At 71.9% G+C, this 44,342-nt stretch carries 33 protein-coding genes (1 of these 33 cut by a window edge); 16 read left to right on the forward strand and 17 right to left on the reverse strand.

What is annotated here, in order from left to right; translation table 11 throughout:
* Nucleotides 1-22: the 5' end (the start) of a MarR family winged helix-turn-helix transcriptional regulator gene (locus GIS00_RS15165; RefSeq protein ID WP_154769338.1), read on the reverse strand. It extends 422 nt beyond the left edge of the window; the window shows 22 of its 444 coding nt (coding positions 1-22); its start codon is at nucleotides 20-22; its stop codon lies off the left edge, out of view.
* Nucleotides 23-109: 87 nt separating this feature from the next.
* A complete protein-coding gene (locus tag GIS00_RS15170; protein WP_154769229.1) occupies nucleotides 110-2,329 on the reverse strand; it encodes an MMPL family transporter in 2,220 nt (739 codons plus the stop codon).
* Nucleotides 2,330-2,652: 323 nt separating this feature from the next.
* On the opposite strand from GIS00_RS15170, the gene GIS00_RS15175 reads away from it, so the two are divergent.
* Genes GIS00_RS15175 through GIS00_RS15190 form a run of 4 tightly spaced genes read left to right on the forward strand, consistent with a single transcriptional unit; the run spans nucleotide 2,653 to nucleotide 7,819 of the window.
* Nucleotides 2,653-3,444 carry an alpha/beta hydrolase gene (locus tag GIS00_RS15175; RefSeq protein WP_322097984.1) on the forward strand — a complete coding sequence of 264 codons (792 nt, stop codon included), beginning with the start codon at nucleotides 2,653-2,655 and terminating at the stop codon, nucleotides 3,442-3,444.
* A complete protein-coding gene (locus tag GIS00_RS15180) occupies nucleotides 3,444-4,232 on the forward strand; it encodes an SDR family NAD(P)-dependent oxidoreductase (protein ID WP_154769230.1) in 789 nt (262 codons plus the stop codon). The genes GIS00_RS15175 and GIS00_RS15180 overlap by 1 nt, the downstream gene beginning before the upstream one ends.
* A 36-nt stretch (nucleotides 4,233-4,268) precedes the next feature.
* Nucleotides 4,269-5,090: an alpha/beta fold hydrolase gene (locus GIS00_RS15185; protein ID WP_154769231.1), complete on the forward strand. Its 822-nt coding sequence runs from the start codon at nucleotides 4,269-4,271 to the stop codon at nucleotides 5,088-5,090.
* Entirely contained in the window at nucleotides 5,087-7,819 is a 2,733-nt protein-coding gene (locus GIS00_RS15190) for a helix-turn-helix transcriptional regulator (RefSeq protein ID WP_154769232.1), read from the forward strand. Before GIS00_RS15185 ends, GIS00_RS15190 begins: the two co-directional genes overlap by 4 nt.
* Nucleotides 7,820-7,891: 72 nt before the next feature.
* On the opposite strand, the gene GIS00_RS15195 is transcribed toward GIS00_RS15190, so the two are convergent.
* Nucleotides 7,892-9,070, reverse strand: a complete 1,179-nt coding sequence (locus tag GIS00_RS15195) for an N-acetylmuramoyl-L-alanine amidase (RefSeq protein ID WP_154769233.1) — start codon at nucleotides 9,068-9,070, stop codon at nucleotides 7,892-7,894.
* 1,014 nt (nucleotides 9,071-10,084) lie between these two features.
* On the opposite strand from GIS00_RS15195, the gene GIS00_RS15200 reads away from it, so the two are divergent.
* The 3 genes from GIS00_RS15200 to GIS00_RS15210 all read left to right on the forward strand — a co-directional run bounded on the left by GIS00_RS15200 (nucleotide 10,085) and on the right by GIS00_RS15210 (nucleotide 13,737).
* Nucleotides 10,085-10,711, forward strand: coding sequence for a hypothetical protein (locus GIS00_RS15200; protein ID WP_230313673.1), 627 nt, complete (start codon nucleotides 10,085-10,087; stop codon nucleotides 10,709-10,711).
* A gap of 131 nt (nucleotides 10,712-10,842) precedes the next feature.
* Nucleotides 10,843-12,774 (forward strand): LamG-like jellyroll fold domain-containing protein, encoded by a 1,932-nt coding sequence (locus tag GIS00_RS15205; protein WP_154769234.1) that lies wholly within the window; start codon nucleotides 10,843-10,845, stop codon nucleotides 12,772-12,774.
* 126 nt (nucleotides 12,775-12,900) lie between these two features.
* The gene (locus tag GIS00_RS15210) at nucleotides 12,901-13,737 is read left to right on the forward strand and encodes an alpha/beta fold hydrolase (RefSeq protein WP_154769235.1); all 837 of its coding nucleotides are present in this window, start codon (nucleotides 12,901-12,903) and stop codon (nucleotides 13,735-13,737) included.
* Nucleotides 13,738-13,868: 131 nt separating this feature from the next.
* On the opposite strand, the gene trxA is transcribed toward GIS00_RS15210, so the two are convergent.
* The 3 genes from trxA to GIS00_RS15225 are packed head-to-tail and all read right to left on the reverse strand — an operon-like array spanning nucleotide 13,869 to nucleotide 16,553.
* The gene (gene trxA, locus GIS00_RS15215) at nucleotides 13,869-14,192 is read right to left on the reverse strand and encodes a thioredoxin (RefSeq protein ID WP_154769236.1); all 324 of its coding nucleotides are present in this window, start codon (nucleotides 14,190-14,192) and stop codon (nucleotides 13,869-13,871) included.
* 40 nt (nucleotides 14,193-14,232) lie between these two features.
* Complete coding sequence (gene trxB / locus GIS00_RS15220; protein WP_154769237.1) at nucleotides 14,233-15,240, reverse strand: thioredoxin-disulfide reductase; 1,008 nt, start codon at nucleotides 15,238-15,240, stop codon at nucleotides 14,233-14,235.
* A 59-nt stretch (nucleotides 15,241-15,299) separates the two neighbouring features.
* Entirely contained in the window at nucleotides 15,300-16,553 is a 1,254-nt protein-coding gene (locus tag GIS00_RS15225; protein ID WP_407666872.1) for an MFS transporter, read from the reverse strand.
* A gap of 667 nt (nucleotides 16,554-17,220) precedes the next feature.
* Between GIS00_RS15225 and GIS00_RS29365 the strand changes: the two genes are divergently transcribed.
* The gene (locus tag GIS00_RS29365; protein ID WP_154769238.1) at nucleotides 17,221-18,132 is read left to right on the forward strand and encodes a DUF559 domain-containing protein; all 912 of its coding nucleotides are present in this window, start codon (nucleotides 17,221-17,223) and stop codon (nucleotides 18,130-18,132) included.
* Between the two features lie 582 nt (nucleotides 18,133-18,714).
* Here the strand turns inward: GIS00_RS29365 and GIS00_RS15235 are convergent.
* The 5 genes from GIS00_RS15235 to GIS00_RS15255 all read right to left on the reverse strand — a co-directional run bounded on the left by GIS00_RS15235 (nucleotide 18,715) and on the right by GIS00_RS15255 (nucleotide 28,254).
* Nucleotides 18,715-19,668 carry a hypothetical protein gene (locus GIS00_RS15235; protein WP_154769239.1) on the reverse strand — a complete coding sequence of 318 codons (954 nt, stop codon included), beginning with the start codon at nucleotides 19,666-19,668 and terminating at the stop codon, nucleotides 18,715-18,717.
* Nucleotides 19,665-20,360, reverse strand: a complete 696-nt coding sequence (sigM, locus tag GIS00_RS15240; protein WP_322097986.1) for an RNA polymerase sigma factor SigM — start codon at nucleotides 20,358-20,360, stop codon at nucleotides 19,665-19,667. Before sigM ends, GIS00_RS15235 begins: the two co-directional genes overlap by 4 nt.
* A gap of 270 nt (nucleotides 20,361-20,630) precedes the next feature.
* Nucleotides 20,631-25,031, reverse strand: coding sequence for a murein biosynthesis integral membrane protein MurJ (gene murJ, locus GIS00_RS15245; RefSeq protein WP_154769240.1), 4,401 nt, complete (start codon nucleotides 25,029-25,031; stop codon nucleotides 20,631-20,633).
* Nucleotides 25,028-27,793 (reverse strand): DUF6049 family protein, encoded by a 2,766-nt coding sequence (locus GIS00_RS15250; protein ID WP_154769241.1) that lies wholly within the window; start codon nucleotides 27,791-27,793, stop codon nucleotides 25,028-25,030. The genes murJ and GIS00_RS15250 overlap by 4 nt, the downstream gene beginning before the upstream one ends.
* On the reverse strand, nucleotides 27,790-28,254 hold the full coding sequence (locus tag GIS00_RS15255; RefSeq protein ID WP_154769242.1) for an NUDIX hydrolase: 465 nt from the start codon (nucleotides 28,252-28,254) through the stop codon (nucleotides 27,790-27,792). The genes GIS00_RS15250 and GIS00_RS15255 overlap by 4 nt, the downstream gene beginning before the upstream one ends.
* Nucleotides 28,255-28,448: 194 nt before the next feature.
* On the opposite strand from GIS00_RS15255, the gene GIS00_RS15260 reads away from it, so the two are divergent.
* The 3 genes from GIS00_RS15260 to GIS00_RS15270 all read left to right on the forward strand — a co-directional run bounded on the left by GIS00_RS15260 (nucleotide 28,449) and on the right by GIS00_RS15270 (nucleotide 31,568).
* The gene (locus GIS00_RS15260; RefSeq protein WP_154769343.1) at nucleotides 28,449-29,867 is read left to right on the forward strand and encodes a CCA tRNA nucleotidyltransferase; all 1,419 of its coding nucleotides are present in this window, start codon (nucleotides 28,449-28,451) and stop codon (nucleotides 29,865-29,867) included.
* Between the two features lie 158 nt (nucleotides 29,868-30,025).
* Complete coding sequence (locus GIS00_RS15265) at nucleotides 30,026-30,589, forward strand: hypothetical protein (RefSeq protein WP_154769243.1); 564 nt, start codon at nucleotides 30,026-30,028, stop codon at nucleotides 30,587-30,589.
* 76 nt (nucleotides 30,590-30,665) lie between these two features.
* Nucleotides 30,666-31,568 (forward strand): hypothetical protein, encoded by a 903-nt coding sequence (locus GIS00_RS15270; protein WP_154769244.1) that lies wholly within the window; start codon nucleotides 30,666-30,668, stop codon nucleotides 31,566-31,568.
* 39 nt (nucleotides 31,569-31,607) lie between these two features.
* Here GIS00_RS15270 and GIS00_RS15275 read toward each other — a convergent pair whose 3' ends face one another.
* Nucleotides 31,608-32,954, reverse strand: a complete 1,347-nt coding sequence (locus GIS00_RS15275; protein ID WP_154769245.1) for an MFS transporter — start codon at nucleotides 32,952-32,954, stop codon at nucleotides 31,608-31,610.
* A gap of 253 nt (nucleotides 32,955-33,207) precedes the next feature.
* Here GIS00_RS15275 and GIS00_RS15280 point away from each other — a divergent pair, with 253 nt between their 5' ends.
* Nucleotides 33,208-33,789 carry a YqgE/AlgH family protein gene (locus GIS00_RS15280; RefSeq protein WP_154769344.1) on the forward strand — a complete coding sequence of 194 codons (582 nt, stop codon included), beginning with the start codon at nucleotides 33,208-33,210 and terminating at the stop codon, nucleotides 33,787-33,789.
* Here the strand turns inward: GIS00_RS15280 and GIS00_RS15285 are convergent, their stop codons facing one another.
* Together GIS00_RS15285 and GIS00_RS15290 are read right to left on the reverse strand one after the other, a co-directional pair.
* Nucleotides 33,790-34,260, reverse strand: coding sequence for an SdpI family protein (locus GIS00_RS15285; protein ID WP_154769246.1), 471 nt, complete (start codon nucleotides 34,258-34,260; stop codon nucleotides 33,790-33,792). It abuts the gene before it with no gap.
* A 94-nt stretch (nucleotides 34,261-34,354) separates the two neighbouring features.
* Nucleotides 34,355-35,218 carry a MerR family transcriptional regulator gene (locus tag GIS00_RS15290; RefSeq protein ID WP_322097988.1) on the reverse strand — a complete coding sequence of 288 codons (864 nt, stop codon included), beginning with the start codon at nucleotides 35,216-35,218 and terminating at the stop codon, nucleotides 34,355-34,357.
* 327 nt (nucleotides 35,219-35,545) lie between these two features.
* On the opposite strand from GIS00_RS15290, the gene leuS reads away from it, so the two are divergent.
* Entirely contained in the window at nucleotides 35,546-38,482 is a 2,937-nt protein-coding gene (gene leuS / locus GIS00_RS15295) for a leucine--tRNA ligase (RefSeq protein ID WP_154769247.1), read from the forward strand.
* 3 nt (nucleotides 38,483-38,485) lie between these two features.
* Here leuS and GIS00_RS15300 read toward each other — a convergent pair whose 3' ends face one another.
* A complete protein-coding gene (locus GIS00_RS15300; protein WP_196073292.1) occupies nucleotides 38,486-40,039 on the reverse strand; it encodes a TIGR03767 family metallophosphoesterase in 1,554 nt (517 codons plus the stop codon).
* Nucleotides 40,040-40,075: 36 nt separating this feature from the next.
* On the opposite strand from GIS00_RS15300, the gene GIS00_RS15305 reads away from it, so the two are divergent.
* Together GIS00_RS15305 and GIS00_RS15310 are read left to right on the forward strand one after the other, a co-directional pair.
* Nucleotides 40,076-40,876: a carbon-nitrogen hydrolase family protein gene (locus GIS00_RS15305; RefSeq protein WP_154769249.1), complete on the forward strand. Its 801-nt coding sequence runs from the start codon at nucleotides 40,076-40,078 to the stop codon at nucleotides 40,874-40,876.
* Entirely contained in the window at nucleotides 40,873-41,475 is a 603-nt protein-coding gene (locus GIS00_RS15310) for a hypothetical protein (protein ID WP_154769250.1), read from the forward strand. Before GIS00_RS15305 ends, GIS00_RS15310 begins: the two co-directional genes overlap by 4 nt.
* Nucleotides 41,476-41,495: 20 nt before the next feature.
* On the opposite strand, the gene GIS00_RS15315 is transcribed toward GIS00_RS15310, so the two are convergent.
* Nucleotides 41,496-42,533, reverse strand: a complete 1,038-nt coding sequence (locus GIS00_RS15315) for a PASTA domain-containing protein (RefSeq protein WP_196073293.1) — start codon at nucleotides 42,531-42,533, stop codon at nucleotides 41,496-41,498.
* A 1-nt stretch (nucleotide 42,534) separates the two neighbouring features.
* Nucleotides 42,535-43,047, reverse strand: a complete 513-nt coding sequence (locus GIS00_RS15320; RefSeq protein ID WP_196073294.1) for an RNA polymerase sigma factor — start codon at nucleotides 43,045-43,047, stop codon at nucleotides 42,535-42,537.
* A gap of 244 nt (nucleotides 43,048-43,291) precedes the next feature.
* Here GIS00_RS15320 and GIS00_RS15325 point away from each other — a divergent pair, with 244 nt between their 5' ends.
* Entirely contained in the window at nucleotides 43,292-44,212 is a 921-nt protein-coding gene (locus GIS00_RS15325) for a pseudouridine-5'-phosphate glycosidase (RefSeq protein ID WP_154769253.1), read from the forward strand.
* Nucleotides 44,213-44,342: the final 130 nt, after the last annotated feature.

Consider the following 44,342-nt stretch of genomic DNA (forward strand, 5'->3'; position numbering starts at 1 on the left):
GCTGCTGATCCGGACCCGGCATGTGGTTCACGAGATCGATCGTACACAACTTGGTTGTGTACAACTAATCCGCGGCGCGGCCGCCAGGCCGCCATGTTCAGCCGGAAGCTCAGCGGCGTTGGTGGGAGCGGGGTTTCGGGGGGATCGGCCACCAGGCGAAGCGGCCGGCGTCGACGGCGAGGGCGGGGACCAGCAGGGTGCGGACGACCAGGGTGTCGAGCAGCACGCCGAAGGCGACGATGAAGGCGATCTGCGCGAGGAACAGGATCGGGATCACCGACAGCGCCGCGAAGGTCGCGGCCAGCACCACCCCCGCGCTGGTGATCACGCCGCCGGTCACCGTCAACGACCGCAGCACCCCGTCGCGCGGCCCGTGCAGCGCCACCTCCTCCCGCGCCCGGGTCATCAGGAAGATCGAGTAGTCCACGCCGAGTGCCACCAGGAACACGAAGGCGAACAGCGGGACGGCCGGATCGGCGCCGGGGAAGTCGAACAGATGGTTGAACACCAACGCCGAGATCCCCATCGCCGTACCGAAACTCAGCAGCGTGGCGAGCAGCAGCAGGAGCGGCGCGATCAGTGCCCGCAGCAGCAGGATCAGCACCAGCAGCACCGCCAGCAGGATCGCCGGGATGATGATCCGCAGGTCGTGCTGCGACGTCTCGAGGGTGTCCAGCTGCACCGCGGCATTGCCGCCGACCAGGATCTCGCCGCCGGCCGGCAGTGCGTGCACTGCTGCCCGGACGGCCCGCACGGTGTCCTCGCCGGCAGCAGTGCCGATCTCGGTCGAGGCGGTGACCTGCAGCTCCACCCGGCCGTCGACCACCAGCGGCGTCTGCGTCCCGGTCACCGTGGTCACCGTCGCCGGGCCGACCAGGTCGGGGACCGCACCCAGTGCCGTGATCACCGCGTCGGCGGAACCCTCCGGGGCGATGACCAGGATCGGGTTGCCGGACCCACCGGGGAAGTGCGCGGCGAGTGCATCGGTACCGGCGATGGAGTCGACATCGGTGAGGAACACGTCGGTCTCGGCCGTGCCGGAGGCCTTGAACGTCGGCACCGCGATGCAGGCCGCGGCCAGGACCGCGGCGGTGATCACCCAGATCCGCCGCGGATGCCGGCCGACCAGTCGCGCGACCCGCGCCCAGATACCGTGCGCCGCAGCCAGTTCGGCATCGTCGGGATCATGGCCGGGGTCGGCCGCGACCGCGGCCCGCTTCGGGATGCGCGGCCAGAACAGCCAGCGGCCGGTCAGCAGCAGGGCCGGCAGCAGGGTCAGCGCGGCGACGAACGCGGAGGCGATGCCGATCGCACCCACCGGGCCGAGCGACTTGTTCGAACTGAGGTCGGAGAGCAACAGGCACAGCAGGCCGATGATGACCGTCCCGGCGCTGGCGGCGATCGGCTCCAGGCAGGCCCGCCAGGCCCGCGACATCGCGGTGGGCACCGAGTCGGTGTGCTCCAGCTCCTCGCGGAACCGGGAGACCAGCAGCAGGCCGTAGTCGGTGGCCGCGCCGACGGTGAGGATGAAGAGGATGCCCTGGCTCTGCCCGTTCAGGGTCAGCACGTCGGCGGAAGCCAGCAGGTAGACGATCCCGCCGGCCATCGACAGGCCGAACACCGAGGTGAGCAGCACCGCGAACGGCAGCGCGACGGCCCGGTAGACCAGGAACAGGATCACCAGCACCGCGCCGAGAGCGACGAGCAGCAGCAGCCCGTCGATCCCGGCGAAGGCCGCCCCGAGGTCGGCGATCAACCCGGCCGACCCGGCGACGTGCGCCTCACCGCCGGCGGCCGCCGCCTCCGCCCCGGTCCGCAGTGCCTCGATGACCGCGTCCAGCGGCGGCTCGGCGTCGCCGGCCCGGTCGTTCGCCTTCGACGACGACAACGGGACGACAACCAGTCCGGCGACCCCGTCCTGCGACGGGATCAGCGCAGGCGGCGGTCCCGCGAGATAGTCGCCGACGGTGCCGAGCGAGGTACCGTCGCGGTCCACGGCGATCCCGGGCAGTGCGGTGGCCCAGGCCTGCCAGGAGGCGAGCTGGTCGGCGGTGGCGGAGCTGCCCTCCGGAGTGGTGAACACGACGAAGGCGGGGAGCGCATCGCCTTGGGTGAACCCCTTGGCGAGCTCCGCCGCCCGGGCCGACTCGGCGGAGGTCGGCAGGAACGCCTCGGCCGAGTTCGACTGCACCGACGAGAGTTTCCCGATCGACGGGCCGCCGAACGACGCGATCGCCAGCCAGAGCACCAGCACCCCGACGATGCCGAGCCCGCGGATCACACCCGACCGGGCGGGGCGGGTGGCGGGCCGGGTGGGGTGCTCGGTCATGGCACAGACCTTGCCAGACCCGGGACCGGCAGCGGGATCCGGGAGATCCCCGAACTCCGGGCGTCACCGGCCCGGACCGGCGTTCCCCATCATTCACGCCGGCGTCGCCCGTGATCATTCACGCCGGCGTCGCCCGTGGCGACCGGGACCGCGTGCAGGTGCGGCAGCCGGAGGGTCGCGGAGCGTCCGACCCCGACCGACCGCAGTGCGATCGGCCGGCCACCCCAGTCCTCGAACACTGGGGTGGTTCCCCGGTGCCCCGTGGCGGCCCTCCGTGGTCCTCTTCGGAGGTCCACATCCCCTGCGGCAGAGAGGCACTCCCTGTGAGCACTCCCGTCATCTTCATCCACGGCCTGTGGCTGCACGCCGTGTCCTGGACCGGCTGGTGCGAACGCTTCGCCGACGCCGGCTACCTGCCCCTGGCACCCGGCTGGCCCGGCGACGCAGACACGGTGCAGGAGGCCCGCCTCAATCCCGAGGCGATCGCCGACCACGGTATCGACGACGTCGTCGAGCACTACGCGGCGATCATCGACACCCTCGACAGCAAGCCGATTCTCGTCGGGCACTCGTTCGGCGGGATGATCGCCCAGAAGCTCCTCGGCCAGGATCTGGCGGTGGCCGCGATCGCCATCGACGCCGCCCAGATCAAGGGTGTTCTCCCGCTGCCCCTGTCGGCCCTGCGCGCCACGCTGCCGGTGTTCAGGAACCCGGCCAACAGGCACCGGGCCGTCACCCTGACCCACGAACAGTTCCGGTTCGCCTTCACCAACACCGTCTCCGAGGAGGAATCGCGGCAGTTGTACGACGCCTGGGCGATCCCCGCGCCCGGCAAGCCGCTGTTCGAGGCGGCGGCCAGCAACTTCAACCCGCACTCGCCGGCCAAGGTCGCCACCGACAACCAGAACCGCGGACCGTTGCTGCTGATCATGGGCGGACAGGACAACACCGTCCCCGAGGCCGTCGTGAAGGCCACGCTCCGCCAGTACCGGCACTCCGAGGCGGTCACCGACATCCTGGAGTTCCCCGACCGGGCGCACTCCCTGACGATCGACCACGGCTGGACCGAGATCGCCGAGGCCTGCCTGTCCTGGCTCACGAAGCAGTCGCTCTGATGGACCTCGGACTGGCCGGCAAGGTGGCCCTGGTGACCGGGGCTGGCCGGGGCATCGGGCTGTCCGTCGCGCGTGCGCTCAGCGCCGAGGGGGTACGCGTGGTGGCCGCCGCCCGGGAGGGCAGCGACGAGCTGACCGCGCTCGCCTCGACCGGCGAGGTGCACATCGTCCTGGTCGACCTGACGGATCCCGACGGACCGGCGCATGTTGTCCGGGAGGCGGTCTCGACGTACGGCGGCATCGACGTCCTGGTCAACAACGTCGGGGCGGTCAGACCCCGCGTCGACGGGTTCCTCGCCGTCTCGGACGCCGACTGGGAGTGGGCGCTCGGGATCAACCTGATGGTCGCGGTGCGGACGACCCGCGCCGCGTTGCCCCACCTGCTGGAACGCACGCCGTCCACCGTGGTGACGATCAGTTCGGTCAACGCCTCCCTGCCCGATCCCCTCGTCATCGACTACAGCGCTGCCAAGGGCGCCCTGAGCAACTTCTGCAAGTCGCTGTCGAAGGAATTCGGGCCCCGGGGGGTCCGGGTCAACTGGATCAGCCCCGGCCCGGTGGAGACCCCGCTCTGGCTGGGCGCCGGCGGAGTGGCCGAGACCCTGTCCTCCCGGACGGGCCGGCGCCCGGAGGACGTCGCCGCGCAGGCGGTGGCGGGTACCGCCACCGGCCGCTTCACCCGGCCCGAGGAGGTCGCCGACGTGGTCCTGCTGCTGGCCTCACCGCGCGGCGGCAACATCACCGGCACCGAGCTCCTGATCGACGGAGGCCTCAGTGCCGGCCTGTGACACCCCATCCGACACGCTCCTCAGAGAGGAAAAGCGATGAATCGCAGCCAGTTCCGCACCACCCTGCGGGGAGGCCTGGTGACGCTGCTGGCCACCGTGGCCGCCGCCGTCCTGACCACGTCCGGCGTCGCGTCGGCGACCGCGCAACAGAAGACCCGACCGACCGTCGTCCTGGTCCACGGCGCCTTCGCCGACTCCTCGGGGTTCACCGAGACGATCAAGGAACTGCAGGTCCTCGGCTACCCCGTCCTCGCCGTGGCCAACCCGTTGCGCGGCCTGCATCCGGACGCCGCGTACCTCCGGTCCGTGCTGAGTACCATCCCCGGCCCGGTGGTCCTGGTCGGGCACTCGTACGGTGGTGCGGTGATGAGCGAGGCGGCCGTCGGCATCCCGCGGGTGAAGGCGCTGGTCTTCCTGGCCGCCTACGCACCGGCCGAGGGTGAGACGCTCGGCGCCGCAGGTGCTCTGGGTGGCGGTACGTCGCTGCTGCCCCAGCACGTCGTGGCGCGGCCGTACCCCGGCGCGCCCGACGGCGACGCGGACGGCTACATCGACCCGGCCTACTTCCGTGCCGTGTTCGCGGCCGACGTGCCCGCGGCGAAGGCGGCGGTCATGGCCGCGGCACAGCGACCCTTGGCGCTGTCCGCGCTCGGAACGCCGGCCGCGGTCCCGGCCTGGAAGACGGTGCCGTCCTACTACCTCGTCGCGAAGCAGGACCAGGCGATCCCGGTCCAGGCCCAACGGGCCATGGCCGCCCGTGCGGGGTCGAGGACCGTGGAGATCAACAGCTCGCACGCGGTCATGGTCAGCCACCCGGAGGCCGTCACGGCCCTGATCGTCGCCGCATCCGGCCGATGAGCACCGGCGGGGGCCGGCTGGTCGGCCGGGCGGCAGAGCTCCGCCTGATGGACGACCTGCTGGCCTCCGTCCGGGACGGCATGAGCGGGGCCCTCGTGCTGGTGGGTGAGGCCGGGATCGGCAAGACCCGGCTGCTCCAGACGCTGGCCGCCTCCGCCGCCGACCTGCGGGTGAGCGTCGTGACAGGGGTCGAGTCCGAACGGCACCTCGCCTTCGCCGGTCTGCACCGGCTGCTGCTGCCGGTGCTGGACCGGTTGCCACGCCTGCCGGAACCGCAGCGCCGGGCACTGGAATCGGCGCTCGGCCACAGCGTCGACGCCGCCGCCGACCGGTTCGTGATCGGGCTGGGGGTGATGACCCTGTTGGCCGACGTGGCCGCGGAACTGCCGTGGCTGTGCCTCTTCGACGACGCGCACTGGCTCGATCCGGAGTCGCTGGACACGCTGGCCTTCGTCGCGCGCCGATTGGGTGCCGAGAGCCTCGGGATCGTCTTCGGCACCCGCCCCGACCGCGGTGCCCCGCCACCGAGGTTGCAGGGCATCGACGCCCACCTCGTGGCCGGTCTGACCGAACCGGAGGCCGCGCAACTGCTGGCCGACCGGCAGCCGCGGGCGTTGTCGAGCCGCGTCGTGCACCGGCTGTTCACCGGCACCGCCGGGAACCCGCTCGCCCTGATCGCGCTGGCCGAGGACCTGAGCGCCGACCAGCTGGCCGGTTCCGAACTCCTCCCCGCTGCTCTTCCGCACGGCTCCTCCTTGGAGCAGACGTTCCTGGGCCGGATCCGGGAGCTCCCGACCGACACCCAGCTGCTGGTCCTCGCCGCCGCGGCGGCCCCGCCCGAGGAGCCCGCCCTGCTGTGGCGGGCGCTGGGGACACTCGGCCTCGAGCCCTCGCACGCCGAGGCCGCGGAGGACGCGGGGGTGCTCACCGCCGGTGCCCGCATCGTCTTCAGCCACCCGCTGTTCCGCTCCGCGGTCTACTCGGGCGCCTCCGGCTCCGACCGACGCCGCGTCCACCGGGCCCTGGCCGCGGCAAGCGATCAGCATCGGCAACCCGACCACCGGGCATGGCACCTCGCCCGGGCGACGGTCGGTCACGACGAGGCCGTCGCCCGGATGCTCGAGGAGTCGGCCGGCCGGGCGGCGCGGCGCGGCGGGCACGCCGCCGAGGCATCGTTCCTGTCGCTGGCGGCCGAGTTGACCCCGGAACCCGAGAAGCGGGCCATGCGCCTGTTCGACTGCGCGCGGGCGCACCTGTTGGCCGGTGACCGGGCCACCGCCCAGGAGAAACTCGACGAGGCGGACCCCGACCTCGACCATCCCGTCCTACGGGCCAACAGCCGGCGGATGCGGGCGCTCCTGCAGGTGTCCCAGACGCTGCGGTTCACCGGGGTGCCGGCGCTGCAGCAGGCGGCCGAGTCGCTGGTGGGCGTGGCGCCGACGTTGGCCCGCGAGATCATGCTCGAGGCACTGCTTTTCGCGCTCTCACTCGGCGACACCGAGGACCACTCGACGCTGTCGCGGGTGGCCCGCGCGGCCCTGGCGCTACCACCGCCCGACGGCGAACCGGGGTTGGTCGACCTGTTCCTGGAGGCGTTCGCGACCCGCTTCGGGATCGGCTACCTCCAGGCCGTACCGGCCATGCAGCGCGCCGTCGCGGCCGCCCGGGCGGGGAACGAGCTACCGGGCCTCGGTCTGGCGATCCCCACCAGCCTGCTGGTCGACGACCTCTTCGACCTGGACAGCCGCCGGGTCGTCCTCGAGCACTCGAACGCGCTCGAACGACGTCGGGGCACCTTGCTCCTGCTGCGGCTCAGCACGGCTGCCATCGCCAAGAGCGAGACCTGGGAGGGCCGCCTCGACGACGCGGAGACCCACCTCGCCGAGAGCGAGGAGTTCGAGCGCTCGATCGGGACCGACCGGGGCGGGAACGCGATGCGGGTGGAACTCGCCGCCTGGCGGGGGGACGAGGCCGACGCCCGGCGCCACGCCGCCGAGGCGCTGAAGAACCGGGTCCGCGGGACGCACTGGATCGCGGTGCGGGCGATGGGCATCCTCGAGTTGAGCCGGGGAGACCACCGGGCGGCACTGACCGTCCTCGAGCCGCTGGTCCGCGCCGACGACTACCCGACCGCCAGCCAGGCGCTGCCGGACCTGGTCGAGGCAGCCGCCGGCTGCGGCGAGCCCGCGGTCGCGCGGCTCGCGCTGGACCGGCTGACCGTACGGGCGCTGGCGGTCCGGACGCCGTGGGCCCTCGGCGGCCTGGCCCGGTCCCGGGCGCTGCTGCCGGGGACCGGGGACGACGTCGACAAGCTTTTCGAGGAGGCCGGGGAGGCGTTCGGTGCGGTCGGCATGCAGACCGAACTCGCCCGGACCCGGCTGCTGCACGGCGAGTGGCTGGCCGCGGCCGGGCGCCGCGACGAGGCACGTCAGCAGTTCGCCCGCGCCCACGAGCTGTTCGACGCCATGAGGGCCGTCCTCTTCTCTGCCCGCGCCCTGGCCGGCCTCGAGGCCAGCGGCGGGCAGGCGCTCGCCCCGAGACACCGGTCGTCCGAGCTGCTCACGGCGCAGGAGCGGCAGGTGGCCGCACTGGCCGCCGGCGGGGCCACCAACGCGGAGATCGCCGCGCAACTCTTCGTCACCCGCTCGACCGTGGAGTTCCACCTGACCAAGGTGTTCCGCAAGCTCGGTCTGCGTTCACGCCGGGAGCTGGCCCAGGCGCTGGCCTGATCGAGAAGCTGAGCCGCTCGAAGCCGACCGAGGTAGGGCCGGCAGCCTGTGCGCCGAGTGATCCGGGCGTCGTCAGGCGCCGCGGACGGACTCTTCGTGCGCCAGCAGCTCGGAGAAGGTGAAGGTGCCGGTGTGCGGGTCGTCCCGGCCGTCCAGGTACAGCCGCTTCACCGCGACCAGGATCCCGTCGGCCAGCGTGTTGCGGAAGTCGTCGCGCAGCAGCCGGGCCCGCTCGATCGGGTGTGACAGGTAGCCCAGCTCGATCTGGATCGCCGGCATCCGGGTCAGCCGCAGCAGCTCCCAGGTGCGGTGGTGCACCCGGCAGTCGGTGAGCTGGGTGCGCGCGACCAGTTCCTTCTGCACCAGCTCGGCGAGCGTCTCGCCGACGGTGGAGGTGGCGCCGGAGTCGGATCCGAAGTGGAAGGTGGCCAGGCCGCTGGCCTGTGCCGAGGTCGACCCGTCGATGTGCAGGCTGATCAGCAGGTCGGCGTCGACCTCGTTGGCCAGCGCCGCCCGCTCCTCCGAGGTCGGGTTCTGACCCGGTCCACGGGTGACGAAGGTGTCCATGCCGGTCGCGACCATCCGGCCCTCGAGCCGACGGGCGATGTCGTAGGTCAGGTCGGCGGCGCGGACCTCGCCGTCGTCGGTGTCGACCACCCAGCCTGGATCGCTGCCGCCGTGCGCGGGATCGATGACGATGCGCTTGCCGCGGAGCCGCGGTCCGGACTGCCGCAGGTTGTGGTGCTCGCGCAGGTAGTGCGGGCGCCCGCCGGTGACCATCGGACGCATCCGGGTCAGCTCACGGAAGGTGGCGGCGCCGAACACACCGTCCTCGGGCAGCCCCCGGTCACGCTGGAAGTTGCGGACGCACGCGTCGGTGAGCGGACCGAACCGGCCGTCCGGGCGCCCGGTGTTGTAGCCGAACTCGGCCAGCCGGACCTGCAGGGCGTAGACGTCGTCGCCGCTCATCATCGCGGAGAGGGTGTAGGTGAGGGTCCGGTCACCCAGGCTCCACCGGGCGTCGGTGAGCGCGCGGGTGGTGGCCGGCCCGACGATGCCGTCCGCGTTGAGGCCGCGCTGCTGCTGGAAGGCCCGGACGGCGGCGTCGGTCTCGTTGTCGAAGACCGGCTCGTCCTGGCGGGCATGGCCGTTGGTGGCCGGGGCGGGGACCTGGGCCGGGAGCAGTCCCAGGGAGGCAAGGGCGCTGCGCAGGCCCGCGACGGAGGGGCCGTGATCACCTCGTCGCAGCATCGCTCTCCGTTCGTCCTGCCCACTCGTCGGCCTGTGCGCGGCGGGCGAGGGCCCGTCGTGGTCGTGCGCCGGCCGCCTCGCGACGGCCGGGGTGCTCACCGGTCGGTGCCGGAGGTCCAGCGGACATTGTGCCCCGCCCGGCCCCGTCAAGGGCAACTTCGCGGCGCGTCCCGGTGGCTCCGGCCGGCCGGTGCGGTGCTCCCGCAGTGTGGGACGCACGAGGACGTCCGAGGTGGCCCGGGGTCCCGATCGGGGTCGCGGAACCCGGAAGCGTGTCGGCTCCGGGCGTCGCGGTGAGCGCTCCGATCCTTGGGACGGCCCCGACCCTGATCCTGCGATCGAGCCCGCGTCGCCCTCGGTGAGCGGACGGTCGCATGGCGTCAGGGAACGGTGGCAGCGGTCGGTGGCCGGCGAGGGGTGACACCCGTCCGCTGCGTTCTCCCGGAATCGGCGGATACCCGGACGAACGAGATCAAACCACGCCAAACATCACGGAGTGTCGGCCACCGGGCGCGATGGCCCCCGAACGGTGCGGACAAGTTCCCTCCGAGGGCTGACCATCCGGCACGGCGACCACTTTCCGTGACATCTGCAGGCTTCGACGAACAACAACCGGAACTGCTCGGCAGACCTTCGGTCCACGACCGCATCGGCGATCGATCGCACGCAGTGAGATTTTCCCTTCGTGACGCTCGCGAATCGTCATCAGCAGGAGACACGTCGGCGTGACGAATGGGGGGAAACGTCGTCACCATTCCATCCGCAATCCGCTCAGTGACGAATACCTGTTGATCCCATCGGCGGGTTCGTCACCCGGGTGGCCCAAGTGGGTGACCCCCGATCAGTCCGATCGGAACACCAGCGCCACAGCCCGTGCACCACCCGCACCGGCATCGCATCGCACGCAGCGCCCGCAGTGACACGCAGTGACATCCCCGCAGGACATCCCCGCAGTTCCCGCACCGCCACCCCAGGCCCCTGAGCATCCCGCTCACCTGTCAGAAAGGCACCACGTTGTCCCAGCACTCCCTCCCCGCCCCGCGGAAGCGCTTCGCCCCGCTGATGATCGTCGCCGGTCTGGTCGGTGCGCTGCTCCTGTCGCTGTCGATGACCGGGACGCTGTCGGCGTTCACCGCGGCCATCACCAACACGACCAACACCGCGGCCTCCGGCTCGCTGATCCTGCGAGAGGTCAGCGGCGCCAACAACTGCATCAGCACCGACTCGACCGCGTCCTGCGCGACGATCAACAAGTACGGCGGCAGCACCACCCTGGTCCCGAGCGACGGCACCGTGAACACCTCGGTCACCACCGTGAACTTCACCAACACCGGCACCGCGACGGCCACCTCCTTCACGCTGAAGGCCAACGCCTGCACCCAGTCCGGCACCGGTACCGCCACCGACTTCTGCACCAAGCTCAACGTCAAGATCGTCAGCGGCAGCACCACGCTGTTCAACGGCAACGCCACCACGCTGGCCACCCAGACCGCGACCACCCCGATCGCCCTCACCATCCCCACCCCGAACGCCGCCACCACCGTCCCGGTGACCTTCACCGTGTGGCTGGACGCCTCGGCCGGCAACACCTACCAGTCCCTGGCCGCCTCGCAGCCGCTGGTGTGGACCCTCTCCACCTGATCCTGATCAGTTCGCACGACGCACCTGAGCACGGCACCACAGCACCACCGCAGTACCAGGCACCAAGCACTGAGAAGCACTGACAAGCACTGAGAAGCACTGACAAGCACTGACAGGAAGCAGGACTCGGGATGAAGGCGGTCGGGACCTCCCCCCGCGCGCTCGCCGGTGGCAGCAGCCGCCCGCGGGCCGCGGAGGGAGGGACCGGCCGCCGTCCGTGGTGGCGGCGGGTCTCCCCGGCCGCGCTGATCGCGGGTGCGGCCCTGGTCCTCGTCGTCCTGGCCGGCGCCGGATGGCGACTGTCCGGCGGCGACTGGCAGATCGTCTCCACCCCGTCGATGGGGGAGGCCGCACCGGTCGGCACCCTGCTGCTCACCCGCCCGGCCGAGGCCGGCGAGGTGCACGTCGGCGACATCGTCACCTACCAACCGCCGGTCGCCGGCGCCTCACTGCACACCCACCGCGTCGTCTCCATCGACGAGAACGGCGGACTGCACACCCGCGGGGACATCAACTCCGCCGACGATCCCTGGGCCCTCGGTACGTCCGACCTGATCGGCGTCGTGGTCGCCCGGCTCTGGGGGATCGGCTGGATCTTCCGGGCACTGCCGATCCTGGTGATCGGGACCGCGGTGCTCTGGTTCGTCACGGCCCGGTGGATCGACCCGGTCCGCCGCATGCCGCTCCGCATCGTGGGCAGCTCGGTGATCGTCGGCATCGTCGCGGTCCTGTACCGGCCGTTCGTCGGACTGCAGGGCATGGGCAGCGTCACCGATGCCTCCGGCACCCACGTCACCATGGTCTCCACCGGACTGCTGCCGATCCGGGTGAAGGCCGACACCGGTGGCTCCATCACACTTGTCGACGGCCAGGTCGGCACCCTCACCACCCACCCCGCGTCCAGCGCGGACGCCGTGCACCTCTCCTCCGAGATCCACCTGCCCTGGTGGGGCTGGGTGCTGCTGGTCATCCTCTGGCTCTCGCCGCTCTGGTGGGCGTTGGGCGCCGGCAGCCCGCCCGCCGCGCCGAAGGACCGGAACCGCCGGGACCGCAACGGGTCCGGCCCGGGTGCCGGGTCCGACAATGCAGTCGAGACCGAACTGCGCGCGCAGGAGATCCGCGAGATCATCGCCGCGCACCACCGGGAGCACACCCGGCACACCGCGGTCGTGAATGCGCCGACCCGCCGCCGGCATTGGGGCATCCGTGGGACCGTGACCGCCGGCGCCGCAACGACTCTCGCTGCCGCCGTGCTGCTGGTCCCGGTCGCCACCGCCGGCGCGTTCGCCGGGACCGTCACCAACACGACCAACACCGCCGCCTCGGCCCCCTACTTCCAGTGCCGGAGCTCCTACGCCGCTGTCGGCCAGTCGAGCACCTTCTTCACCTGGCCGATCGACTACACGAACTCGCTGCTGTCGGCGACGGACGCGTCCGGCAACAACCGGGTGGGCGCGTTCAACGGCACCATCGTCTCGTCGACCTCCCGGCCCTGCCCGCGGGACACCACCACCACGACCGCGCAGTTCACCAGCACCACCTCGCCCGGGTATGTCTCGACCGGCCTGCTCACCGCGGCCGTGGCCAACCCGCTGGTGTTCTCCGAGGAGATCTGGTTCCGCACCACCCAGGCCGGCGGCCGGCTGATGGGTTTCTCCGCCTCGCGGACGGGCCAGTCGACGCAGTACGACCGGCACGTGTTCCTCAACAACTCCGGCCAGGTCGTCTTCGGCGTCTACCCGAGCGCGGTCAAGGTGGTTGTCAGCCCGCTCGCCTACAACGACGGCAACTGGCACCACATGGTGGCGACGCTGTCCGGCAGCGGCACGGCCAACCCGGGCATGCGGCTGTACATGGACGGTGCTCTGGTCGCCTCCGATCCGACGACCTTCACGGCTGAGAACACCACCGGTTTCTGGCGTGTCGGCTGGGACAACCTCACCAGCTGGGGGGTCAACATGCCGACCCAGTTCGCCTTCATCGGCAACGTCGCCTGGGCCTCGGTCTACACCGTCGCGCTGACGCCGACGCAGGTCGCCCAGCACTACAACTCCGGCAAGTAGTCACCTCTACCGCTGTCCCGGCGATGTTTCGCCGACGCCCCGCACGGTGAACAGGAGGCGGTGCGTCCCGGTCGGGACGCCCGGCCGCGCCCGGCGCGTGGCCGACAGCGACACGGAGGTTGACCCATGGCTGAGATCACCGCCCATCACGGGCTTTTCCGGAACACCAAGCTGCACGTCGACGACACCGGCGGAAGCGGCAGGCCGGTGGTGCTGATCCACGGCTGGCCGTTGTCCGGCGCCTCCTGGTCCGAGCAGGTCCCTGCCCTGCAGCAGGCCGGCTACCGGGTGGTCACCTACGACCGCCGCGGCTTCGGACGCAGTGACAAGACCTTCTCCGGGTACGACTACGACACCCTGACCGACGACCTGCAGGCGCTGCTGACGGAGCTCGACCTGCAGGACGTCACCCTGGTGGGCTTCTCGATGGGTGGGGGCGAGGTGGCGCGGTACTTCACCCGTTTCGGCACCGAACGGCTGCGCAGCGTCGTGTTCGCCGCGGCCGTGCCGCCGTACCTGCTGCAGTCCGAGGAGAACCCGGACGGCCCGCTCACCGAGGAGATGGCGAACGGGATGGCGGAGCAGCTCGAGGCGGACCCGCCATCGTTCTACGACGGCTTCGTCACCCAGTTCTTCACCGCCGGCGGCGAGCTGAAGGTGACGGAGGAGCAGCGGCAGGAGGCGCTGGCGCTCACCCGGGAGGCCGACAAGAAGGCGGCCCTGGGCTGCATGGAGGCTTTCGGCACCACCGATTTCCGCGACGACCTGCGGGCGGTCACCGTGCCCGCGCTGATCGTGCACGGGGACGGTGACGGCACCGTGCCGTTCGTGGGATCCGGGGCGCGGACCCACGCGGCGATCCCGGACAGCACCCTGCACGTGATCAAAGGCGGCCCGCACGGGATCAACGTCAGCCACGCCGACGAGTTCAACCGGGTGCTGCTGGACTTCCTGACGGTCTGACCCTCAGGTCCCGGACCCTCAGTGCACTGGGTCCTCGGCGTCACAGGAACTCGGCGCCACAGAACCTCGGCGCCACAGACAAGGAGAGCCGGACCCTGACGGGTCCGGCTCTCCTTGGTGTCAACGGGTTCTCAGGCGAGAACGTCCGAGAACTCGGCGAGCAGCGCGGCCTTCGGCTTGGCGCCGACGACCTGCTTGACCGGCTTGCCGTTCTGGAAGACCAGCATCGTCGGGATCGACAGGATCTGGTACTGCTGCGAGATCTGCGGGTTGGCGTCGATGTCGAGCTTGGCGACGGTGACCTTGTCGGCGTGCTTCTCCGAGATCTCCTCCAGGATGGGGGCGATCATCCGGCACGGCCCGCACCACTCGGCCCAGAAGTCGACGATGACGGGCTTGTCGGACAGCAGCACGTCATCGGCGAACGTGGCGTCGGTGACCTTCTTGGTGGCCATGATGTGTACCTCTCGTGGTGGGGGTGGGTGGTCCGGTGACTCAGACGGTGGCGGGCTCGGGGTCGGTCAGCAGGGCGTCGTGGTGCGGGTGGTTCGCCAGGTAGTGCTGGGCGTCCAGGGCCGCGGCGCAGCCCGACCCGGCAGCGGTGATCGCCTGCCGGTAGGTGTGGTCGACCAGGTCACCGCAGGCGTAGACGCCCTCGATGTCGGTCGCCGTGCCCTGGTCCCGGCCGACGTGGTGGCCGGTGAGGACGTAACCCTCGCCGTCGAGTGCCACCTGGTCGCGGAACAGCTCGGACCGCGGGTCGTGCCCGATGGCCAGGAACAGGCCCGTCGCGCCGATCTCGCTGACCTCGCCGGTGCGGGTGTCGGTGATCTCCAGGGACGACACCGTGGTGTCGCCCTTCACCCCGGTCACCGCGGCATTGGTGAGCCAGCTGATCTTCGGGTTCTGCCGGGCGCGCTCGAGCATGATCGGGCTGGCCCGGAACTCCTCGCGCCGGTGCACGATCGTCACCGACCGGCCGAATCGGGTGAGGAAGGTCGCCTCCTCCATCGCGGAGTCGCCACCGCCGACCACGACGATGTCCTGGTCACGGAAGAAGAAGCCGTCACAGGTGGCACAGGCCGAGACGCCGCGGCCGATCAGCCGCTGCTCGTCCGGCAGGTTCAGGTAGCGCGCCGCGGACCCGGTGGCCAGCACCACCGAGCGGGCACGGAACATCTCGCCGTCCACGACGACCGACTTGATCGGACCGCGCAGGTCGACGGACTCGACGTCCTGGCTGCGCAGCTCGGCACCGAACTTCTCCGCCTGCTCGCGCATCTTCGCCATCAGGTCCGGGCCCATGATCCCGTCCGGGAAGCCCGGGAAGTTTTCCACCTCGGTGGTCGTCATCAACGCACCGCCGTACTGGAAGCCCTCGAAGACCAGCGGCTTCAGCTCGGCCCGCGCCAGGTAGGTCGCGGCCGTGTAGCCGGCCGGCCCGGAGCCGATCACGATGACGTCGCGGACGGTGCCGCTGTCGGTGTGGGTGCCCTCGCTCATGCTGTCCTCTCGCTGTCCCCGCCCGACCGGGCAGGTGCTGCACACGCTGGAACGCCAGCCTAACCGGCCGCATTCCCGGCCCCGGCCTGCTCAGGCGGGTCGTCGTCGTGTGCGATGTGCCGCAGTGAGTGCCAGATCAGCACCACGAACACGGCCGATCCGGCGAACGCGAACCAGAACGGCGCGACCACCCCGTAGTGCTGGGCGAGCACCCCGCCGATGCCGGATCCGGCGACCAGCCCGCCGAACACGCCGACCATGTTCACGCTGCCCACCCGGCCCTGCAGCTCGGTGGGCACCACCCGCTGCCGGACGGTCACCGAGGTGGTGCCCCAGATGAAGGCGTGCGCCCCGAAGACGAAGAAGATGATCATCGCCAACCACGGTGAGGTGGTCAGGGCCAATGCGAGATGGGTCAGCGTCTCGATGATCAGGCCGATCCTCATCAGCCCGCCGAGGCTGATCCGCCGGGTGATCCAGCCGTAGGCGAGGGTGGCCAGCAGACCGCCGACCGCGCTGACCGTGGTGATCAGGCCGAAGCCGACCTCGCCGAGGCCGAGGCGCTCGGTGGCGTAGAGCACCAGCACCGACCAGGCGGCGCCGAAGGTGATGTTGAAGATGAAGATGGTGAGCACCAGGGTGCGGACCGCCGGGTGGTGCCGGACCCAGCGGAAGCCCTCGGCGATGTCGTGGTGCAGTCGGCCGCGGTGCTCCGGCGCCCGGCCGTGCGGCGGCAGCTTGATCCGGGCGATCAGCACGGTGGCCAGCGCGACGACGCAGGCCTGGGTGCCGAACGGCCAGGCCGACCCGACCGCGAACAGCGCCGCGCCGATCGGCGGCCCGGCCAGCTGGTTGATGGTGACGAACCCGGTCTGCAGCCGGGAGTTCGCCAGCGCCAGGTCCTGCTTGCCGACCAGCATCGGCAGGAACGTCTGCTGCGCGGTGTCGGCGAACACCTCCGTCGAGGCGAGCACGAAGAGGGTGATCAGGACCAGGGCGATGCTCGCGATCCCGGTGAGCACCGAGGTGACCAGGACGGCCAGCACGGCGATCCGGATGAACCCGGTGACGATCACGATCCGCCGCCGGTCCAGTCGGTCGGTGAGGGCCCCGGCCAGCGGCGCGAACAGCAGCGGCGGCAGCCACTGCAGGGTGGCGGCCAGCGCGACCAGCACCGCGTCCTGCGTCATCGACGCGACCAGCAGCGGTCCCGCCGCCAGCGAGATCCCGTCCCCCAGCTGGCTCGTCCAGCTGGCCGGCAGCAGCAGCCGGAACTCCCGCCCGAACCGGGCCGGGGTCAGGGTCTCCACGATCCATCCCCGGCCTCGGCGCACCCGGGGAGCCTAGGGGAGTCGGGCACCGCCTGCCGCTGCTTTTGGCTCCGGGCGGACGGCATGGGGGGTGGTTGGCATCGTCTCGGCCCGTCCGCTGGTCGGGGGCCTGGCCGGGGGCGGGCGCACGCGGTCTGGTGGCGGCTTCAATCGGTGCCGTCTGGCCGCGGTTTCCGCGGAGCAGTGGCGCGGATCGGGGGTGGACGCTCGGGTTCGTGGTGGTGGGGCCGCGCTGGTCGGGGGGCTGTCCGGGGCGGCGCACGCGGTCTGGTGGCGGCGTCAACCGCGCTGGTCGGGCGGGGTGTCTATCAGCGCCGTCTGGCCGCGGTTTCCGCGGTGCAGTGGCACGGATCGGGGGTGGATGTTCGGGTTCGTGGCGGTGGGGCCGCGCTGGTCGGGGGGCTGTCCGGCGGCGGGCGCACGCGGTCGGGTGGGGTGTCTAACGGTGCCGTCCGGCCGCGGTTTCCGCGGTGCAGTGGCACCGATCGAGCCGGTGGCGGTCCAGGACCCTGACCGCGCTCGACGGACGCAGGCCCACCGGTCTCGCAGCGAAGTGGGCTGATCGAATCTCTTCTCGCCTCACGGGATCTGACCTGCGCATTGTGGATCGATCGACGGTGAGGTCCGGCGCGGCGGTCAGCATGACCAGATGGACCGTCAACTTCGCGACCGGGTCGATCGGCGACTGCGACGCCAGTGGGGTGTGATCTCCCGCCGCCAGGCGCTGGCTGTGGGCATGTCGGAGGATCAGGTCGACCGTCTGGTGCAGGCGGGCGTGTGGTTGCCGATGCACCCCGGTGTGTACCGATCGTCGACCAACGACACTTCGGTCCGTGCGGAGATCCTCGCTGCCGGTCTGTGGGCGGGCGACCGAGGGGTGCTCGACGGCTGGGCTGCTGCGTGGTGGTGGGGTCTGACCGATCAGCGGCCGCCGGTGATCGAACTGGCCGTCCACCGCCGCTCCCACCTCCGGCCGCGACCTGGTGTCGCCCTCGTTTCCAGAACGGTCGCCGATGTCGATGTCCTCATCCACACGGGGATCCGGATCGTCGATCGTCCTACCGCGGTGATGCACGCTGCAGTGGTGATGGGAGCGGACGGGGTCCGCCTGCTCGACCGGCAACTGCAGCAGCGCACCGTGGATCTGTCCCAGATCACGGCTGTCGTCGAGAAGGACCGGAACCGTCGTGGCAACAAGGTTGCCCGGCGGCTGATCGAACTGGTCGGCGACGGTGCCGCGGCAGAGTCGGAGCGACGGTGCATCAGATTGCTCCGGCAGGCAGGGATCAAGGGGTGGGAAGTCGGCCGGGAGGTGACGATCGGCGCTCGCCGATACGTGCTGGACCTGGCATTCGTCCGGGAGCGCATCGCCGTCGAGATCGACGGGCTGGCCTGGCACACCGATCCGGACCGGTTCCAGACGGATCGGCGTCGGCAGAACGAGCTCATCAACGCGGGGTGGCGGGTCCTCCGCTTCACTTGGTACGAACTCGTGGAGCGGCCAGGGACGGTCCTCGCCTCCATCCGGACGGCTCTCGATGCCCGGCGCCAACAGCCTTGACCGCCTGGCCGGGAGCCAAATGTGCCGTTCGCCCGCGGATTCCGCGGTCAACAGGCGCGGATCGGAAGTGCCCCGCCATTCCAGGACGCCCCGGGCGAATTGCCGGCCGAGAACTACGGGGAGACGGTCCGCTGAGCCCGGAGTACCCGGACCCCGGGCGATCGGTGCCGTTCGTCCGCGGATTCCGCGGTCAACAGGCGCGGATCGGAAGTGCCCGTCGACCAGCCGTTCCCGGAGTACCCCGGGCGGGCAGCGATCGGTGCCGTTCGTCTGCGGATTCCGCGGTCAACAGGCACGGATCGAAACCGCCCCGCCACTCCCGGACGCCCGGGCGAATTGCCGGACGAGAACTACCGGGAGACGGTCCGCTGAGCCCGGAGTGCCCGGCCGGCAGCGATCTGTGCCGTTCGTCCGCGGATTCCGCCAATGGGCACGGATCGGAAGGGCCCGTCAACCAGCTGTTAACGGAGTACCCCGGACCCGCAGCGATCGGCGCCGTTCGTCCGCGGATTCCGCCGTCAACAGGCACGGATCGAACCGCCCCGCCACTCCAGGACGCCCGGGCGAATCGCCGGGCGAGGACTACCGGGAGACGGTCTGGTCCTCGAGGACGTCGGCGCCGGCGGCGGAGCAGCCCTGGGCGACGACGATGATGCGGGCGCCACCCGGATCGCCGGGCACGACGACGGCGATGGCGGAGGCGCTGCGGCCCTCGTAGGTACCGTCGGCGACACCGAGCACCTGGTCCTGGCTGGTGATGTCCAGGGAGGTGAGGCAGCCGACGTAGGTGATCGGGTCGGCCAGCGACCCGCCCGCGGCGGGCTGCTTGCCCTGAATCTCCTCGTAGGCCGCCTGCATGTTCGCCGGGTCGAACTGGAGGGCGTTCGGCGGGGCGATCGCGGTCGGCGCCGGGCTGTTCGAGACGGTTGTCGGGACGACGGCGTTGCCGTCGGTTGCGGCGGTGCCCGGGCTCTCCGAACCACGCAGCCCGACGACGGTGACCGTCGCGATGGCCGCCACGGCTGCGGCGATGCCGATGCCGAGGAAGACCCGGCGCTTCGACCGGGCGGAGCGGATGTCCCGCACCGTGGAATCCGGTCCCGTGGGACCAACGGGACCGACCGGGCCGGACGGACCGGCCTGCTCGAACCGCGGGGGCGGCGGGGGTGCCTGGCGCTGCGCCCGCCGCCGGGCCAGGTCGTCGGTGCCGACCGGGGGAGGGGGTGGGGTGACGGGAGCGGACTGCATCGGGGCGACGGTCCGACCGGCACCGCTGCGCTGCATGGACTCGGCCGTGATCGCCCGGTCCAACCGCGAGGCGTACTGCTCGGGCATCACCGGGACGGGCAGCAGCGAAAGATCGTCGACGACGGAGGAGAGCGCGGCCAGTACGGCCTGCGCCTCCGGATCAGCGGCCATCTCGGCACGCAGTCTCGCCTCGGTCTCCGGGGGGTAGACCCCGGCGTGCACGTCGGCGATGACATCGAGAGACCACGGCGGACCGGTCGGGGTCGCCATCCCCTGCTCGTTGCTCATCGTCCTGCTCCTCCGCGTCCCATGGGTGGTTCTGTCCTGGGTGGCGGTGCCCCGGACCGCGGAACCGGGTCGGCCTGACGACCGGCGGCCCGGGTCCTGGGTGCGCCAACGGGGGGTTCGACGTGAGGAACGGCGTCCGGGTTCCGTAGATGTCCGAGAAGAATTGCGAGTTTCGCGCGACCCCGCGCACACCGGCTCTTGACCGTGCCCTCGGCCACCCCGAGCGCCTGCGCGGCCTCGGCGACGGAGTAGCCCTCGACGTCGACCAGCACGATCGCCGCGCGCTGGTCCTCGGGCAGGGTGGCCAGCGCGCCCTCGATGTCCATCGCCAGCTCGCGGTCGGCGTAGGCGTCGCGCGGGACCTGCGGCTCGTTCGGTCCTTCCTCCGGCAGCTGGGTGGTCGGCCGGGCCTGCCGCCGGCGGATCCGGTCCAGACAGGCGTTGACCACGATCCGGTGCAGCCACGTGGTGACGGCCGACTCCATCCGGAACCGGTCGGCCGCGCGGAACGCCGAGATCGACGCCTCCTGCACGGCGTCCGCGGCCTCCTCCGGATCCCGGAGCGTGCGCAGCGCGACCGCCCACATCCGGTCCCGGTGACGGGCGATCAGCTCGTTGAACGCCCGCGGATCACCGGCGACGTGCGCGGACAGCAGATCCGCGTCGGTCCGTCCGGAGTCGAGGGCAGGCACGTGTGGAGCCTAGGGCATGGCTCCCGACCCCGAATCTGCTGCGCACCGCCCTGAAAAACAGTCTGATGCGTTGACAGATGTTTGCCAGGTCGGAAGGCCGACCAGGATTCCCAGCTCCTCGACCGCCTTGCCGACGGCCCGACAGGACATCGCTCGCGACGATCCGGGATCGAGAGACACGCCCTCGGACATCCGGTCCCGATCCCGGCACGACCGCAAGGACGCACCGGTCCGAGGAACCACCGACGGCCGGCGGCTGCGACGGAGGGATCAGGTGCCGTTGACGACGAGCTCGTTGATCACGGCGCTGAAGCGGTTGCCGTCGGGCACGAGCTTGGTCACGAACACCACGATGTACGGGGAGGACGTGGCCCCGGAGACCGGGATGTCGAAGGCCCGGTTGTCCGCGACGGTCGCGGTGGCGAGCACCTTCGTCTGGTCCAGCGGCACATCCGGCCCGGTGGCCGAGCGGATCTCGATCACCGCTCCGACGCTGTCGCTGGTCACCTGGACCGAGGTGACGGTGGTGGGCTTCGCCAGCTGCAGGGTGAGGCCGACGCCGGTCTTCACGGTCGGGAACTGCTGGTTGTACTGGAAGGTCCCCCACGCCGAGGTGACGTCGCCGTCGAACGCCCGCGGCGCCCGGCCGGTGTTGTCCTTGTTCCCGTCGCCCTGCGGGTCGTAGACGATCGCCTGGGTGATCGCGACCGGTGCCGAGGCGGGCGGGGCACTGCTGGCCGAGGTGGCCTCCGACTGAGAGGCGGAGGTGGACGCCCCGGTGGAGCCGCTCGCGGACGGGCTGGTCGTCGCGCCGGAGCTCGGCGGGGCCGACGTGCCGGCCGTGCCCGGTGTCCCGCCCTGCGAGGAACCCGCGCTCGTGCTGGCGCGGGTCGGGGGTTCGGCGCCGATCTGGGTCAGCACCTGCTTGGACAGGCTCGCGATCAGGATGATGATCAGCGCGGCGAAGGCGGTGAGCATGCCCGCGGCCACACCGAGCTTGATCCGGCGTTCCTTGATCAGCCGACGCTCGACCGGGCTGAGCTCGACCACCTGCGGCTCGTCGGCCGGCCGCGGGGCAGGGGCGGGAGCGGTCTCCGGCTGGCGGAGCAGTGCGGCGATCGCGCCGACGGCGTGGATGCCGGCCGGCTCGTCCGGGTGCAGCGCCCGGTCGGCGAGCGCGGACAGCGCCTCCGGGATGCCCGGCCGCACCTCGTCGGCGGGAACCTCCCGGCCGCGGCGGGTCGGCGCCGGCGGCAGCCCGCCGGCATCGGAGAGCGAGAGGTGGACGGTCGCGTCGTCGGGACTGGGCGGGCTGAGCGGCCAGGTTCCGGTGAGCATCAGGTAGAGCAGGGCGCCGACCGCGCGGATGTCCTGATCCGGGGTCGCGCTGCCGTGCGCGATGACGTGCGACAACCGGACCTGGCCGTCGAAGTTGACCCGGACCAGCGACGGGTTGATCGCACCGAGGGCGATGCCGTTGCGGTGCGCCTCGGCGACCGCCTCGGAGATCTTCGAGGTGATCGAGGTGGCGACCTCGGGCTCCAGCGGTCCGCCGGAGAGCAGGTCGGTCAGTGTCGCGCCGTCCACCCACTGGCCGACCACGAACGACTGGCCCTGCTCGGTGCCGACGTCGAGGGTCTGTGGCAATCCGATGTGGTGCAGCCGGCCGACGCGCAGGGTGCGGGCGACGGTCGCGGACGCGGCGTTCGACTCGGGCAGCAGCGTGACCGCCATGTCACGCGGCAGCACCGTGTCCTTGGCCCGCCAGAACTTGTTGCCCGCGCTGTCGGTGGCGATCAGGTTGACCAGCCGGTAGCGGCCACCGATCGTCGCCCCGGGGGAGAGCTGGACGGCCGGGGCGGAGGTCCGCAGCGGACCCGACCCGACGTTGACCGTCGCCTCGGGATCGCGCGGGGGCTCCGGGCTGCGCGGCGGCGGTGCGCCGGGTCCGCCGGTCGGGGTGCTCACGCGCGGGTCCACCTGCTCTCGTCTGCGTTCCGGGGTCCGGGGGCGGGCCGGGGTGATCTGTTCGGTGCGGTCGCTCGGGCCACCCGCCGATCGGGCCACGGGAGGGGCCGCTGATGCGGTGGCCCGGGAAGATCCTGCCAGTCCCGCTGTTCCGGCCGTGTTCACCGGGGTTCCGCCGGCGTTCACCGCGCGACCCGGTGCAGCGCCGGCACCGGCCGCACCGACCGCCGCTCCGCGCGCGGCACCAGCGCCCGCGGCACCGGCGGCAACTCCGGCGGCGCGAGCACCTGCGGCGACTCCGGCCGCGGCACCGGCACCGGCGGCAACTCCGGCCGCGGCACCGGCACCCGCAGCAACCCCGGCGGCAGAGCCCCCGGAACCGCCGGAGCCGCCCGAGCCCCCGGAACCTCCGGAGCCCCCGGAACCTCCGGAGCCCCCGGAACCTCCGGAGCCACCCGAGCCCCCGAACCCGAGCATCCGCTGGATCCGACGCCGGACCGGGATCAGCTCCTCGACGCGGAGCAGCACCGCCGCGACGGCGATCACCACCAGCCCGATCGACCCGGCGACCAGGATGATCAGCACCGCGTCCAGCAGATCGGTCGGCTTCACCCCCACGGTCTCCCGGGCGCCGAAATAGGCTGCCACGCCACCGATCCCGGATGCCAGTGTCATCCGGAGGATGGTCGACAGCGTGCGCCCGGTGCCCATCGGGCCGTAGCGGGCGCGCAGCCAGATCTCGCCGACGATCGCGCCGACGACGTAGGAGATGGCGGTGGACACGGCCAGCCCGGCGATCACGTACTCGGTCGAGGACCCGGCGACGAGGTACATCAGCGGCACCCGGACGGCGACCATGATCAGGTTGATGATCGTCGGGGTGCGGGCGTCCTGCATCGCGTAGAACACCCGCATCTGCACGAGGGTGATCGCCAGCGGCACCAGCCCGATCGCCATCCCGCCCAGCACGCCGCCGACCAGCACGGTGTCCGACAGCGGGACCGCGCCGTGGCGGAACAGCACGGTGGCCACGGCGCCGCCGAGCACCAGCAGGCCCGCCGACACCGGCAGCAGGGCCACCGCGGAGAGCCGGTTGGCCAGCGACATGTCGTCCTTGACGGCGGCCAGGTCGCCGGCGGCGGCGTGCCGGCTCATCCGCGGCATGATCGCGGTCAGCACCGCGACGCCGAGGATCCCGTAGGGCATCTGGAAGATCAGCGACGCGGTCTGGAAGAACCAGATGCCGCCCGCGTCCTCGCCGGAGGCGAGCCGCATGGTGGCCGTGACGCCGATCTGCGACACCACGACGTACAGCGTCGCCCACAGCAGCAGTCGGCCGGCCTGCGAGAACCGCTGGTCCCAGCCGAACCGCCACTTCCAGCGGAAGCCGGTGCGGCGCAGCGACGGGATCATCACCACGGCCTGCACGATGATGCCGAGCGTGGTGCCCAGCCCGAGGATCAGCATCGGGGTGCGACCGATGGCGTCGGCCTCGACCGCGCCGAAGTTCCCGAGTCCCAGCAGCACCGCGACCGCGATGACCACCAGGTTGTTGAGCACCGGGGCCCAGGCGTTCGCCGCGAACCGTTCCTTGGTGTTCAGCACAGCGCCGAACAGCGCGGCCAGACCGTAGAAGAAGATCTGCGGCAGCAGCAGGGCCGCGAACTGGTTCGCCAGTTCCGGGTCGGCCTTGCTGTCCGACCCCAGGTACAGCCTGGTCAGCAGGGGTGCGCACGCCACGGCCAGCACGGTCGCGGCGGCCAGCCCGACCACCGCCAGGCTCATCAGGCGCTGCGTGTACTCCTGCCCGCCGTCCGGGTCGGACCGTTGGGCCCGGGTGAGCAGCGGGATCGCGACGGAGGTCAGGACCCCGCCGATGAGCAGCTCGAAGACGATGTTCGGCAGTGTGTTGGCCAGCGTGTACGAGCTGTTGACCATGCCGCTGCCGATGATCGCGGCGATCGCGATCTTCGCCAGCAGACCGGTGACCCGGCTGATGACGGTCGCCACGGCCATCAACGCGCCGGCCCGCACCACCCCGGCGGTGCTCGCCGTCTTCAGCGGCACCTCGGCCGGCCGCGCCTCACCCTGCCCCGACCGCGCCTCGCCCGGCCCGAGGACCGTCGTCGCGCCGGATCCGTCGTCGGGCGCCTGGGTGGCGACCACCTGCGGCGGTCGCAGCGCGACGGTCTCGTCGGACGGGGCCGGGTCGAGTCCCGGATCGACCCGCGCGGGATCGAGGGCCGGATCCAGCACGGCATCCGGGATCGCCTCGTCGGTGATCCGCTGGATCAGCTGGGTCGCGTCCTCGGTCCCCGGGTAGAGCACGGCGGGGGCGCCGCGCCAGGGTTCCTGGGGCGGACGGCCGGGTGACCGTCCTGCGGATCCCGCCGCACCGTGGAACGCGGGGTGCAGCCGGCTGGCCGGGTCGATACGGCCGGGCCGGGACGGCGGCGGTGAACGCCGGGCTGCCTGCCGGAACCACTCCGGGGGCTCGGGCTCCCCGGGCGGGGTACTGCCGGCCGGATCACCGGAGGACGGGCCGGCACCGATCACGGTCTCGGCATCGGGATCGATGCCTGGGTCGGCGGGAGCGGGGCCACGACCACCGGGACCGCGATGACCGGGGCCACGACCGTCGCCTGCGGGACCGCGGCCACCGCCGGCGGGACCGTGCCCGGCACCCGGACGGGAGTCGGTCATCGACGGTCACCTCCCGTCCCGGGTTCGTCCGTCGCAGGTTCAGCTGTCGCGGGCGACCCGCCCGGCTCCGGCTCCATCGACTGCACCATGGGTTCGCCGTCCGGATCGGCCGAGTGGGTCGCGATCCCGGCCGCACCGGTGCCTGCTGTGTCTTCAGGAGCATCATCCCCGTCGGCGGCGCCACCGGCGGGAGCCCGCGCCGCGCGCACCCGCTGCGCGATCCGGAAGACCACCATGACCAGCAGGACGGCGCCGGCGATCACGATGATCAGGATGGTGACCAGGCCGTAGGCGCTGGAGCTGACCTTCACCTCCTGCGCCTGACCCCAGGCCTTGCCGGCCGGCGTGGCCAGTCCGAGCTCGATGGAGAAGCTGCCGGAGCGGGTCACCTCCGTCTCGATGCGCACCTGCTGGTTGCGGCCGGCCAGCAGTCGCTGCGCGGCCGGCACCTTCACCGTCAGCCCGTACCTGGTGGCATCGCCGACCTGCAGCTGGACCATGGCGTTGTAGGGCAGGTCGTTCCGCACCGTCACGATCAGCGGCGAGGTGTTGGAGGCGAGGGTGTACTCGCCCAGCACGTTCAGCTTCACCCCGGCCTGCAGATCGGTCAGCGTCTGCGAGGCGGTGCGCAGCACCTTCGTGCCCGCGGTCGGATCGGTGCGTGCGGCCGTCGAGAACACCGTGCCCATCGCCGATTCCAGTGGCCCGAACACGTCCTCCGGGTCGGCGGCGCCGACGCCGCCGACGGGGGTGAGGACGGTGCGGGCATCGTCGATGCCGGTCAGCACGTCGACGGCGGTCGCCATGTAATCGGCGGGCAGTTGTTCCGGCGCCCCGTCGGCGGTGGCCGCAGGCGGAGCGGTGCCGATCGGGTCGGCGTCACCGGGCAGCGCCGCCGCACCGAGCACGCCCGCCTCGACCAGCACCGACAGCAGCGATGCGGACGAGGGTGCGGTGCCGCGTCGGGGGAGGGCGACGACCAGTTGGTCCCCGTTCCCGGCGAAGGAGGTCTGCACCAGGCGCGCCAGGTCGGTGTTCAGCTCGACCGGGGCGATCGCGGTGCCGTTCACCAGCCCGGCGGCGAGGGAGGACCCGGCCGTTCCGGTGACCGTGGTGCGCAGGGTCCGGCCGCCGCCCGCAGCCACCGACGCCACCGTGCCGACATCGTCGTCGGACCGCAGGCCGGAGGCGTCCAGGACGGCCGAGCTGTAGCCGAGAGTGCGCAGTACGGACAGGGTCCCGGGCGTGGCCAGGCCGTCCTCGGGGTAGGCGGTGGTGGTCCGGACGTCGCCGCCGAGCACCCGCCGGGCGACCTCCCCGCCCCGCCCGACCAACACCCCGAGCTGTCCGGTCAGGCCGGCATCGATCATCGATCCGAGGTCGGGGTCACCGTACGGCAGCACGATCACCGGCATGCCCTCGGTGACCTCCCGCAGCCGGCCGAGGAACGCCGTCGCCTCGGCCTGCCCGGTGCCGGCGACGGTCCCGGGGATCTCCGGCACCGGAGCAGCCGTGGACGAGGTGGACGTCGTCGTGGTGGGAATGCCGGTGGTGGGAGTGCCGGTGGTCGGTGCGCCGGTCCCGGTGCCCGGGGTGCTCGGGCTCTCGGTGGTGGCCGGCGCCCCGGCGCCGGTGGACGGATCCGGACCGGTGGCAGCCGGCGACGTGGCGGACCCGGTGACTCCGTTCGGGCCCGCCGACGCACCGGACGGGACACCACCCGAGTACGATGTCGCCGTCGGTGGCGCGGAACCGCTGCTCCCCGGGGCGGACGCGCCGGTGGTCGGGGTGGTGGGCGGCGTGGTGGTCGTGCTGGTGACGGGCGTGGTGCCGGGCACGGGGGTCAGCGCGGGCTGCGGGCTGTTCCGGTCGGCAGTGACCCGGTACCCGGCGCTCATCCGGTCCAGCTCGTCCAGCAGCGCCGGGTCCACGACCAGCGTCGCCGGGTCGCCGGCGGCCGAGCCGCGCTGCGCCTCGAGTGCCTCCAGGATCGTGTCCAGCCGGCCGCCGGTCGAGATCGCGGACACCAGGTCGTCGTCCAGGAAGATCCCGTTGATGCCGAGGTGCGGGCGGTCGACCAGCGACCAGATCACCGAGGTCGGGACGGGGTGCAGGGTCGGGGCGGGTGCTTGCCCGGCCTCCGGCGTCCTGGTCCCGGCCGGCAACGAGAGCACCGTGATCAGCACGTGCAGCTCGCCGACCCGGGCTGCGAGCCGCGAGTCCCCGTCGTCCAGGTAGCCGTTGACGTTGAGCATCAGCGGGAAGACACCGGGGGTGTCGATGCCCAGGGCGTCCGCACCGTCGCCGGTCAGCGCCACCTCGGCGGTGAAGTCGGTGCTCTCGCCCGGACCCAGCGCGTCCTGGCCGACGGTCAGCGGATCGGTGCGGGTGACCACCAGCAGCGGCTGTGACGGATCGGCGATCTCCTGCTCGAGCGAGGCGGAGTCGGGCAGGACGGCGCCACGCTGGAACCGGTAGTCCAGCCCGGACACCGGTAGGTCGCCGGTGTTGGTGATCGACCCGGTGATGGTCAGGGTGCCGGCGTCCTGTGCGGTGACCACCTCCGGGGTCATCGACATGACGTCGAAGGACAGGGTGCCGGCATAGGTCCCCAGTGGTGCGGCCGTGATCGCGGGTGCCACCCGGCCCGGGGCGGCACCCAGCAACAGCGGTGCCAGCAGGCAGCCGAGCAGCAGCAGGACGGCCTTGCGGCCGGACCGGACCCGGCGCTGCCGGATCCCGCGCGGACGAACTGGGGTCACGCGCTGTCCGCGAGCAGCCGGGTGGCCCGCTCGGCCAGTCGCCGCTCACCCGCGTAGGCGAGCCGGTCGGTCAGTTCGGTCAGCGGTACCCATGCCACTTCGGTGACCTCGATGTCGGCGTCCGACAGCTCGCCGGCCACCGCCTCCATGAGGAAGTGGTGGACCCGCTTGTGGATCCGCCGCCCCTGCGCGGTGAAGGTGTACTCGACGCTGCCCAGCCGGGCGGTGATCCGGCCGGAGATGCCGGTCTCCTCCTCGACCTCGCGGACGGCGGCCTGCTCGGTGGTCTCGCCCTCCTCGACGTGGCCCTTCGGCAACGACCAGCGGAGCCGGCCGCGTCGGTCCAGCCGCCCGATCAGGGCCCCGGAGGACACCCCGTGCTCGGTCCGGACGACCAGTCCACCGGCCGAGGTCTCGTCCGCCCGCCGCCGCCGTGGGGCGTGCGCGGGCGAGGGAGGCATGGACCGATGGTAGTCGCAGGGGATGCCCCGGACCGGCCGTTCCGGACCCGCCGCGGCCGGTGGCGACCGGCCGGACGACCCTCCCGCCACCCGTAGAATTGCCCGTCGTGTCCGACGTTCCCGCAGTTCCCGGCCCCGCCGCACCCGGCGCACCGTCCGCACCGGCAGGTGCCGACCCCGGTGCACCCGTCGCGCTGTCCGAGCTGCAGGGGCGGGCGATCGCCCTGCTGCTGGAGCGCTTCCCGGTGGCCGATGAGCTGGGCCGGCTGTTCGCCGGGGCCGGGTTCGAGCTGCACCTCGTGGGCGGGTCGGTGCGGGATGCACTGCTCGGGCGCCTCGGCGAGGACCTGGACTTCACCACCGACGCCCGGCCGGAGGACATCCTGCGTCTGGTGAAGCCCTGGGGGCAGGGCACCTGGGAGACCGGGATCGACTTCGGCACGGTCGGCGTGCTCAAGGGCGGCCTCCGGCTGGAGATCACCACCTTCCGCTCCGACGTCTACGACGGCGAGACCCGCAATCCCACCGTCAGTTTCGGTGACTCGCTGGACGGCGACCTGCTCCGGCGCGACTTCGCGGTGAACGCCATGGCGGTGTCGCTGCCCGGGCACGAGTTCACCGACCCGTTCGGCGGGCTGGCGCAGCTGGCCCGCCGGGAGCTGGACACCCCCGGATTGCCGGAGGACTCCTTCCGGGACGACCCGCTGCGGATGCTGCGGGCCGCCCGCTTCACCAGTCAGCTCGGCTTCGCCGTCACACCGTGGGTGCGGGCGGCGATGGTGGCCCGGGCCGATGACATCACCCGGATCACCGTGGAACGGATCGCCACCGAGCTGTCCAAGCTGCTGCTCGGTGCGACGCCCCGCGCCGGTCTGGTCCTGCTGACCGACACCGGGCTGGCCGGGCACGTGCTGCCGGAACTCCCGGCGCTGATGCTGGAGAAGGACGAGCACCACCAGCACAAGGACGTCTACCAGCACTCGCTGACGGTGCTGGACCAGGCGATCGCGCTGGAGCAGGACGGCCCCGACCTGACCCTCCGGCTCGCGGCCCTGCTGCACGACATCGGCAAGCCGGCGACCCGCCGGTTCGAGGCGGGCGGCGGCGTCAGCTTCCACCACCACGAGGTGGTGGGGGCGAAGATGGTGCGCCGCCGTATGCGGGAGTTGAAGTTCCCGAAGCAGCTGATCGAGGACGTCGCCACGCTGACCTTCCTGCACCTGCGGTTCCACGGGTACGGCAGCGGGGTGTGGACCGACGCGGCGGTGCGCCGGTACGCCACGGACGCCGGACCGCTGCTGGACCGGCTGAACAAGCTGGTCCGCGCCGACTGCACCACCCGCAACCAGCGCCGGCGGCAGACCCTGCAGCGCTCCTACGACGACCTGGAGCACCGGATCGCCGAGCTGTCCGCGGCCGAGGACCTGGCGAAGGTGCGGCCGGACCTGGACGGCAACGCGATCATGGAGCTGCTCGGTGTCGGGCCCGGACCGGTGGTCGGGAAGGCCTGGAAGTTCCTCAAGGAGCTGCGGCTGGAGCGCGGCCCGCTGCCGCGCGAGGAGGCCGAGGTCGAGCTGTACAAGTGGGCGCGGGACGAGGGTCTGGTGCCGTAGGCGCCGAGGATCACCGGGGACGCGTTGCTGGGCCGAACGGGTGAAGTTGGACGAATCACCTGAACTGGGCGTATCAACGGAACCGGATCGGTGATGACCTCGTCGGAGTGGCCAGAAGCTCCCGGGAACAGCCCGGGACCCCGCCCCAGGAGAACATCATGGACGAGACCTACGACTCCTCGTACGGCACCACCGCCACCTACGACAGCTCCTACGGGACCTCGTACGACAGCTCCTACGGGAGCTCCTACGGCTCCTCGTACGGCAGCGGCTACGACAGCTCCTACGGGACGGTCGACTCCGGCTACGCCTACGGCTCCGGCTACCAGAACAGCTCGGTCTACGACTCCTACGAGACCAACACCCAGAACTCCTGGGACCTGTGGAACGCCTCCACCGACGCCTACATCGCCGGTGACGACCAGGCCGCCTACGACCTGAACCAGGCCTCGATCGCCGCGCAGAGCAGCGCCTCGGACAACTGGAACGAGTACAACGGCTACGGCGACTACTCGGGCACCTACGTCGGCGGCAGCGACGGGTACTACGACAGCCAGAGCTCCTACGCCGGCTACTCCTACGAGCCCTACGCCGGGACCGACATGTCCACCGGCTACGCCTCTTCCGGCTACTCCGGCTACGACACCTCCTACTACGACTCGACCTCCACCACCGTGTACGACAGCGGCACCTACGACTACTACTCCTCCTCGGAGTACTGATCCGCGACCGGGCCGGTCACCACACGGGTGACCGGCCTGCTCCGCGTACCCGGTCCCGATCAGGAGGTTCCACCGCATGACCACGCTCAGCTACTCGTTCGGCAGTTCCTCGGTCCCCACCGAGACCTACACCGGTGCAGCGGATGTCGACGTCGACGGGGACGGGGTGCCGGACGGGATCGCGCTGGATTTCGACGGGTCCGGACACGGTGACTCGATCGCCTGGGACTCCGACGGTGACGGCCGGGTGGACACCATCCTGGTGTCCTCGCAGCACGACGGCGTGTACGACACCGCCTACTACGACCCGTCCGGCAACGGCCACTGGGATGCCGCCGAGGAGGTCTCGCTGACCCTCGGCGGCGCGACGGAGGCGCCTCCGGCGGCGGATCCGACGCCCGCGCCCGAGCTCACCTACTCCTTCGGCAGCTCCACCGTACCGACCGAGACCTACACCGGTGCAGCGGATGTCGACGTCGACGGGGACGGGGTGCCGGACGGGATCGCGCTGGACTTCGACGGGTCCGGGCACAGTGACTCGATCGCCTGGGACTCCGACGGCGACGGTCGGGTGGACACCATCCTGGTGTCCTCGCAGCACGACGGCGTGTACGACACCGCCTACCACGACCCGTCCGGCAACGGCCACTGGGACGTCGCGGAGAGCATCGACGGTGATCCGGCCGCGCACGCCGGTGCCGACACCGGCGCCGGCGAGGTCACCCTGTCCCCGGCCGGGAACGGCTCCGGCGCAACGGATCCCGTCGCGCCGGCCGACCCAGTTGACCCGGTGGATCCCGACGGTCCAGGCGGCAGCGACAATCCCGACGGCCCCACCGATCCCGACCACGGCACCGACCCGGACGAGGGCCACGTGCCGATGGACCCGATGAACCCGTTCGACTCGGTGGACTACGAGGTCGGCGGCGACGACGACCCGTTCGCCCGGCTGGTGTTGCTGGAGGACGACGGGTCCTGAGGCGGCCCCGTTCCCGGACGGATCGTCAGTGTCAGCTCGTCAGAGCGCCGGGTGCACGGTGGGCCGCAGCGCCCGCATGGACAGCCCGTAGCCCACCGCCGACGCCAGGAAGACACACCCCACGACGACCACCGCCGCCATGCTGTAACCGTTGAACGGCACCAGCGCCGCGCCGACCGCGAAACCGGCGACGTAGAGCACGTTGTTGAGGGTGTCGTAGAGGGCGAAGACCCGGCCGATGTGCGCGTCGTCGGAGTCGGCCTGCACCACCGAGTCCGCGCAGATCTTGGACGACTGGTAGACGAAGGAGAGCAGCAGCGCGGTCAGCATCGTGGTCGGCGGGGAGAACTGCGACCCGGCCAGGAAGATCACCAGCGAGGCGAACACCAGCAGGATCACCACGTACCGGGTGCGGCCGATCCAGCGGACCAGGGGCGCGGTGCACACGGCGCCGAGGAAGATGCCGATCCCGGCGACGCTCACCACCTCGGTGACCCCGGCCAGGCCTGTCCGGAAAATGCCGGAAGCCCTGGTGAAGTAGTGCTGGAACAACAGCAGCACCACCAGCGTCGACATCCCGACGCCGAACCGGACCACCACGACCATGGTGATGTTGAGCCCGACCGTGCGGTGCTGCCAGGCGTGCGCGACGCCGGCGGTCAGCCCCTGCAGCACCGCCCAGACCGTCTGCCGAGGCTCGTCGGTCTCGTCGGGCCCGAGGGCGCGGCGCTCGAACCGGCGCACCACCCAGGCGGCGGTGAGATAGCAGGCCAGCACGACCACACAGGACAGCGCCGTCGGCCCCGGGCCGCCGCCGATCATCCCGCGCAGGCCCAGTGCGAGGCTGCCGCCCACCAGTGACGACACCGAGCCCAGGGTGGTGGTGAGCGAGTTGGCGCCGACCAGGCTGTCCTGCGCGACGAGGTGCGGGAGCGACGCGGACAGGCCGGACCCGACGAACCGCCCGGTGCCGGTCACCACCAGCGCGGCGGCGAACAGCACCCAGAGCGGACTGCCGAAGGCGAGCAGCACGGCGAGCACGCCGACCACTCCGGCTCGCACCACGCTCGCCCAGAACAGCACCTGCCGCCGGCTCCACCGGTCGAGCAGGGCGCCGGCGAACGGGCCGACCACCGAGTACGGCAGCAGCAGTACGGCGAACCCCGCGGCGATGTCCGCCGGACTGGACCGCTGCGAGGGATCGAACAGCACCGACCCGACCAGCGCCCCGAGGAAGGCGCCGTCGCCGAAGGACGCCAGCATGCGCAGCCCGGCGAGCCGGCGGACCCCGGCCAGGCGCAGCAGCGGACCCAGACCCCGCACCGAGGGCCGGTCGTCGAGCCGGTGACCGTCGCCGGAAACGGCGACGGGGGGCGGCGTGGTCACGCCCTGCACGTTACGGGCACACGGGCCGCCCTGTCCGGGTCGGGGGAATCCCGGACCGGGATCACTCCCTGGTGCGGTCTGCGGACGGGGCGCGCCGGGTGGTCCCGCGGGCGGTCCGTCCGTGCCGTCCACCCGCCGTCGGACGACATTGACCGAATCGTCACCTGCGCCGAACGGTCAACCCACCGCACGCGGGACAGAATGATCACCGATGACCGCCGACGATCCCGGGGGCACCCGCCCCGGAGAAGAGATGTCCGGACACGGCCGGGTGCACCGTCCGGAAGCGGGCATGCTGCTGGTCGCCTCGCCCACGCTCACCGACCCGCACTTCCGGCGGACCGTGGTCTACCTCATCGCCCACAACGACGAGGGCAGCGCCGGACTGGTCCTGAACCGGCGGACCGAGACCGCGGTGCACAACGTGCTGCCCACCTGGACGGCCAAGGTGTCCCGGCCGCAGGCCCTGTATGCGGGCGGCCCGGTGCAGACCTCCGGCGCCATGTGTCTGGGGGTGTCGAAGGTCGGCGTCGACCCGTCGGACGTGGACGGGGTGGTCAGGGTGCACGGATCAGTGGTGTTGGTCGACCTGGACTCCGACCCGGAGGCGACCGGTGGAGCTCTCTCCGGCGTCCGGATCTTCGCCGGTCACGCCGGGTGGGGCGAGGGGCAGCTGGACGAGGAGATCGCCGAGGGCGCCTGGTTCGTGGTGCCCGGCCGGCCGGCGGACATCGTCGCCGGTCCGCGGTCGGACCTGTGGTTCGAGGTGCTCCGCCGGCAGGGCCTGCCGATGGCCTGGCACGCCTACCGCCCCACCGACATCAGGAGCAATTGATCAGACGGTGGCGGTACCGGTGTCGGAGGTGCGGGTGAGGCCGGCGCAGCCGCCGCCGCCGCAGGCACAGCCGCCGCAGCCGGCTCCTGCACCGGTGGCCCGACGGGCCGGCACCGGGAGGGTGCGGGCGACACGCTCGCCGGTGGCCGCAGCCGCGGCGGTCAGCACGACGACCGCGACGAGGCCGAGCAGGCCGACCACCACGATGCCGACGGTGTTCATCGGGAGCACGAGCACCAGCAACCCGACGGTCAGCGCCACTCCGGCGGCGCCGCCGTAGATCGGGGCGGCCACCTTGTTCGCGGTCTCGAAGGCGTGGTCGCTGGCCACGGCAGCACGGGTGCGCACCCCGAGCCGGCCCTCGCGGCGCAGCGACCCGTTCCACCCGCCGTGGGCGACTGTCGCGGCACCGGCCGCGACGACCATGAGCACCACGGCCAGCGGGATGGTCAACGCGAGTGGGCTGTTCACGTCCCGATCGTAAACCGGCCACGGCGCCCGGTCCTCTGCCGTGGTGGCGACGACGGTCACCTCCCGCCGACCGGACCGCCCCCGCACCGCGGTGTCAGCGGAACGGCCAGGCCACGTCGCACACCTCGTCGCCCGGCGCGGCGCCCATGAAGTCGGTGAAGTAGATCTCCCGCGGCGGGCCGACCGGGGTATGTCCCTGGGCGCGGATCCAGCCGTCCACCCGGTCGTAGGCGCCGAGGATCTGCGGGAACTCGACCTCCCCGCGGGTCAGCCGGACGAAGGCCTCGCGATGGGCCGGTTCGACCCGGGAGGCCACGCCCGGCGGTGCGGCATCGACCGGCAGGCACACCTCGACCGGCCCGTCGCTGTCCTCGGTCACCTCACCGTGGTAGATCACGAACGGGGCGCCTGAGGCTCCGGCACCCTCGTCGCCCGGACCGGTGGTCCCGGCGGAGCGCATCAGCCGTCCGAGACCCTCGCCGATCCAGGCGGACAGGCCGTCGACGGTGGTGTGCCGTTGCTCGGTGAGCACCAGCTGGTCGCCGACCTCCCGCTCCTGCACCTGCCACTCCCGTTCCTGGATGTTCGTCACCGTGGTGCTCCGTTCTCCCCGCAGGGTGTCGGTGAGGTACCGGGCCAGTGATCTCCGGGCCGCGGTGTCCGCCTCGACGCCGGACCACCAGGCGGCGATCCGGTCCGCCCGATCGCGCGGATCCGGGACGGCCACGACGGCCGCCACCTCGTCCAGCGGCATGCCGAGCCGGCGGAGCCGGGAGATCAGCCGGGCGGTGTCCAGTTGGTCGGCGGTGTAGTGCCGGTAGCCGGAGAACCGGTCGACCTGCGCCGGGACCAGCAGACCGTCGCGGTCGTAGAGACGCAAGGCCTTCGGCGACAACCGGGCGCGGCGGGCGAAGACCCCGATGGTCATCGCGCCCGTCTCCGTGTCCCTGTCGTCCACCGTCGTCACCTCTCCCGTTGCGGTCGGCCGGGCGCGTGCGCGCCGTTGACCGGTACCTCGTCGCCGGGCACTCTGCCCGGCCGTTCCACCGTGGGCGTTCCCCCAGGGACAAGGTCAAGCACCGGCGCGGGAATCCGCTCCCCGTGCAGGTCTAGACTGTGGGCGTGGCCGTGGTCCAGCTCCTTCCCGGGCCGCGCTGACCGTACGACCGGCAGCGCGGCGATCCCTCCGTTCCGTCATCCGGCGGCGCAGGAGGGATTTTTTGTGCGCGGACCGACCCTGCGGACAGACACCGACGACCACACCGACGTTCCAGGAGAGACCGAGATGACCAGCACCGACCAGGCCGCGCCCGGCGCCGGGACGAACGCAGGGACCGATACCGCCCCGAGGTTCCGGTACACCCCGGCGCTGGCGAACGAGATCGAGGCCCGCTGGCAGGACCGCTGGGAGGCCGACCGCACCTTCGACGCGCCGAACCCGGCCGGCCCGCTGGCCGCCGCCGATCCCGCAACGGTGCCCGCGCACAAGCTGTACGTGCTGGACATGTTCCCCTACCCGTCCGGCGCCGGCCTGCACGTCGGCCACCCGCTGGGCTACATCGGCACCGACGTACTGGGCCGCTACCGCCGGATGACCGGCAGCAACGTGCTGCACACCGTCGGGTTCGACTCCTTCGGCCTGCCCGCCGAGCAGTACGCCATCCGCACCGGCACCCACCCGGCGACCACCACCGCGGAGAACATCGCCCGCTACCGGTCGCAGCTGCGCCGGCTGGGCTTCGCCCACGACCAGCGGCGCAGCGTCGCCACCAGCGACCCCGACTTCTTCCACTGGACGCAGTGGATCTTCCTGCAGCTGTTCGAGGCCTGGTACGACCGCGACGCCCAGCGGGCGCGCCCGATCGTCGAGCTGTCCGCGGAGTTCGCGGCCGGCACCCGTCCGACGCCGGACGGCCGGGACTGGGCCGCGCTGACCGCGGTCGAGCAGGCCGCGGTGCTGGCCGACCACCGGCTGGCCTACATCTCCGAGGCGCCGGTGAACTGGTGCCCGGGCCTGGGCACCGTGCTGTCGAACGAGGAGATCACCGCCGACGGGAAGTCCGAGATCGGGAACTTCCCGGTGTTCCGCCGCAACCTGCGGCAGTGGATGATGCGGATCACCGACTACGCGGACCGGCTGATCGACGACCTGGACCGGCTGGACTGGCCCGAGTCGGTCAAGCGTATGCAGCGCAACTGGATCGGCCGCTCCACCGGCGCCGAGGTGACCTTCCGGGTGCTGACCGAGGAGGCCTCCGGCCTGTCCGACGAGCAGGCGCGCCAGCTGGCCGCGCCCTTCACCGCGCAGTTCGACGTCTACACCACCCGTCCGGACACGCTGTTCGGCGCCACCTACGTGGTGCTGGCCCCCGAGCACCCGCTGGTCGACGAGATCACCGCCGCCGCTTGGCCTTCCGGCACCCCGGAGCAGTGGACCGGCGGTGCGGCGACCCCCGCGGACGCGGTGCGTGCGTACCGCCGCGCGGCCTCGCACAAGTCCGACCTGGACCGGCAGGAGAACAAGGAGAAGACCGGCGTCTTCGTCGGCGCCTTCGCGCTGAACCCTGCGAACGACGTCCGGATCCCGGTGTTCGTCGCCGACTACGTGCTGATGGGCTATGGCACCGGCGCGATCATGGCGGTGCCCGGGCAGGACGTCCGTGACCACGAGTTCGCGACCGTCTTCGACCTGCCGGTGATCCGCACCGTGCAGCCCACCCCGGACTTCCCGGAGGACCAGGCCTTCACCGGTGACGGCCCGGCGATCAACTCGGCCAACTGCGAGATCGACCTGAACGGCAAGGATGTCGCCACGGCGAAGGCCGAGATGATCGGCTGGCTGGCCGATCACGGTTTCGGCACGCCGAAGACCCAGTACAAGCTGCGGGACTGGCTGTTCTCCCGGCAGCGGTACTGGGGCGAGCCGTTCCCGATCGTCTACGACGCCGACGGTGTGGCGCACGCGCTGCCGGAGGACCTGCTGCCGCTGACCCTGCCCGAGGTCGAGGACTACGCGCCGACCAAGCTGGACCCGGAGGACGCCGAGTCGGAGCCGACCCCGCCGCTGGCCCGGGCCACCGAGTGGACGACCGTCGAGCTGGACCTGGGCGAAGGGGTGCAGACCTACCGCCGCGAGCTGAACGTGATGCCGCAGTGGGCCGGCTCCTGCTGGTACGAGCTGCGCTACCTGGACCCGACGAACGAGAAGATGTTCGTCGACCCGGAGGTCGAGAAGTACTGGATGGGCAAAGATCCCAGCAGGGAGAACGACACCGGCGGCGTCGACCTGTACGTCGGCGGGGTGGAACACGCCGTGCTGCACCTGCTGTACTCGCGATTCTGGCACAAGGTCCTGTTCGACCTGGGCCACGTCTCCAGCGAGGAGCCGTTCCGCCGGCTGTTCAACCAGGGCTACATCCAGGCGTTCGCCTACACCGACGCCCGCGGCGTCTACGTGCCGGCCGAGCAGGTCACCGGCTCCGAGTCGGAGGGCTTCTTCTTCGAGGGCGAGCGGGTCAACCGTGAGTACGGGAAGATGGGCAAGTCCCTGAACAACGTGGTCACCCCGGACGAGATGTGCGCTGCCTACGGTGCGGACACCTTCCGTATGTACGAGATGGGCATGGGGCCACTGGATGTCAGCCGCCCGTGGCAGACCCGGGACGTGGTGGGCTCGCAGCGGTACCTGCAGCGACTGTGGCGCATCGTGGTGTCCGAGGAGACCGGGGAGACCGTCGTCACCGACGCGGAGCCGGACGAGGACACCCGGAAGCTGCTGCACCGCACCGTGGACGGCGTCGGCGCCGACTACGCGGCGATGCAGTACAACACCGCGATCGCCAAGCTGATCGTGCTGGCCAACCATGTCACCAAGACCGGTGGACAGGTGTCCCGCGAGGTGGCCGAGGCCCTGGTGCTGATGACCGCCCCGCTGGCCCCGCACATCGCGGAGGAGCTGTGGTCCCGGCTGGGGCACCCGACATCGCTGGCCCACGGCCCGTTTCCGGTCGCCGACCCGGCGCTGCTGGTGGCCGACCAGGTGGAGTACCCGATCCAGGTGAAGGGCAAGGTCCGCTCGCGGATCACCGTCCCCGCCGACGCGCCGGCGGCGGACGTCGAGGCGGCGGCGCTGGCCGACGAGAAGATCGTCGAGCTGCTGGCCGGTGCCGCTCCGCGCAAGGTGGTCGTCGTACCCGGGAAGATGGTCTCCATCGTCCCCTGACGCCTAGCCCGGGAACGGATCCGGGAGGGTGAGCAGGGCGTTGCGGTCGGCGGGGTCGCCGGCGAGCGGGTGCGGATGGCCGTCGGTGGCGTACTGCCAGTCGTTGGCCGCGAGTTCCCTTGACAGGCCTGCCATCTCGCCGACCGTGTTCACCCGGCCGGACCACGGCGCCTCGCCGGTGTGGTCCAGCATGGTGGTGGCGACGGTCAGCGTGCCGTCGCCGCGCAGCAGTTCGACGACCCGGCCCTGCTGGGGGAAGTCGATGAGGGACGGGGCGGTCACCTCCCACCAGCTGCCGTGATCGGCGATCCGTACCTGGTGGCTGTGCCCGTTCAGCCAGAGCACCAGGGACGGGTGGCCGGCCAGCACCGCCGCCACCTCTCCGTGCAGGGCCGGCGGCTCGGTGCCGTCCGGGCAGGTCGGGTTGATCAGGTCCTCCAGCCGGTGGTGCGAGGCCAGCACCACGTACCGCCGCTCCGCGTCCGCCAGCTCCAGCTCTCCGGACAGCCAGCGCAGCTGCTCCCGGTCGAGACAGCCCTGCCAGCCGCCGGTCTCGTTGACGGTGTCGAGGACGAGCAGGGTCACCCGGCCGAGGTCGTGGCGGTACCAGGCCTGCCCGGTGGTCGCGGCGTCGGCGGCGAACCCGTGCCGCGGTGGGTGGGCGCCCGGGCGGTCGTGGGCGGCCAGGAACTCATTCCTGGTGATCGTCGACCGCCGCGGATCCGGGGTCACGGTGGTGGTCACCAGCTCGCCCCAGCGCTCTGCCGCCGCGGGATCGGCGGCGTCCACGGCGCGGACGAACCCACCGATCTCCTCGACCGACCAACCGTCCGGCACCCCGATGACCTTGGTGTCCCCGGTACCGGCGCCGCCGAACGGCCCGGTGGCCGCGACCGTGCCCTGCACCAGCTGGTCGTGGTTGCCGTGCACGGCGAGCCAGGGCAGGCGCAGGCCCGGCGAGACCAACGGCCGGCGCACGGCAGCGGTGAGTCCGGGCGCGTCCGGGAAGCCGTGCAGGGTGCGCGGCCGGTCGGCGGGGCCCGGCTCCGGGTGCCAGAAGTGCGGGTCGTCGCCGACTGCCACGCCCTCGAACCGCTGCGGGTCGCCGGAGTCCGGGGTCAGCGTGCCGCCGTCCAGAAGGGTGAGGTACCAGTCGAGTTCGTTGTGCTGGGCGTTGTCGACCAGGTCTCCGGTCAGCAGGACCAACTCGGGCGTCCCACCGCCGACCGGCCCGGCCGTGACCTGGTTGGCCGCCTCCACCATCGCCGCGCAGACCTGCGCGGTCAGCAGGTCCTGGGCACGGTAGGAGCCGATGATGCCGACGTGTTCGCGGAGTGGGTGGTCGGGGTCGCCGTAGCGGTCCAGGAACTCGGCCCGGGCCGGTGACTGGGTGTCGCAGACGTGCAGGTCCGACAGCTGGACCAGGGTGAGCAGCACCTCCTGCCGACCGGTCGCCGTCCTGGTCCGCCCGGTATGCGACTCACCGGGGCCCGGTGCCGGCCGGCGGAAGCCGGGCCCGGTCGGGGTGATCAACGCCGTGCGGTCCGTGGTGGTCACGGGAGGGAGTCTGCCCGGTCGTGGGACGATGCGGTCATGCGGATCGCCGTGACCCAGTTCGACCCGACGCCGGAGCCCGCGGACAACGCGGGGTACCTGGTGGCGGCCGCCGCCCGGGCGGCCGATGCCGGCGCGGACATGCTGCTGGCTCCGGAGGGGTCGCTGGTCGCCTTCCTGACCGATCCGCAGGCACCCGCCCGGGCGGCGCAGCCGGCCGACGGCCCGTTCGGCCAGGCCCTGCTGGCCGCATCGTCGGAGCACGGGATCACCGTCGTCGCCGGCACTTTCGTCCCCGATCCGGAGTCCGGCCGGGTGCGCAACACGCTGCTGGCCGCCGCCGGAGGTGAGCTGGTCGCCCGCTACGACAAGGTGCATCTCTACGACGCCTTCTCCTACCTCGAGTCCGACACCGTCGCCCCCGGGCGGTCGGCGCCGCCGGTGATCGAGGTCGCCGGGGTCCGGGTGGGCCTGGCCACCTGCTACGACCTGCGCTTCCCGGAGCTCTTCCGGCTGCTCGCCGCCGACGGCGCCCAGGTGCTGGCGTTGGCCTCGGCCTGGGTACGCGGGCCGCTGAAGGAGGAGCACTGGTCGACCCTCTTGCGGGCCCGGGCGATCGAGAACACCTGCTACGTGGTGGCCGCCGACCAGATCGGCAAGGCCGGGATCGGCCGGTCCATGGCGTTCGACCCGTTCGGGCTGCAACTGCTCGACCTCGGCGCCGTCCCGGGTGACGGCGTGGTGGACATCGACCCGGAGCGGGTGGCCACCGTCCGTGAGGGCAACCCGGCCCTGGCCAACCGCCGGTTCCGGATCGACCCGCAGGTGCACCGGTCGTGACGGTCCACCGGTTCCCGATCGTCCGCCTCCAGGTGCAGACCGAGCCGCTGAAGGTCGGACGTGCACCGCTCCGCCGCTACGACCCCACCCCGATCGAATCCGTTCCCCGGCTGGAGATCTCGGAGCGCGGGGTGATCGGTCTGGGGCGCGGGCTCGGCCGGCTGGTCGACGTGCACCACCAGGACCACGAGCGCACCCGGGATGCCCGCGGCAACGGCGGGGTGACCGTGATGGGCACCGGGGACTACGTCGCCTTGCGCGAGCGGTACGGCGAGCACCTGGTCGAGGGCATCGCCGGCGAGACGATCCTGGTGGACGCCCCCGACGGGCTGGCCGGCCTGCCGGTGCCGGAGTCGATCTCGGTCGTCACCGCTGCCGGGTCGCTGCCACTGGTGCAGGTCCGGGTCGCGGACCCGTGTGTGGAGTTCGCCCGGTTCTGCCTCGGTCTCGAACCCTCGCCGGTGGTCGGCGACGACATCCGTGCCGCACTGGTCGATCTGGACAACGGCGCCCGCGGGTACCGCGCCGCGGCCGCACCCGTGGACGGCCCGGTGGTGGTCGCCCTCGGGGACACGGTCGTCATCGACCTGCCGGACTGACCGGGGACGCCCGGGTCGGCTCAGCTCGACGGGTACACCCGGACGACGATCGGCGTGTCGAAACGGACCACGGTGCCGGCGGCCGGGTCGGTGTCCAGGACCCGGTTGCCCTGACCGAGCGGCGGGGTCAACTGGACGTTGACCGCGGAGACGAAGGTGAAGCCCCGGTCCCGCAGGGTCTGGACGGCCTCGTACACGGTCAGGCCGGCGACAGGTTCGATGCTCAGCATCTTCGGCGTCCCGACACACACCCGGATGGTCGACCCGTTCTTCGGCAGGTTGTAGCCGCCCATCGGGGAAGTCGCGGCCTGGCAGGCCGCGGCATCGGAGACGATCACACCGATCTGTGCGGTGTTGACGACCTCGACCGGAGAGATGACCAGGCTGTCGGCGGATCCGGTCCAGCCCAAGGACTGCAGCATCTGCGCCGCCTGGTCGAGCGTCGTGTTCACCAGGTCGGGCATCACGAACAGCGAGCTGTCGGACACCGCGACCCCGACCGACAGCCCTGCCGCCACCTCCTCCCCGGCGGACACCCCTTCGAGCAGGATCACCTCGTCCACCGGCAGCGGGCTGCCCACGGTGATCTTGTACGGCTGCAGCCCGGCGTCGACCAGCCGCTGCTCCGCCACCTCCCAGCTGAGCCCGACCAGACCGCCGGGCACCGTGGCGGTCCCGGTGCCGGTCGGGGTGGGGGTGCTCCGCGGTGGTGTGCTCCGCGGCGGGGTGCTCGGCAGCGCGGTGGTCTCCGTGGTGCTCCCGTTCGTTCCGGTGCCGCTGGGCGGGGTCGTCCGGGACGCGGCGGTCTGGGAGGGGGGCACGGCACCGCCGGTGCTGCCCGGTCCTCCGACGGCACCGGGTGAACCTCCCCGCGGCAGCAGGGTGACTGTCAGCACCACGGCCACCACCGCGGCGGCGACACCGGCCATCAGCAACCACGACGGCCGGCGGTCCCGCCGGTCGGGCGGGACGAACCGAGGGACCGGTGTGTCGTCCGGGACCTCGGCCCGCGCGCGGGCGGCGAGCATCCGGCGGAGGTCCTCCTCGAGCGGGTCCATGTCATGCCTCCCAGCTGAGCTGCAGGTGCGAGAGTGCCCGACTGGCATTCGATCTCGCGCTGCCCTCGCTGATCCCGAGGGCGGCGCCGATCTCCGCGTAGGGCAGGTCCTGCCAGTAGCGCAGGATCACCACCTCGCGTTGCCGGCGGGGCAGGGCGTCCACCGCGGCGCGCAGGATGGCGTCGCGTTCGGTGCGAAGAAGGTCGTCATCGGCCGGCCGGACGTCGTCCGGGACCAGGGCACGCAGGTGCCGGCGGACGGTGCGGCGCCGCCGATGGGTGGTCCGGGAGGCGTTGACGACGGCGGTCCGTAGGTACGCATGGGCGGCGCGGGGCTCGCGGAGCCCGTCGGCCCGGCGCCAGATCGAGACGAACGCCTCCTGCACGCAGTCCTCGGCAACGCTGCGGTCGCCGGTGAGCAGCACGGCCAGCCGGAGCAGCGGGAGATAGGCCTCCTGGTACAGCTGCTCGATGGATGCGGGCGGGCCGACCGGCTCGCGTTCCGTCGTCACCACCTGCCGCCCCTCCTGCCGTCGCTGTGACCTTCCTGGGAGTGGTCGCCCTGGCCGCCGGAACGTTGCATCCGGTGGCCGGAATTCTTTCCCGCGGCGCCGGTGTGTGCCCGGTGTGCGGCCGATTCGGCTCCGGCGCCGGTCAGGGGGAGAATCTGCGGGCCGTGGGTGGTGCGCCACCCACCCGGTACCAGCACCACCCGGCAACAGCACCACCCTGAACCGGCATCACCTGGAGGAACGCAACATGAGCACCACGAGCCCGGCCGTCCACATCGCCGAGCCGGTCCGGTCGGCCCTGGCCGAGGGACGGCCGGTGGTGGCACTGGAGTCGACGATCTTCACCCACGGGCTGCCGCAGCCGCGCAACGAGGTCGTGGCGCTCGAGGCCGAGGAGTCGCTCCGGGCCGCCGGTGTCGAGCCGGCGACGATCGGCATCCGGGACGGGGTGGCCGTGGTCGGCCTGAGCACCGACGAGATCGTCGGACTCGCCCGCTCCGACGACAACATCAAGGTCAGCATCCGTGACCTGCCGGTGGCCCGGGCGCGCGGCCTGTCCGGCGGGACCACCGTCGCCGCCACCGCTCTGCTCGCCCACCGCGCCGGGATCAAGGTCTTCTCCACCGGCGGCCTGGGCGGCGTGCACCGCGGGGCGAGTGAGAGTTTCGACGAGTCAGCGGATCTCGTGGCGTTGTCGGTCACGCCGATCGTGGTGGTCAGTGCCGGGGTGAAGTCCATCCTGGACGTCGGGGCGACCCTCGAGCGGTTGGAGACGCTGAACATCGCGGTCCTCGGCTACCGGACCCTGACCTTCCCCGGGTTCTACGTCCGGGACTCCGGGTTCGAGATCGGCTTCCGGGTGGAGGATCCGGCCGAGGTGGCAGCGGTCGCCGCGGCCCGTGACGAGCTCGGCCTCGACGCCGCTGTGCTGCTGGCGAACCCCATCGCCGAGGACAAGCAGCTCGATCCCGAGGTGCACGCCGCCGTCCTGGCCGAGGCGCTGGCCGGGGCGGAGGCCGAGGGGATCGCCGGCAACGCGACCACCCCCTACCTCCTGGACTTCATCCAGAAGGCCACTGCCGGGCGCAGTCTCGAGGTCAATGTCGACGTCTACCGCGGCAACGTCGCCCTGGGCGGTCAGGTCGCCGCGGCCCTCTCCGGGCTGTAGCTGGGAGGCCCCGGAAGGGTCGCGAGCGACGAAAACCGGCTTCCCGGGCCGATTCTCGACACTGAGGGGGGTGTTGCAGAATCGGTCTCCGGTGGGGTGTGGCGTGACCGGCTCTGACCTGCGGGTTTGG

Source organism: Nakamurella alba (genome assembly GCF_009707545.1).
Taxonomy (GTDB): Bacteria; Actinomycetota; Actinomycetes; order Mycobacteriales; family Nakamurellaceae; genus Nakamurella; species Nakamurella alba.

Coding starts and splice junctions, on each gene's coding strand:
- GIS00_RS15280 (WP_154769344.1), top strand. CDS start 33,208: ATGTCCGGACACGGCCGGGTGCACCGTCCGGAAGCGGGCATGCTGCTG.
- murJ (WP_154769240.1), bottom strand. CDS start 25,031: ATGACCGACTCCCGTCCGGGTGCCGGGCACGGTCCCGCCGGCGGTGGC.
- GIS00_RS15305 (WP_154769249.1), top strand. CDS start 40,076: ATGCGGATCGCCGTGACCCAGTTCGACCCGACGCCGGAGCCCGCGGAC.
- GIS00_RS15185 (WP_154769231.1), top strand. CDS start 4,269: ATGAATCGCAGCCAGTTCCGCACCACCCTGCGGGGAGGCCTGGTGACG.
- GIS00_RS15170 (WP_154769229.1), bottom strand. CDS start 2,329: ATGACCGAGCACCCCACCCGGCCCGCCACCCGCCCCGCCCGGTCGGGT.
- GIS00_RS15325 (WP_154769253.1), top strand. CDS start 43,292: ATGAGCACCACGAGCCCGGCCGTCCACATCGCCGAGCCGGTCCGGTCG.
- GIS00_RS15270 (WP_154769244.1), top strand. CDS start 30,666: ATGACCACGCTCAGCTACTCGTTCGGCAGTTCCTCGGTCCCCACCGAG.
- GIS00_RS15255 (WP_154769242.1), bottom strand. CDS start 28,254: ATGCCTCCCTCGCCCGCGCACGCCCCACGGCGGCGGCGGGCGGACGAG.
- GIS00_RS15315 (WP_196073293.1), bottom strand. CDS start 42,533: ATGGACCCGCTCGAGGAGGACCTCCGCCGGATGCTCGCCGCCCGCGCG.
- GIS00_RS15205 (WP_154769234.1), top strand. CDS start 10,843: ATGAAGGCGGTCGGGACCTCCCCCCGCGCGCTCGCCGGTGGCAGCAGC.
- GIS00_RS15210 (WP_154769235.1), top strand. CDS start 12,901: ATGGCTGAGATCACCGCCCATCACGGGCTTTTCCGGAACACCAAGCTG.
- trxA (WP_154769236.1), bottom strand. CDS start 14,192: ATGGCCACCAAGAAGGTCACCGACGCCACGTTCGCCGATGACGTGCTG.
- GIS00_RS29365 (WP_154769238.1), top strand. CDS start 17,221: ATGGACCGTCAACTTCGCGACCGGGTCGATCGGCGACTGCGACGCCAG.
- trxB (WP_154769237.1), bottom strand. CDS start 15,240: ATGAGCGAGGGCACCCACACCGACAGCGGCACCGTCCGCGACGTCATC.
- GIS00_RS15235 (WP_154769239.1), bottom strand. CDS start 19,668: ATGAGCAACGAGCAGGGGATGGCGACCCCGACCGGTCCGCCGTGGTCT.
- GIS00_RS15180 (WP_154769230.1), top strand. CDS start 3,444: ATGGACCTCGGACTGGCCGGCAAGGTGGCCCTGGTGACCGGGGCTGGC.
- GIS00_RS15265 (WP_154769243.1), top strand. CDS start 30,026: ATGGACGAGACCTACGACTCCTCGTACGGCACCACCGCCACCTACGAC.
- leuS (WP_154769247.1), top strand. CDS start 35,546: ATGACCAGCACCGACCAGGCCGCGCCCGGCGCCGGGACGAACGCAGGG.
- GIS00_RS15195 (WP_154769233.1), bottom strand. CDS start 9,070: ATGCTGCGACGAGGTGATCACGGCCCCTCCGTCGCGGGCCTGCGCAGC.
- GIS00_RS15190 (WP_154769232.1), top strand. CDS start 5,087: ATGAGCACCGGCGGGGGCCGGCTGGTCGGCCGGGCGGCAGAGCTCCGC.